Source organism: Clostridium frigoris, assembly GCF_018861865.1.
GTDB lineage: Bacteria > Bacillota > Clostridia > Clostridiales > Clostridiaceae > Clostridium_AD > Clostridium_AD frigoris.
Genome location: NZ_JAHLDV010000003.1, coordinates 115,343 through 161,977 on the forward strand (window position 1 = coordinate 115,343; position 46,635 = coordinate 161,977).

Annotated in this window: 42 protein-coding genes (1 of these 42 running past the window's edge); 2 read left to right on the forward strand and 40 right to left on the reverse strand. The window is 29.4% G+C overall.

Annotation, left to right across the window (positions count from 1 at the left end; translation table 11 throughout):
- Positions 1-134 carry the 5' end (the start) of a hypothetical protein gene (locus tag KPL37_RS02555; protein ID WP_216145861.1) on the reverse strand. It extends 382 nt beyond the left edge of the window, so the window shows 134 of its 516 coding nt (coding positions 1-134); it begins with the start codon at positions 132-134; its stop codon lies off the left edge, out of view.
- 109 nt (positions 135-243) lie between these two features.
- The gene (gene hflX / locus KPL37_RS02560) at positions 244-2,034 is read right to left on the reverse strand and encodes a GTPase HflX (protein ID WP_216145862.1); all 1,791 of its coding nucleotides are present in this window, start codon (positions 2,032-2,034) and stop codon (positions 244-246) included.
- A 122-nt stretch (positions 2,035-2,156) separates the two neighbouring features.
- On the opposite strand from hflX, the gene hpt reads away from it, so the two are divergent.
- Positions 2,157-2,681 carry a hypoxanthine phosphoribosyltransferase gene (gene hpt, locus KPL37_RS02565; RefSeq protein ID WP_216145863.1) on the forward strand — a complete coding sequence of 175 codons (525 nt, stop codon included), beginning with the start codon at positions 2,157-2,159 and terminating at the stop codon, positions 2,679-2,681.
- A gap of 86 nt (positions 2,682-2,767) precedes the next feature.
- On the opposite strand, the gene yunB is transcribed toward hpt, so the two are convergent.
- The gene (gene yunB, locus KPL37_RS02570) at positions 2,768-3,433 is read right to left on the reverse strand and encodes a sporulation protein YunB (RefSeq protein WP_425514019.1); all 666 of its coding nucleotides are present in this window, start codon (positions 3,431-3,433) and stop codon (positions 2,768-2,770) included.
- 225 nt (positions 3,434-3,658) lie between these two features.
- On the opposite strand from yunB, the gene KPL37_RS02575 reads away from it, so the two are divergent.
- Complete coding sequence (locus tag KPL37_RS02575) at positions 3,659-6,154, forward strand: transglycosylase domain-containing protein (protein WP_216145865.1); 2,496 nt, start codon at positions 3,659-3,661, stop codon at positions 6,152-6,154.
- A 38-nt stretch (positions 6,155-6,192) separates the two neighbouring features.
- Here the strand turns inward: KPL37_RS02575 and spoVAE are convergent, their stop codons facing one another.
- The 37 genes from spoVAE to KPL37_RS02760 form a co-directional block, all read right to left on the reverse strand.
- On the reverse strand, positions 6,193-6,549 hold the full coding sequence (gene spoVAE, locus KPL37_RS02580; RefSeq protein ID WP_216145866.1) for a stage V sporulation protein AE: 357 nt from the start codon (positions 6,547-6,549) through the stop codon (positions 6,193-6,195).
- A complete protein-coding gene (spoVAD, locus tag KPL37_RS02585; protein WP_216145867.1) occupies positions 6,550-7,566 on the reverse strand; it encodes a stage V sporulation protein AD in 1,017 nt (338 codons plus the stop codon).
- Between the two features lie 6 nt (positions 7,567-7,572).
- Positions 7,573-8,025, reverse strand: coding sequence for a stage V sporulation protein AC (gene spoVAC / locus KPL37_RS02590; protein WP_216145868.1), 453 nt, complete (start codon positions 8,023-8,025; stop codon positions 7,573-7,575).
- Between the two features lie 186 nt (positions 8,026-8,211).
- Positions 8,212-8,964, reverse strand: a complete 753-nt coding sequence (gene sigF, locus KPL37_RS02595) for an RNA polymerase sporulation sigma factor SigF (protein ID WP_216145869.1) — start codon at positions 8,962-8,964, stop codon at positions 8,212-8,214.
- A gap of 10 nt (positions 8,965-8,974) precedes the next feature.
- Positions 8,975-9,403 carry an anti-sigma F factor gene (gene spoIIAB, locus KPL37_RS02600; RefSeq protein WP_216145870.1) on the reverse strand — a complete coding sequence of 143 codons (429 nt, stop codon included), beginning with the start codon at positions 9,401-9,403 and terminating at the stop codon, positions 8,975-8,977.
- A 13-nt stretch (positions 9,404-9,416) separates the two neighbouring features.
- A complete protein-coding gene (gene spoIIAA / locus KPL37_RS02605) occupies positions 9,417-9,752 on the reverse strand; it encodes an anti-sigma F factor antagonist (protein ID WP_216145871.1) in 336 nt (111 codons plus the stop codon).
- A 255-nt stretch (positions 9,753-10,007) separates the two neighbouring features.
- Positions 10,008-11,318: an acetyl-CoA hydrolase/transferase family protein gene (locus KPL37_RS02610; RefSeq protein WP_216145872.1), complete on the reverse strand. Its 1,311-nt coding sequence runs from the start codon at positions 11,316-11,318 to the stop codon at positions 10,008-10,010.
- 466 nt (positions 11,319-11,784) lie between these two features.
- On the reverse strand, positions 11,785-13,149 hold the full coding sequence (gabT, locus tag KPL37_RS02615; protein ID WP_216145873.1) for a 4-aminobutyrate--2-oxoglutarate transaminase: 1,365 nt from the start codon (positions 13,147-13,149) through the stop codon (positions 11,785-11,787).
- Between the two features lie 83 nt (positions 13,150-13,232).
- The gene (locus KPL37_RS02620; protein WP_216145874.1) at positions 13,233-14,690 is read right to left on the reverse strand and encodes an APC family permease; all 1,458 of its coding nucleotides are present in this window, start codon (positions 14,688-14,690) and stop codon (positions 13,233-13,235) included.
- 59 nt (positions 14,691-14,749) lie between these two features.
- Positions 14,750-15,868: a 4-hydroxybutyrate dehydrogenase gene (locus tag KPL37_RS02625; RefSeq protein WP_216145875.1), complete on the reverse strand. Its 1,119-nt coding sequence runs from the start codon at positions 15,866-15,868 to the stop codon at positions 14,750-14,752.
- The gene (locus tag KPL37_RS02630; RefSeq protein WP_216145876.1) at positions 15,828-15,965 is read right to left on the reverse strand and encodes a hypothetical protein; all 138 of its coding nucleotides are present in this window, start codon (positions 15,963-15,965) and stop codon (positions 15,828-15,830) included. The genes KPL37_RS02625 and KPL37_RS02630 overlap by 41 nt, the downstream gene beginning before the upstream one ends.
- A gap of 473 nt (positions 15,966-16,438) precedes the next feature.
- Positions 16,439-16,591 carry a hypothetical protein gene (locus KPL37_RS02635; protein WP_216145877.1) on the reverse strand — a complete coding sequence of 51 codons (153 nt, stop codon included), beginning with the start codon at positions 16,589-16,591 and terminating at the stop codon, positions 16,439-16,441.
- Positions 16,592-16,829: 238 nt separating this feature from the next.
- On the reverse strand, positions 16,830-17,135 hold the full coding sequence (locus KPL37_RS02640) for a NifU family protein (protein ID WP_246578098.1): 306 nt from the start codon (positions 17,133-17,135) through the stop codon (positions 16,830-16,832).
- Positions 17,136-17,229: 94 nt separating this feature from the next.
- On the reverse strand, positions 17,230-18,684 hold the full coding sequence (locus tag KPL37_RS02645) for a 4-hydroxyphenylacetate 3-hydroxylase family protein (RefSeq protein ID WP_216145904.1): 1,455 nt from the start codon (positions 18,682-18,684) through the stop codon (positions 17,230-17,232).
- Positions 18,685-18,798: 114 nt separating this feature from the next.
- Entirely contained in the window at positions 18,799-20,598 is a 1,800-nt protein-coding gene (locus tag KPL37_RS02650; protein ID WP_246578099.1) for a sigma 54-interacting transcriptional regulator, read from the reverse strand.
- Positions 20,599-20,784: 186 nt separating this feature from the next.
- Positions 20,785-22,089 (reverse strand): acyl-CoA reductase, encoded by a 1,305-nt coding sequence (locus KPL37_RS02655; RefSeq protein ID WP_216145878.1) that lies wholly within the window; start codon positions 22,087-22,089, stop codon positions 20,785-20,787.
- Positions 22,086-23,198 (reverse strand): LuxE/PaaK family acyltransferase, encoded by a 1,113-nt coding sequence (locus KPL37_RS02660; RefSeq protein WP_216145879.1) that lies wholly within the window; start codon positions 23,196-23,198, stop codon positions 22,086-22,088. Before KPL37_RS02660 ends, KPL37_RS02655 begins: the two co-directional genes overlap by 4 nt.
- 16 nt (positions 23,199-23,214) lie before the next feature.
- Positions 23,215-24,552 carry an AMP-binding protein gene (locus KPL37_RS02665; RefSeq protein WP_343216209.1) on the reverse strand — a complete coding sequence of 446 codons (1,338 nt, stop codon included), beginning with the start codon at positions 24,550-24,552 and terminating at the stop codon, positions 23,215-23,217.
- A 130-nt stretch (positions 24,553-24,682) separates the two neighbouring features.
- On the reverse strand, positions 24,683-24,925 hold the full coding sequence (locus KPL37_RS02670) for an acyl carrier protein (protein WP_216145880.1): 243 nt from the start codon (positions 24,923-24,925) through the stop codon (positions 24,683-24,685).
- Positions 24,926-24,987: 62 nt separating this feature from the next.
- Complete coding sequence (locus tag KPL37_RS02675; protein WP_216145881.1) at positions 24,988-26,742, reverse strand: Eco57I restriction-modification methylase domain-containing protein; 1,755 nt, start codon at positions 26,740-26,742, stop codon at positions 24,988-24,990.
- Between the two features lie 21 nt (positions 26,743-26,763).
- Entirely contained in the window at positions 26,764-27,399 is a 636-nt protein-coding gene (locus KPL37_RS02680; protein WP_216145882.1) for a cyclodeaminase/cyclohydrolase family protein, read from the reverse strand.
- A gap of 255 nt (positions 27,400-27,654) precedes the next feature.
- Positions 27,655-28,515: a DMT family transporter gene (locus KPL37_RS02685; RefSeq protein WP_216145883.1), complete on the reverse strand. Its 861-nt coding sequence runs from the start codon at positions 28,513-28,515 to the stop codon at positions 27,655-27,657.
- A 240-nt stretch (positions 28,516-28,755) separates the two neighbouring features.
- Positions 28,756-29,298, reverse strand: coding sequence for a nitroreductase family protein (locus KPL37_RS02690; protein WP_216145884.1), 543 nt, complete (start codon positions 29,296-29,298; stop codon positions 28,756-28,758).
- A 52-nt stretch (positions 29,299-29,350) separates the two neighbouring features.
- The gene (gene murJ, locus KPL37_RS02695) at positions 29,351-30,904 is read right to left on the reverse strand and encodes a murein biosynthesis integral membrane protein MurJ (RefSeq protein WP_216145885.1); all 1,554 of its coding nucleotides are present in this window, start codon (positions 30,902-30,904) and stop codon (positions 29,351-29,353) included.
- A 54-nt stretch (positions 30,905-30,958) separates the two neighbouring features.
- Complete coding sequence (locus KPL37_RS02700; RefSeq protein WP_343216210.1) at positions 30,959-31,870, reverse strand: glycosyltransferase; 912 nt, start codon at positions 31,868-31,870, stop codon at positions 30,959-30,961.
- Positions 31,871-32,094: 224 nt separating this feature from the next.
- Positions 32,095-32,814, reverse strand: coding sequence for a WecB/TagA/CpsF family glycosyltransferase (locus tag KPL37_RS02705; protein WP_216145886.1), 720 nt, complete (start codon positions 32,812-32,814; stop codon positions 32,095-32,097).
- Between the two features lie 77 nt (positions 32,815-32,891).
- Entirely contained in the window at positions 32,892-33,548 is a 657-nt protein-coding gene (locus tag KPL37_RS02710) for a sugar transferase (RefSeq protein WP_216145887.1), read from the reverse strand.
- Between the two features lie 60 nt (positions 33,549-33,608).
- Positions 33,609-34,856: an O-antigen ligase family protein gene (locus KPL37_RS02715; protein ID WP_216145888.1), complete on the reverse strand. Its 1,248-nt coding sequence runs from the start codon at positions 34,854-34,856 to the stop codon at positions 33,609-33,611.
- A 104-nt stretch (positions 34,857-34,960) separates the two neighbouring features.
- Positions 34,961-36,178 carry a glycosyltransferase family 4 protein gene (locus KPL37_RS02720; RefSeq protein WP_216145889.1) on the reverse strand — a complete coding sequence of 406 codons (1,218 nt, stop codon included), beginning with the start codon at positions 36,176-36,178 and terminating at the stop codon, positions 34,961-34,963.
- Positions 36,179-36,191: 13 nt separating this feature from the next.
- On the reverse strand, positions 36,192-37,244 hold the full coding sequence (wecB, locus tag KPL37_RS02725) for a non-hydrolyzing UDP-N-acetylglucosamine 2-epimerase (protein ID WP_216145890.1): 1,053 nt from the start codon (positions 37,242-37,244) through the stop codon (positions 36,192-36,194).
- A gap of 71 nt (positions 37,245-37,315) precedes the next feature.
- Positions 37,316-38,659 (reverse strand): glycosyltransferase family protein, encoded by a 1,344-nt coding sequence (locus KPL37_RS02730; RefSeq protein ID WP_216145891.1) that lies wholly within the window; start codon positions 38,657-38,659, stop codon positions 37,316-37,318.
- A gap of 27 nt (positions 38,660-38,686) precedes the next feature.
- Positions 38,687-40,165 carry an O-antigen ligase family protein gene (locus KPL37_RS02735; RefSeq protein WP_216145892.1) on the reverse strand — a complete coding sequence of 493 codons (1,479 nt, stop codon included), beginning with the start codon at positions 40,163-40,165 and terminating at the stop codon, positions 38,687-38,689.
- Positions 40,166-40,175: 10 nt separating this feature from the next.
- Positions 40,176-41,609, reverse strand: a complete 1,434-nt coding sequence (locus tag KPL37_RS02740) for a polysaccharide deacetylase family protein (RefSeq protein WP_216145893.1) — start codon at positions 41,607-41,609, stop codon at positions 40,176-40,178.
- A gap of 98 nt (positions 41,610-41,707) precedes the next feature.
- Positions 41,708-42,787 carry a glycosyltransferase family 4 protein gene (locus KPL37_RS02745; RefSeq protein ID WP_216145894.1) on the reverse strand — a complete coding sequence of 360 codons (1,080 nt, stop codon included), beginning with the start codon at positions 42,785-42,787 and terminating at the stop codon, positions 41,708-41,710.
- An 82-nt stretch (positions 42,788-42,869) separates the two neighbouring features.
- Positions 42,870-44,603, reverse strand: coding sequence for a capsular polysaccharide export protein, LipB/KpsS family (locus KPL37_RS02750; protein ID WP_216145895.1), 1,734 nt, complete (start codon positions 44,601-44,603; stop codon positions 42,870-42,872).
- A 24-nt stretch (positions 44,604-44,627) separates the two neighbouring features.
- Entirely contained in the window at positions 44,628-46,043 is a 1,416-nt protein-coding gene (locus tag KPL37_RS02755; protein WP_216145896.1) for a lipopolysaccharide biosynthesis protein, read from the reverse strand.
- Positions 46,044-46,154: 111 nt separating this feature from the next.
- A partial coding sequence (locus KPL37_RS02760; RefSeq protein ID WP_216145897.1) for a DegT/DnrJ/EryC1/StrS family aminotransferase occupies positions 46,155-46,635 on the reverse strand: 481 nt, incomplete at its 5' end.

The following is a 46,635-nucleotide window of genomic DNA, read 5'->3' on the forward strand; positions in this document are numbered from 1 at the left end:
CCATTTAGGCTTAAAATTTGTTTGTTCATATCATCTATAATTTGTTGTTGTATTTGTTGATATTTTATACTATCACTAATTGCTCTTTTGTCTTGTTCTTTTTCATTATCTGAATTTGATTTTTTTTCTCCCATATATACCCCTACATTCTTTAATAACTGTTATAGACTAATATTAAATTATATAAGATACATTTAGACTTTATTACACTTAAGGAAAAATTTCATTAAATAAACAATAAAACTAATCTATAATATATTTTTGACATTTATTGTAAATCTCAGTGTCCCCTTGTACTGACATAAGTGTTCCTTCCTCATTGTATTCTTCTGAATCAACCTTAGCACCCCTATGCAAATATGCAACCATTGACTGATCAGTATATGGAATTAGCACATTAAATTTTTTCAGAGTATAAGGGAGCTCTTTACAAACGTCTATTAATAATCCTTCCAAATTCGTACCATTTTTAGCCGATACTTCTATACACTTTAAATCCTTGTATTTTTCTTTTATTTTCAAAATGTTTTCTAGTGAGGCTTTGTCAATTTTATTTAATACCAATATCACCGGTTTATTAATTGCATTTAATTCTGTTAGCACACCATCTACAGCCTCTATTTGTAACTCTGCATTTTCAGATGATACGTCTACCACGTGTAGCAACAAATCGGAATAAACGACTTCTTCAAGCGTAGATTTAAATGCTTCAACTAAGTCATGAGGAAGTTTTCTTATAAATCCTACAGTATCAGTTACTGCAGCTACTCTATTATCAGGTAACAGTAATGCTCTTGTTGTTACATCAAGGGTAGCAAAGAGCATATCTGCTTCAAATACTTTATCCTTAATAGCAACACTTTTTAATGCTGCTACATCACATAATGCATTTCTTAATGTTGATTTACCCGAATTAGTATATCCTACTAAAGAAACTTTTGAAACACTATCACGACTTCTCTTTTCCCTTTGTACACTTCTTGTTGTTCTTATTTTTGCTAATTCTTTATTTAAATCAAATATACTTTCTCTTATTCGTCTTTTATCAATTTCTAATTTTTTCTCTCCTGGTCCTCTTGTTCCAATTCCGGCACCTGTCCTTGAAAGCATTGTTCCAAGCCCGGTTAACCTTGGCAATCTGTATTTTAATTGCGCAAGTTCAACTTGAATTTTTGCTTCCCTAGTTCTTGCTCTTCGTGCAAATATCTCTAAAATAAGTGTAGTTCTGTCGATTACTTTGCACCCAAGAACTTCTTCCAGATTTCTTACTTGAGAACCTGATAATTCATCATCAAATATAACTATATTTGCTCTTAGTGATTGCCTTGCACCTGCTATTTCCTCAGCCTTACCCCTGCCTATATATAAAGCTGCATCTATTTTATGCCTATTTTGAAGTACTGCGTCTACAGTTGCTACATTACATGCCCTTGCAAGTTCTATAAGTTCTAATAAATCTTCTTCACTTCCTATACCTACTAAAATAGCCCGTTCTGTATCATCTTCAACAACGTCACTTGTTTTCATTAATTTTTCAATGTATTTAACTTTATCTAAAATATCATATTCAATTACTTCATTTATATTTATTGGGCCCACTTCTTCTTCTATTAAAATATTATTGTCTATTCCACAAAACCCTATGTTATATTTTAAATTTTGCTTTTCTTTGGCTACTCCAATAGCAACAATACAATCTAGTTTTAATTTTACGAGCGCTGACATATCAAGCGCTGATAATCTAGAATTGCCGTTTGGATGAGTGTGTATTATCTTAACTCCTGATAAACGTCCTTCTCTTATATCAATTATAGGCAGTTCCACAGTGCTACTGTCTCCAATAGCCATACTGATAATATTGCCCTTCCTATCTATTGCTGCACTAATTTCTCTATCTAAATTTTGTGTTGCCTCCACAAGTATATCTACCAATTCAACAGACAAAATACAATCTTTAGAAACTTTTAATTCACAAGCATCTTCTAATTTATTTAAAATTGAATCTTTAACTCCATCTGTATTTCCGTATATCATCCTATATCACTCCATTCTACTAATATTTTAACTAATTTTCTTATTCTTATACTTGACAAGTTTCTTATAATTTTATACTATTGAAGCAAAATTGTAAATATGTAAAGAGGGCGGGATTAACATTGAATAATAAAAAAATAAATATTCTTATATCAAAAGATCAAATTAATGAGCGAATTGAACAACTTGGTGCTGAAATTTCCAAAGATTATTTCGAAAAAAACCTATATGTTTTATCATTGCTTAGAGGTAGCTTTATATATACTGCAGACCTTGTACGTCAAATCACTGTACCTACAAAAATAGGCTTTATGACAACTTCAAGTTATGGAGATGATGAAGAATCACAAGGACTCGTTAATGTTGTAAATGACATACCTGACAATATTTCTGGGTTTGATGTATTAATAGTAGATGATATTATAGATACTGGTTTAACTATGAATTTCGTTATGGAACATGTTAAATCTTTAGGCTCTGCTAGTATTAAAACTTGTGTTCTTTTAAATAAGATAGAAAGAAGAAAAATTGAAATAACTCCTGATTACTATTGCTTTGAGATTCCAGATCTTTTTGTAGTTGGTTATGGATTAAATTATGGAGATTACTATAGAAATATACCATACATATTTAATTGGAAAGATTAATTTAAATCACCATATCTAATTGCCCCATAAATGCATAAAAGTATAAAAAACAAAGTACTGTGACGTGTACTTTGTTTTTTATACTTTTACTCCTTACTATTTCCTAGTTTAAACCCAGTTCCATTTAAATCTAATTGAACCGCAGTATTAGGTGTTTTACCAACAATAATAGTTTCAGCAATTGGTACCTCATTAGTTACCTCAATATCATTACTTTTCAAAGGTATAAATACTCTAACTGTAGTTTTTACTTTAACATAGATTTTATGTCGTGTTTGATTTATACCTGCACTTTCAAACTCTGATGAATATTTAGTTTCTACATGTCCTATCGGTTGCATTTTAATAGTAACACTGGGTCCATAATATGATAGAATATTATTTCTTGTTATATACCCTATAGGAACTTTGATTCCTACCTCTCCCAATTTCATCAATTCTTTTTGCGACTTTAGAGCAACATCACAAGCTATCTTATTCATTTTCAAAGTATCTGCCTTTAACATTACAATATTACCCACAGAATCTTTGTCCACCTTTATTATCTCATCATAGTTAAATTGATTTGAATATTCATCTATAATTGCTTTATTTACAATTTCTGTTGCTTTTGCTCTCATTTCTGAATCTGCGACTGTCATTACAGTTGGCATTGTAGTTTTATCAAAAATATATATAAAGATTGTAAAACTCATCATAACGATAGCTATAATTATTAATATTTTGCCTTTAATTTTATTATTAATATCCATTACCCCCATTTAAGGTTATATGTTATTATATGTAACTCATTTAAGGTAAAGAATTCAATTAGTGCTTCAAAATACAATATTTTATATTAAGTTTAATTTAAATAAATAAGATAATTATATGGTATAATATTAAAAGCTATTATAGTTAAACAACATGAATTTTTAGAGGTTGTGATAAAAATTGTTGGTTTTATCTACTTCGTAAAAATACAAGGAGGATACTTAATGGATAAAAAAGAAACTTCTCAGAAAAAGAAAAAAATAGCTGGGGAGCATGTTTTAAAAAAAATTGTTTTTGCCATTCTAATTATAGCCTTAGTAATCAGTGTATCCATGGTTGGAGTAATCTTAGCTATGATTAAGACGGCTCCTAGTTTAGATATTAATAAATTTTTAAAATTGGATGAAATTACAGTATTATTGGATGATTCGGGAAAAATTATGGATGAATATGTAATCTCGCAAAGAAGAATTAATGTACCTATTAGTGATGTACCAGTTAATCTTCAAGAAGCATTTATAAGTATTGAAGATTCCAGATTTGAAACGCATCCAGGTATTGATATAAAAAGGCTATTTGGTTCTATATTTAATGATATAAAAATAAAAATAACTGGAAGTGGCCAAAGTCTTCAGGGTGCTTCAACAATAACGCAGCAATTGGTTAAATACAGAATATTTTTAGAGGATTCCATAGAGAACAGAACCTCTATAAAAAGAAAAGTTCAAGAAATTTATTTATCACTACAAATAGAAAAAGTATTAACTAAGTCCCAAATTTTAGAGACATATATGAATACTATTTTTCTAGGAGGGAATGCTCATGGTATAGAAGCGGCATCACAACAATATTTTAATAAATCTGTTAAAGACTTAACATTAAAGCAATCTGCTTTTATAGCTAGTGCTGCACAAAACCCTAGTGTTTCATACTCTATGGCAACAAAATCAAATAGGTCTAAAACAGCTTTTGAATCAAACAGAACCAAAGCGGTTTTAGATAACATGTATAAATATAACAAAATTAGCAAGGTACAATTTGACTCAGCCATGGCTGAAGAATTAACTTTTAGTTTTTCACAAAAGAATACAAATAAAATGAACTATGAGTTCTTCTCTATGCCTGCACTCCTTCAAGTTACTAAAGATTTAATGAAAAAATATAATATTAGCGAAACAGAAGCATCCTCAATGCTAATGTATGATGGAGTAAAGATTTATACAACTATGGATAAAAAGATGCAAAATACATCACAAGCCTTAATTGATGCTCCTATGAACTCTTCACAAGCAAACCTACAAGCCTCATGTGTTATTATGGATTATCATACAGGTGAAGTTAAAACTATTATAGGTGGACGTAATGTTAAAGTACCTATGTCTTACAACAGAGCTACGTCTACGTTATCAAAAACTACGTTATCAAAGACGTTAACACTGGACTTCTTTAGGGCTCCTGGATCAAGTATTAAGCCTTTAACCGTTTATGGTCCAGCTATTGATACAAAAAAAACTACAGCTTCTACCGTTATCGAAGATTCACCTGTCTCTGCAAGTGTAGGATATAACCCTAAAAATTCACCTGATATATATCGAGGATATTTAACTCTAAGAGATTGTTTAAAATATTCTGTTAACGTGGCCGCTGTTAAAATAGAGAATATGATTGGTCTAAAGACTGGTGCTTCTTATGGTGAGAAGTTTGGATTACAGCTAAATAACATAGATAAGACTAGTCAGTCTGCTATGGCCCTTGGTCAATTAGATGGTGGAACTAATCCTCTTACTATGGCCGATGCTTATGGTGTTTTTGGTAATAGTGGAAATCGTACTGCTTCAAGATTATATACTAAAGTAGTCGATAGAACTGGTAAGGTGTTGCTTGACACAAAACCTGAAACGACATCTGTTTTATCACCACAAAGTGCTTATATAATGTATGATTTATTAAAAGGCCCTGTAGGCCCAGGTGGTACTGGAACAAATGCTGTTTTTGGAGATATGCCCGTTCGTGGTAAAACTGGTACTTCTTCTAATTCGAAAGACTTATGGTTTGTTGGTTTAACTCCATATTACTCTGCGGCAGTTTGGATTGGAACTGATAACGCAGAAAAAATTGTAGGATTGGGGAGTAATGATGCTGCGCAGTTATGGGGAAAAGTTATGAAATCTGCTCATACTTCTCTACCAGTAAAGAACGTTGATATGCCTTCTGGTATATCCTCAATATCCGTATCAAAAGACTCAGGTAATATACCAACAGATTTAACTATTGCAGACCCAAGGGGTGATAGAGTTTACTCTGAACTGTTTATTGACGGGACTCAGCCTACAACTCTTGATAGCATACATGTTTCTGCTAAAGTCACAAAAGATGCAAGTGGTAACTATGTTTTGGCATCCGAATATACACCAATTTGGAAAATTGAAACAAGGGTTTTTATAAGAAGAGACTATGTGCCTAATGCATATTTAGAAGACTCTGCTTTTGTATTACCAACATCAGTTGATACCTCTTCAGGTTCCTTTACTGCTCCTTCAATTGTTACTCCGAATATTAAATTAACTACTCCTGAAATAACACCTCCTGTTACTACTCCTAAAATCGGCGGTGGAAATACCACTACTAATGATGATCGTAATCAAGTTAATCAAGATACAACTATTAATAATAACTCTCCTAATGAAAATAATGACAACACTACACCTATAACTAAATAAAAAAGCAACTATTAAAATATATTTTAATAGTTGCTTTTTTATTTAGTTTTAGGATTAAAAATTAATGCCATAATATACCCAAAAAAAATCGCAGCAGTAATTCCACCTGCAGTACCCTTTATACCTCCTGTAAACGCTCCTATAAGACCAACCTCATCTACCTCTTTCATTACGCTTTTAGCCAAACTGTATCCAAATCCAGGCAGAGGTATACTCCCTCCTGCTTTCCCATATTCTATTACTATGTCATATATATTCACTGCTCCTAATAGTACACCGCTAGTTACAAATACAACTAAAATTCTAGCAGGAGTAAGTTTCGTAGTATCCATAAGTATTTGACCTATTACACATATAACTCCTCCAACTATAAATGCCATAATGTAATTATTCATTTATTCACCCCCAAACTCTATTGAAACAGCATGAGCAATTCCTGGTATTGTCTCACCCTGCAAAGTGGAAGTAGAACTTAAAAGAGCTCCCGTTGAAACTAGCAATATTCTTTTAAATTTACCCTTCAGCATGTTTTTAAGTAGATAGCCTGTTGCAACTACTGCAGAACAGCCACAACCACTACCACCAGCATTAGTTCCTTGTATCGAAGCATCAAATATTTTCTCACCACAATCAATATAATGGCCTCTCATATCGTATTTATATTCAAGCAGTAATTTTTCTGTAAATTGCTTTCCTATAATGCCCAAATCTCCAGTAGCAATAATATCATAATCTGAAGGTTTTCTACCGGTATCCATAAAATGTTGTTTGATAGTGTCAACTGCTGCTGGCGCCATTGCAACTCCCATATTATTCACATCAATTATTCCATAGTCTTTAACTTTTCCAGTTGTAATATGAGTAACGTAGGGGAATTTGCCTTTTTTGCCCAAAACCATTGAACCTGCACCTGTCACCGTCCATTGTGCTGTAATTGGTCTCTGACTTCCCATTTCAAGTGGTAATCTAAATTGCCTTTCTGCTGACGAAAAATGTGACGAGGTAGCTGCTACAACATAATTAGCAAGGCCACCTTCCATTATCATTGAACCAACACTTAACGACTCTGCCATAGTTGAACACGCTCCATAAAGACCTATAAACGGTATATTTAAATCTCTAGCGGCAAAACATGAAGATGATAATTGATTTAATAAATCACCTGCTAATAAATAATTGATATCAACTTCCTTTAACTTTGCTTTTTTTATACTCTCTGATATAGCAGTATATAAAAGACTTGTTTCAGCTTTTTCAAAGCTTCCTGTTCCATTAAGATCGTCTTCTATAATTTTATCGAAATACTCTTTTAATGGTCCCTGCCCTTCTTTAGGACCAACTATATTATAGGTACCAATAATTCTAGGTTTACTTTCAAGTTCTACTGTTTGAAGACCAATTCTTCTACCCATTTTGCATCACCACCTTAAAAAATAGTATAAAATTCCTACAATTACGGATGAACCAATTCCATAAACTAAAACAGGCCCTGCAATAGTAAACATTTTAGCTGCTACACCAAAAACAAAACCTTCTTTTTTAAATTCCATTGCTGGTGAGACGATTGAATTTGCAAACCCAGTAATCGGTACAACAGATCCTGCTCCTGCAAAATCACCTAACTTATCATATATACCAATTCCAGTAAGCACAGCACCTAAAAATACCATAACTATAGAAACATATGTCCCTATCTGATCTTTAGGAATACCAATTTTTAAAAAAATATCACCGATGAATTGTCCAATTACACATATTAATCCTCCAACCCAAAAGGCATTAAAACAGTGTATTAGTAACTTAGGCTTTGGAATATTATTCGAATTAAGTTTATCAAATTTTTTTCTTATGACTTTTTCTTCTACCTTCATAAAAATCCTCCTTGCCACTTTCGAGAGTTATTAGTAATTTGTTTTTTATAAAAATATAATAGTCTAATTACTAATTTTAGTATTTGCATTAATATAGTTTTTAATCAAAAAAATAAGATGTACTAAAGATAACTGGCTTCAAATCAAACTTGAAGTTATTTATCCATAATAAATCTTATTATCTTTCTAAGTTAATTTTTCCTTCATTATTTTTAAGACTTTCTTTTCTATTCTTGATACTTGCACTTGGCTAATTCCCATCATTTTCGCTACCTGAATTTGTGTATTATCTTTAAAGTATCTGAGCATAATTATTTGCCTTGATTTTGCATCAAGTTTTCTAAGTGCTTCTTTGAGAGATATTTTATCTAAAACTTGGTTATCTTCTTCATATTTTTCACTTAGCTTATCAATTAACAATACCGGTGCACCATCATCTTGGTGTATCGTATCAAATAAATATAACATATTGCTAGCAGACTCTAATGCATATACTATATCTTCTTTTTCTATATTACAAAAGACCGACAATTCATCAATTGTAGGATCTCTACCCAATTTTTTGGTTAGAGTATCTTTATCATAATGCAATTGCCGTGCAGTATTTTTAACGCTCCTACTTACTTTTATAATTCCATCATCTCTAAGGAATCTTTTAATCTCTCCCATTATCATAGGAACTGCATATGTGGAAAATTTCACATTATACTTAGTATCAAAATTATTAATAGCTTTTACGAGTCCAATACACCCTATTTGGAAGATATCATCATATTCATACCCTCTATTTAGAAATTTCTTACTTATTGATGAAACTAATGGCAAATTCATTTCTACTAAAGTATCTAGTGCACCCAGTTCTCCATTCCTAGCCATTTGAATAAGTTGCATATTATCTTCATAATTATAGTTATTTTTTTTCACTATTTTTTGATCCATAATATTCCACCTAACTTAAAGGATTAAATATTTTTTTCATTATTATACTTGTTCCCCTACCTTTATCAGACTTTACTTCTAGGCTGTCCATAAAAGTTTCCATTACAGTAAAACCCATTCCAGATCTCTCGAGGTCTGGACGCGAAGTGTATAACGGTTCCATAGCTAGCTCTAAATTATCAATTCCTTTCCCTGTATCATTAACTATCACTGTTAATTCAGTTCCATTAATAATAGCTTCAATAGTGATCATTTCCTCTTCACTTTCATAGCCATGAATAATTGCATTTGTAACTGCTTCTGATACAGCTGTTTTAACATCAGTGATTTCGTCAATTGTAGGATCTAATTGTGAAGCAAATGCTGCTATTGCTACTCTTGCAAAACTTTCATTCTGAGATTTACTTAAAAATTCTATCTTAATTTTATTGTAACACATACTAATCCCCCCACTAAATGTTGTTTACAGCTTGCTTTACGTCATCAAATAACATGATAATCTTAAACATTCCTGACAGTTCAAATACCCTCTTTACTGAAGATTTAATATTAGTTACACATACTTTACCATTTCTCATATGTAACTTTTTGTATCTTCCAATAACTACACCAATACCAGAGCTATCCATAAATGTTACATCTCCAAAGTCCATAATTAATTTGTTATAACTATCTCGTTCTAACCTATCATCTATAATATTCCTAACTTCCTCAGCACTATGATGGTCTAATTCCCCAGACATGTAAACTATCAACTTATCTCCACTATTCTCAAAATTTAAATGCATTTTCTTCCCCCCGAATCATTTGGAATTTAAATATTATTTTGATATCGTCTAAATAATGTATCCATATCTTATATTCTATAACTTATATGATAATCCTTCTTTTTATGTAATAATTTTTCATTTTTTTATATTATATCCATATTTGTACTTTTTAATATATTATATAACAAATAATTTTAGAAATTCAATAAAATAAATAGTAGCAAGACAATTAACTGTTTAATTGTCTTGCTACTATTTATTAATCCTTTTTAATTATTTTGATGAAAATTTGCAATTAAACCTTCTTTCAAATTCTTGTATTAAATCATTCCTAAAATCTGGATGAGCAATATTTATAAGCGCTATTGCTCTATTTTTTAAAGTTTTACCTTTTAACTGTGCAATACCATATTCAGTAACTACATAGTTTACATCATTTCTAAGAGTTGTAACAGCAGCGCCTTCATCAAGATTTGGTTTAATTCTTGAAACTTTTCCTTTGCATGCAGTCGATGGCATTGCAATTATAGCTTTACCATTTTTAGCCATAGATGCACCACGAACAAAATCAACTTGTCCACCAGTTCCACTAAACTGAGTTTCTCCTATCATTTCTGCATTAACTTGGCCCATAAAATCTACTTGAATAGCTGAATTTACACACACCATTTTATTATTTTTAGCAATTACACAAGGATCATTTACATAATCTACAGAATACATTTCAACCATAGGGTTATTATCTACAAAATCATATAGTCTTTTACTTCCCATCAAAAATGTCACAACAATCTTTCCCTTATGAAGAGATTTAGCCTTGCCCGTAATTACCCCTGCTTCAACTAATTCAACTACTCCATCTGAAATCATCTCAGAATGAATTCCTAAGTCTTTCTTTCCTTTTAAAAATAATAAAACTGCATCTGGAATAGCACCTATTCCAAGTTGAAGTGTGGAACCATCCTCAACTAAAGAAGCACAATTCTCTCCAATGGCTCTTTCAATATCTCCAATTTTAGGAGATGCAAGTTCTATTAGTGGGTGATTTGATTCTACTATATAATCAATGTCCGAAAGATTAATAAAAGAGTCACCCATAGTTCTTGGCATTTGTTTATTTACTTCTGCAATTACCATTTTTGCGCATTCTGCTGCTGTTTTTGTGTAATCGACAGATAAACCGAAACTACAACAACCATGCTCATCAGGTGATGAAACCTGAATAATTGCAACATCTACTGGTAAATAATTATTTTTAAATAGCTCGGGTATCTCAGAAAAAAAACATGGTGTAAAATCTGCTCGACCTTTCGCAACGGCTTCTTTTGTACTAGCACCTACAAATAATGCATTGTGCTTAAAATGACTTTCCATTCCGGGCTTAGTATATTCATCTTTTCCCATAGGAACCATATGCACAATTTCAACATCTTTATAGGCATCTTTATTCTTTAACATTGCATCTATAATAGTAGCAGGTTCCGAACAGGCATGTCCAGTTACTACTCGATTTCCAGACACTATTTTAGTAGCAGCTTGATCTGCTGTAATAAGTTTTGATTTGTAGATTTCTTGTAAATTCATAACTACACTCTCCCTAATAATCAAATTTTTGTTTTGTCTATATTTAAAATGCATTCTTGTGATTATTTTCACAATCATTTTTAAAAAAAACTACATACATAAGAACATAGCATTATTTTTACTGCATTATATTACATATAATGCTATTTACGGTCTAAAATTTTTATAGTTTTCATTTTATTCAGTCATCTCTCTCATGTTTCAGTATACACCAGTTACCTTAACTTGTATATGTAAAAAAATTATCATAAAAACAAAAATAAAGTTTATTACTTAAATAAACCACCCTTACCATTCGCCAGTAAATACCAAAATATCATACTCCACAATAATTTTATTGCCTTAATTATCATTTCATTTAAATAAAAAAGTCTTGAGCACTATATCTTATTAAGAACAAATTATACAAACGGCTGTAGATAAATTTATCTACAGCCGTTTTAAAATATAAATTTAAATTAAATTACTAAGCTTTAATGCTTACAATTGAAACTGCATTTTCAAGTATATCAAGTCCTGCATTTAGTTGTTCATCCGTAATACATAATGGCATTAAAAAGCGAAGAGTGTTTCCTCTAACGCCACAATTTAATATGACTAAGCCATTTTCATTACATTCTTTAATTATTGATTTTACTTCTTTTGAAGCTGGTTCTTTTGTTACTCTATCAGTAACAAACTCAACACCTATCATTGCCCCCAGGCCTCGAACATCTCCAATAATTTTATATTTTTCCTTCATTTTATTAAATCTATCCATAGCTATTTCTGCAATATGGTTTGATTTAGCGGCATAATTATCTCTTTCCATAATTTCAATAACTTTTAAAGCTGAAACACACGCTATTGGGTTTCCAGCATAAGTTCCACCAATTCCACCAGCTTGAGAAGCATCCATAATTTCAGCTCTACCTGTTACTGCGCTGATTGGCATTCCAGCTCCAAGTGATTTTGCAGAAGTTATTATATCAGCATATAATCCATTGTCTGCCCAGTACTCACTAGCAAACATTCTACCGGTTCTACAGTATCCTGATTGTACTTCGTCACATACTAATAATATACCATTCTCATCACATATACGTCTTAGCTCTCTCACATATTCAATAGGTGTTGGAAGGAATCCACCTTCACCTTGAAGAGGCTCAATAACTACTGCGGCAACATCTTCTACATTTATTTTTTCTAAAAAGAAATTCTTTAATTTTTCAATGTAATACTTCACTGCATTTTCCTTAGCTATTCCAGTTGGACGACGATAAATATAAGGGAATTCTGCTTGATGAACTCCTGGAGCAAAAGGTCCAAAACCAAGTTTATATGGTTTTATTGTACTTGTCATTGCCATAGTTAAACTTGTTCTTCCGTGAAATCCACCTGTAAATGTAACTATTTCTGTTCTTTTTGTATATTTACGAGCAATTTTGACAGCATTTTCAAGAGCTTCAGATCCACTGTTTACAAACATTGTTTTCTTTTTAAAGTCTCCTGGAATAATACTATTTAATTTTTCAGCTAAACGTACATAAGATTCATATTGTACTACATTTATACTTGAATGAAAAAATTTAGAAACTTGTTCTTTAACAACTTCAATAACTTCTGGATTACTATAACCTATATTTAAAACTCCAATTCCACCAACAAAATCCAACATAATATTTCCATCTACATCTTCAAACATTGCACCTTCTCCTCTTTCAATAAAAGTAGGTACTCCGGATGATACTCCAACTGGAACATTGTCTTGTCTAAGTTTTATTAATTCCTTTGCTTTTGGTCCCGGTATTTTTGTTGTTATTTTGGGTAAACTATTTCTTAATTCTGTCATAATAAATTCCTCCTCGATTATATTTAAATATATGAATATTAATTTAAGATAGTTATTTTTTAAAAGATATATTTGTTATACATCTAATTTGCATTTTTATTGTTGCTCAAACTCTCTCCAACAATTTCTTTTCTTGCATATAGCTCACCAAATATTAAAAGTTCTCTTTCTTTCAAAGTAACATTTGGATATGCCTTTTGAGTCATTAGTGATAAGACAATACCAAGCACTGCCCAGAAAAGAATCATACCCCATTCATAAGGCCAAACAAGTCCACCAGATGAAAACGGTAAATATAAACTTATAAATGCAACAGATATAATAATTGCTCCATACCCTATAAACTTATGATTTTTAACCTTAAAGGGTCTTTCTAAATCTGGTTCTTTCTTTCTAATTATTATAAAAGACAAACAAACAAACAAATATGTTAGAACAACTCCAAAAGAACTTGCATTAACAAACCAAACTAATGCATTCTTACCTAATAAAGGAGCTAGTTCACATATAATTCCTATAAGAATTATAGCGGCAACTGGAGCTTGAGTTTTAGAATGAACTTTACCAAAAATTGGTGGAAGCATTTTAGCTCTGCCCATTGCAAATAAAACTCTAGCACCACCAATGATAAATCCATTCCAACTAGTTAATATGCCACATAAAGCACCTAAAATTACAACCTTACCCATTATCGGATTTCCGTACATAAAGGCTGCTGCATCAGCAACAGGAACTGCTCCATTAAGTCTAATATCTGATGGAGCCGCTAAAGCAATACCGATACACATTGCTACATACCAAACTGCAGCCAACAAAATTGAAAAAATAAGAATTTTCCCTATTTGTTTCTTAGGAATATTCATTTCCTCTGCAGACTGTGGAATAACATCAAAGCCTACATACATAGCCGGAACCATTAAAAGAACTGAAAAAACTCCATTTCCGCTCTTAATTGCATCTCCTAAGAACTTCGAATCTCCTATACTGATTCCACTTATTATAAAAAATAGTCCAGCTAAAGTTAGACCAATCGTAGCCACATTTTGAAATAAAACTGCCCCTTTTCCACCTCTAAGGTTTATTATAATTAAAATTAGTCCTACGACCATACCTATCGCAGACCAAGACGCGTAAACTTCATACCCAGCAATAGTCCATAAATATCCCAGCTGTGGTATTGGGATTATATAGTTTACAGCAGTTGAGATAGCAATTCCTTCCCATGCTGCAACTCCTACATAAGCAAAGCATGTACACCATATAGTTATCCATCCAAGCTTATACCCCATGGCTCTATATGCAAATACTAATCCTCCACCGGCACATGGCAATGCGGGAGTTAACTCCGCATAACACAGTCCTACAAATATGCACATTACTCCACCAATTAAAAATGCAATAACTGCTCCTACCCATCCGGCTTGTTCTACCCAGTATCCGGATAACATTACCCAGCCCCATCCAATCATTGCTCCAAAAGCTAATGCTAATATATCCCCTTTAGAGTAGACCTTCTCCAGGCTTTCACGTTTTTCACTCATAACCTACCCCCTTATTATGTATGATAATATTTTGTTTAGTTTCATAACTTACCTGCCAATTAATATAAATTTGTATATATCTCAATCATTTCTTCTCTTGATAATTCTACGTAGTTATTTACTAATAATCTTTGTTGGGTTTCTATAACGCTATCAGTAAACAATTCTATTTCTTCTACCTTCATGCCAAATTCTTTTAATGGTTTTTTCATCAATAGTTTATTTAATACATTTTCAATTTCTTTATAAACATCTTCACCATGACTAAGGCCTAATATGTTTGACAAAAGAGTATTTATTTCCTTTATCTTTCCATTCGGATTCTTTTTACTGTACATTTTAAAAACTTCAGTAAAAAGTTCATAGTTTGCTTCTCCGTGTGCTACATGATAAACTCCACCTAATGGATAAGACATAGCATGAACTGCTCCAACCCCAGCATTAGCAAAAGCAATTCCAGCATAATTGCTGGCGGTTGAAAATTCTTTTAATAAATTCTGACGATAATCCTCACCTTTTTCTATAATTTCCATATAGCCTTTCATAATCATTTCTATAGCCCTAACTGAAAATATTTCTGTATATACACTAGCCTTAGGAGATACAAAAGATTCAATAGCATGAATTAGAGCATCTATAGAGCTAGCAACAAAAAACTTAAAAGGTAATCCCTTAATTAATTCAGGGATTAGCACTGCATGATTTGCAAACAACTCATCAGTTGCCAACCCCATTTTTGTATGTTTTGATTTTATTTCTGCAATTGAAATATTAGTTACTTCGCTCCCAGTTCCGCAAGTCGTAGGGATAATTATTAATTCCTTATCCCTTATAAAAGGTACTTTTTTCTCAAATAAATTTAGGCAATCTTTCACATCTTTAAAAACCATTAATTTAGAAATATCTATTACTGTACCACCACCTATACCTACAATTCTTTTAATTTTTTTATTAGGCATAGCAGCAATAATTTTGTTAATCATCTCGTCAGAAGGTTCACCAACTCCATATTTTTCTTGAAAAATAAAGTCTGCTTTTAAATTCAAATATTTCATAAATGGTTCATAAATAAATTCTTGAGTTAATATTAAGTCACCTTCACCAATTTTAAACTCATCTGCAAAATCTTTAAAATTGTTAAAAGTATGAATCTGAGGTACTAATTGAAAGTTCTTCATAACATCCTACCTTTCTTTTATCCATATTTTTATTGATTGAAATTTTTTTACTTGTAATATTTGAAGTTGTTGTTATTAAATCTTTGTGCTTAAACATTTCTCCTAAATTAAAAATCATTTAACTGAATTAATTGAAAAATAAATCATTAGGTTAACTACTACATTTCCTACTTTTTACTTGAACATTTAAATCTTTAAATTTAATTTTGTAATACTTTCTACGTATTACTCTCCTTTCATTAAAACATTTATCTCTCAAATATATTTTATAATTATATATAGCAATTTACATGCCAAAATTATAACAAAATTATATATTTAAAAACTATTGCCACTTCAGCACTCTCTTCGTGTCTTTTAATTAAATATTCTGATTATTGTTTTATGTGAATATTATAAAAAATAATAAAATTTGTATCATAAAAGAAACAAGTCTTAACAATTTAACTTGCTGGATTCCTTAAACCCTTACAAACTATAAGTATTACACCTTATATTTATTTCTGTTGCATATTTGAAACACGTTTCATTTTTAAAACATATTTTTCTCGAATATTTTAGATGTACAAGTTAAGCTACTAAATGTGATTGAAGTGGATAAAGTTGAAAGAATTGAAGTTTTAAATTACTTGTACCTGTAAATGCGCCCATTTCATAACCTAAGAACCCAAAGTCTGTTTTTATCTCTGTAGCAATTTTACATAAAATAATTTCTCTATGCAAATGTATTTTATCAAATTTACACTGATATATCAATTAAAAAAGTTGTAAATAGATTTGTATTTAAACAAATTTATCTACAACCCCTTTGAATTAGTCTGCAACTTCAAATTTATTACATTTTCCTCTTTTGCTATTCCAAAACTATCACTATCATTAAGATAATTTCTTAATTTTGACACTATATCCATTCTATAATATGTTGGATTACATCCCCCACAATATTTAATACCAATTTTCACTATCTCACTTTTCTACTTTTGTTTAAAATTTTTCTAGCTTGTTCTAATAACTCTTCATTTACTTGATTTATTAGTATTACTTTTTTAATATCCGGTATTTCTTTTTTAAGTGTAGCTTCGACTAAATCCTCAATGGTATATTTTGCAGAAAGACAGCCTTTACATTGACCTAAAAGCTTTACTTCAACTATTCCATCACAGATGTTAACAAGTTCAATATTTCCATAGTGATCTGCTAGTTTTGGTCTAACATCCAACTCAAGAATTTTTTCAATTTTAGCAAACATAACTTCTTTATCAAACATTTCGTCACTCCGATCTTTTAAATATATTGGGGTCTAGTTATCCCCTAATATATTTAGGTATTTAATATTGTGAAAGACGCATTTATTTAATAACTTATTCTTTTATTCTAGCTATTACTTTTGCTAAAGCCTTTTTATGAGCCATATTGCCTTGTCTTGCTATCATTATTCTTTGAGCCTGTGGTGATCCCGCACCATGCATTGATTCTGTTCTATAACCAACTGCAGCTGTTCCAAGTGCTAAATTTTCTATTAATCTTAATATTCTCATTCTGTTCTCAGTTGAAACAGATGCAACACCTTTTAAGTATTTTTCAAGATAAGGTCCAGTTATTGGATCTTTAAAATCTTTGTCTGCAGGCATAGTTACCATAAGTCCTCCCGCAATGTCTTCCGCAAGTCTTACTATTTCATATGGGAATCTTGTAACATTTTGTTTACAAACATTTGCAAGTAACAAATCTATTATATAGTTACCTGATTCAGTTTTATGACCTTCTGCAGAGCATGCAATTCCACAAGCGTATAGTGTTTCATTTAAGTGAGTCATTTCTATTAATTTATCTTTAATATGTGATACTCTATTGGTTCCATTGTAATCTGCAGCTACAGCAGTAGCACCAATAAGCACATCACCAACACCAGTTTTGCACCCACCATAACTTTGTCTATGATATCCTGCAAATCTTTCAACAAGCATTCCTGCAAATTCAGTTTCTCCATTTAAGAATATTCTATCATTTGGTACGAATACATTATCAAAGATAGTTAAAGCTTCCACTCCACCATAATTATAATTTCCAACATCTATATCTGCGCCTTCCTCACTTTTTCTTGTGTCACAAGATTGACGTCCAAGAATCATAATAATTCCTTCTGTGTTTGTTGGTATCGAAAAAGATACAGCATAATCCTTTTCGTCAGGTCTCATAGCAATAGTTGGCATTACTAAAACTTCATGAGAATTACATATTCCGGTTTGATGAGCTTTAGCTCCTCTAACTACAATACCATCTGCTCTTCTTTCAACTACGTGAAGATACATATCTGGATCTTCTTGTTTTGTTATTGAAAGTCCTCTATCTCCTTTTGGATCTGTCATTGCACCATCTACTATTAAATCATTCTCATGAATATATTCTAAAAACTTTGTAAAATTTTTATGGTACTCAGTTCCATAAGCTTTGTCGATTTCATATGTTGTACTGTATTCAGAATTAAATGCATCCATTCCAACACATCTTTGAAAGCATGAAGCTGTTTTTTGTCCACATAATCTTTGCATTTTGACTTTTTTAACTAAATCCTCTGTGCTCATATGAATATTTGCGAATCTGTTGATTTTTTCACCAGTAATTATTGAAGTAGATGTCATTAACTCTTCGTATTCAGGCATTTGTGCCAAATCATAAGTCATTTTAACTGAGTTCATTGACGGACGAATTATAGGATTATCCACTACATTTTCTACTTTTTCCCCAAACATATAAACCTTCAAATTTAATTTTCTAAGACTCTCTACATATTGTTCTCCAGTCATTAATCCCACTAAAACCATTCCCTTCACTTCACATATATATTTTTTATATTGCTTTACATTTATTTCACTTTACATTTATAAATGTAGCAATACTCATGCCAAAGTTATATAAAAAATACATTTTTACAACATTCCCATCTCTAAATATCTTTTACGCTTTCTAAAAAAAGTAGTAGAATTAATACCCAATTTTTTGGCAGCATCCCGAACGTTACCAGCATCATCAAAAGCCATACTAATAAGTTTTGCTTCTACCTTTTCAACTGCCTCTTTTAAATTACATATTTCCTCACACTCAATAACTTTTCCTATAATACTCTGTGATAATTCAATTGGCAAGTCACTTTTGAATATTTTATTGCCATAACTCATCACTATAACTCTTTCTACAATATTTTTGAGTTCACGGACATTGCCCGGCCAACTGTAATTATAAAGTGTACTCAACGCCTCAATAGTGAAAGTCTTTTCAAAATTGTATTTATTATTTAATTTAGATAAGAAATGCTGAATTAAAGGTAAAACATCCTCTCTCCTATCTCTTAACGATGGTACAATAATAGGTACAACAGCTAAACGATAATATAAATCTGCTCTAAATGTTTTATTTTTAATCATCTCTTCTAAGTTTCTATTTGTAGCTGCTAAAACTCTTATATCAATTTTTACTGATTTTACCGCTCCAACTCTTTCAACTTCTCCCTCTTGAAGTACATTAAGCAACTTAACTTGTATATCTAAAGGAAGTTCTCCAATTTCATCCAAAAAAACCGTGCCTCCATCTGCAACTTCAAAAAGTCCCATCTTGCCTTCCTTGTTAGCCCCTGTAAACGCACCTTTTACATATCCAAAGAGCTCAGATTCTATAAGATTTTGAGGAATTGCTCCACAATTAATTTTTATAAAGTTTTTGTCACATCTCGTACTATTTTTATATATAAATTTAGCAATTTCTTCTTTTCCAACTCCCGTTTCCCCTAATATTAAAACAGTAGTATCCACATTAGCCACTCTTTTAGCAACTTCCAATAAGTCTAACATTGTTTTATCTTTAGCAATCACGTCTGTTAAATTTAGATACTGAATTCTCATAGCCTCTATTTCTGAATAATATTTCTCTGTTAACTTCATATTTTTAGCAAGCTGATCTTGTAACTCGTATAGTTCTGTTATGTCTCGTACATTTGTAACCACCATATTTATATTACCCTCATCATCAAAGATAGGATTACTTGAAACCAACACTTTTTTACCTGTACTAAATTCCTGCTCAATTGTATTAGATTTTCTATTTTTTAATACCATAAGAGTACAAGACTTAGAAATATATCCTTCTTTTTCCAAATCATACATATTCCTATTTATCATGTTTTTTCTTTGTAACCCCGTTATGTTTTCATAAGACTTATTGATCCTTAATGTGTTAGCTTTTCCATCGGTTATATATATACCATCAAATGATGCTTCAATAATTGCTTCCAATTCTATGCAACTAAGGTTTGCTTTATCACATTCATCATTACAATTTAATCTTTGTTTAAGATCGCTTATTTTTTCTAATGCATTGGACAACTGATACTTCAATATATTATTGACACCATATATACCAACAAATTTGCCTTCTATATTTTCAACCCCTATATACCTTTCCTTAGAATAAATGTAATTATCTGTTTCAGAATCTTCATTAATAATATTTGTATCACCACTTAAAATATTTTTAACATAAGTATCAGGGCTCGTACCCTTAATAAAATTTCTAATTATGTCCTTCTTAGTTATTACACCAATTAGTTTTCCATTATTATTTAATATAGGTATAATTTCAACTTCATTATTATTAAATATCTGTGACGCCTCATAAAAAGTATTATTCTCCTTTAGTGCGAAATCACTTTTCGTCATAACTTCCCTTACCTTCAAAAAAACACCTCTCAATCTATAATAAAATTAATCTATGCACTATTTATTAATAACTTAGCTTAGTTTTATTATATCAGAAAAGGTGATATATATAATAGTTTAATAAATTTCATATAAAAACTTTTAATGTCTGCCATTTCTTTCTTATAATATAAATTTAAAATTAAAGTTTATATACTAACTTAGTTATATCATGCCATTTATACTAATTGAGCACCATCTAACTAATTCACTCATTATTAAACAACCATCCCATGGAGAATCATAAATGTTCATATATCCAATTTTAACAACTCTATCTACCCCAACTGTAGTAACTTTGTCTGAAAACTCTAACATCTTCTTTCTATCTTTTGAAGCAATCCCGATAGTCTGTATGTTTTTAGTAATAAGTGGACATACCTCTAATATATCCTCAACCTCCTTAATAAATATAGTTCGCCCTGTAATAGCTTCTTCAAGTTTTAACTCATTATTAATTAATATTGTATATTGAAGTCCCTTACTTATATAAGCTAGCTTATCCAAACTTAATAGATACTCACCTCTTTTGTTAATTATTTTAGCGACTATAGCCTCCTCTAAATCTAAATTAGTATATCTTTTACTAATCCTCTCAAATTTTAGACTTAGCATTTGAGCTATATTTCTTATAGATAGTTTGCTTTTCTCTATAAACAACACCTGAGGCGAAGAACATCCCTTTTGATCAAAAGCAATTATATCTGTAACCAAGTTATCTAAGTATTTTTCTAAATCATCACTCTCTATAGCAGATCTATCAAAAATTGCAAAAGAATACTTAGGACCAAAAATCAAATCCCTACAAGTAGTTTTTTTTGGCATTAAGCAAATAGAATCTATTGCTATTTTATTGCCCCAAACTATTCTTACATCAGCTTTTAAGGACATTTTTGAATTGAGATTTCTATCAGAACTATCAAAATAAATAAAGGCAATATTTTTCAATAAAATATTAGAGGAATATTCACTGCCTTCATATTCAACATTTATATTTGCTAGTAATATCAATAATTTATATACAGTACCAACATTTTTCCTAGATACGCGAAGAATGTTACCATTTTTACATAATATGCTTTGCATAACAGAATAAATTCCAAGAGTAGGAACATTCCCAGCTATCCAATGACATACAATACCCCGTGGTTGTGCTTTAACATATTTTTCATCCTCCACTTGTACAAAGTCATTTAAGTATTCAATATTTTTCAAGTTAAACTTCAACTGTTTTTCCATATTAGTTTTTTTTAAATAAAAACATAAGAATGAAGCACCCTCCATTCTTAATATTTCTCTATCTTTTGCAATTTTCTTGCTATATTCATTTATAATAAGTAGGATAACTTGAACAGGAAATTTATGAAATATTACTGCATTCTTATTTATGCCGTTTTCTATTTCATTAAAGTCTTCAAATTCCATTCCATTTTCATTAAATTCTCCATTTAACTCATAACAATTTATCATCTTCCTACCTCCCTCTCTGCAAAGGTATCTCCACAGCCTCTAATTTCAGCTTTGTCTACTCGTGATTTAAATCTAAAATATTTACCATGTCTACCACATGGACAATCATCTATGCCTATAAACTCGCCAATGTCTTCAGTTAAAATAGCCTGCGATGGATAACTAGTACCTAGAATACTCATAACCTCTATAAAACCAGTTCCGCCAAACTTCACCTCTTCTAGGGTCTGTACATCCCTAATAATAATTTCTGCAAAATTAGGTACATGCTTATTTCCATACTTACAATCAATAAAAACTACTCCTGCTTGTTCTACCATTCCATAAAAGTCTATTATATTATCAACACTTGTGTTAAATATCTCCGAAGCAGTCTCTGAGAAAACCTTCTTTTCTACTTTTTCATATGTAAGTTTTTTCCACCCGCCACTATGTAATAGCCTTAGCTTGGGTATGTCTAATTTTATTCCATCTTGCTTTAATACTTTTAAAAACTTTGACCACAATATATATGTAAATCCATAAACTAAAACTTCCTCTTCCTTATATTTTCTTTCAAAATCTCGAAGCTTATCTATATTTAATTTAAGTTCTTCTTTTTCTTTATTCATAATGTAAAAGTTTTTGCTAGAAAAAGTACTTACTCCTCTTATCGCCGCCCCACGAGCAGTTATGCTATCTCCTTTTTTATTACTATCTTCATTATCTACAATAAGCATAGGTCTTCTTGTGTTACCTATGAAACTAGACAATGTGCTTATCAAGCCTTGAGTTTGTCTTATTGAAGTTTTTTTATCTAAATAAATTTTACTAGGAATTCCTGTAGTTGTGGCACTAGATTGTAGTACCCTTACCACTTGTTCTATATTACATACTCTAAGTTCAAAACATTTAAACATATTTACAGGTATATACGGAACTTTTTCTAATGTTTTGATTTTATTAATATCTAAACCTAGTTTATTATACATAGCATTTATGTTTACATTGGCCTTATTGAGTTCTAACTGAGGTAATATAGTTTTTAAAAGTAGTCTTTCCTTCTCTTTCTGATTTAAATTAAACTGTTCACCGAGCACTAGTTCATCTATAAGCCCTTCAATCTCCAACTAATTCACCCTCTTATTATTGATTAAGTTTTTTTATTAATACTTTACCTGAAGAATTTTTGGGAAGCGCATTTAAAAATTCTATATTCCTCGGCATTTTGTATGAAGGTAAATATTTTTTACAAAAATTTAAAATATACTTACAATCTACAAAGGGTTTATCCGCGACTAATACTACAAAGGCTTTTACCGCTTCTCCTAGAATATCATCTTCTACTCCAATAACTATGCATTCTACCACCTCTGGTATTTGTAATATCATGTCTTCTATTTCCTTAGGACTTATTCTAATTCCACCACTTTTAATAATGTTTTTTTCTCTTGAAACTATATATATATACCCCTCATCATCTACTTTTGCTATATCTCCCGTATATAAGCATCCTTGCTTTAGAACTTTATCTGTTTCTTCCTTATCATTAAAATATCCCTTCATTATATTGTCGCCTTGGGCAACAACCTCACCGATTTCGCCAGATTTCACTCTCTTCCCTTCACTATTTAAAACAAAAAGATCTGTTCCCTTAATTCCACGTCCTATAGAATTTATTTTTTCATTAATTAAATATGGTGGTAAATAAGATAATCTTGCTGTAGCCTCAGTCTGACCATACATTATAAAAATGTCTACTCCTTTTAAAATAACTATAAGCTGTCTTATGAAAATTTCTGGCAACTTACCTCCAGCTTGAGTTATGTACCTTAATGTTGGTAGTTTAGTGTCTTTCAAATTCGTCATCCTAAGCAGTATCTGATATGTACTTGGGACACCTGAAAACCCTGTGCAATTATATTTATTTATATCTTCAATAACTGTTTGAGGGAACATAAATTTATTATTAATTACAAGGCTTCCACCTACCCTAAAATGGGTATGCAAAATTGAAGTGCCATAGCAATAATAAAAAGGGAGTACCGTTTCCACTCTATCTTGCTTTGTAAGCTTTAAATAATCAATTATAGAATTCGTATTGCGAATAAGATTATAATGAGTAAGCATTACTCCCTTAGGGTTTCCTGTAGATCCCGAAGTGAAGAGTATAATAGCTATGTCATTTTCTAATTGTATATCATCGCTATAATTATCTTCATGTAAATCAATAAAATTATAATCATTGTGATCTGTATAAATCACAATATTTTCATAACCCAACTGCTTTATTTTCTCACTAAATTTATTTTGAGTGAATACAAACTTAATATGAAGAGTATCTATAATATACTTTATTTCATTGCTACTTAAAGCTGGATTTATAGGAACGCAAATAGCTCCACTTTTAATTATTCCAAAATAGTTTTCAATAAAGAAATTAGAATTCTCTGAAACTAAAAGTATAGCATCCTTTTTAGAAATATTTTTACTTTTTAAAAAAGAAGCTTTTTTTTTATATCAATAAAAATTTCCTTGTAACTTATTTCATTTTTAAAAATTACAGCAGTTTCATTAAGTTTTGCTGAAAACTCAAAAATGTAATCTGTAAAAGTCATATTTCTATACCATATTTTTCAACTGTTTTCTTAATGTCACCTATGGTATACATTCTAGAAATATCAACTACGTTAATTGCTATGTCAAAAACCTCTTCTAAATTTGTTATAAGTTCTACATGTCCCAAAGAATCCCAATTTTCTATCTCATCTGGACCCATATCATCATTTATATCCTCAATTTTTTTTATATCAAATACATCACGTAACACCTTGTTTAGTTTTTCTAAATTGCTCATAATGATTCCTCCTAAATATTAATATTTTATTATATATTAAGCAATATTCATGCCAAAAGAGATTATACTTCTCCAAGTATAATCTCTTTTTCTTCTTCACTAAAGTTAAAGTAGTCATATAAATAATTTTCATCCCCGCTCTTATAATCCTTCATTGCCGGAATACATAATTTCATTAAGTTATTTGGATAATATTCATATGCATCCTCACCTAGTTTTTTTGCGAAGGTCTTGAAATAAAATTCGTATATTTTACTATTTAATATGTATAATAAAAAATCATAGGTAAAAGGAACATTTTCTTTAATTGTAAGTGCATATACATCTGCACTAAAATAACTTCCTGTGTCGATAGCAAATCTGTTACTGCTGGCTTTAAATGGAAAAACTATTTTCTCTCCTTCAAATATATTTTGATTTCTTCCCCATTGAAGTTCATACCATTTTCTAATACCTTTTTGACACTCTCTTCTTTTTAGCAGTTTTTCCTTCTGTAATCCAATATAGTCTATAGCGTTACTATACTCTTTAGTGTCCCCAATTAAATCTGAATATATTATATAGCTATCTTGCCTTAAAATTTTATTTTTTTCTATGAAACTACTCTTAATCCAAGGTTTTATTATATCATTTTCAATGTTTTTTCTGAGGTAAGTATCATTATTCAATACAAATGCCTTGTCACACCCAGTTATTATTCCCTGATAACTATTGCATATGTTACTAAGCTCGGTATATTTTTTTTGTTTTATTTTATTTATTAAGGCTCTCACTTTCTCATCTACTAAAACCCAACCCTTATCATCTAATTCTTTTTTATTTAGCATAAAAGTGTTGAATTTATTACCGTCTTTTAAAAATACGCTATTATAAAACTCTTTTTTTTCTTTGCTTTTTACGGCTAATGGCTTTATAATTACAATTTGATTATCAAGAGTTTTATGATTTGTTATAAATATAATTAAAGGATCTATTCCTACATTTTTAAATGGTCTTATACCATAAAAATCTATCATTTTGTCTATAGTGCAACCTTCTTTTAATTCCTTCCTCAGATTTTCTCCACTAGGCGATTCTATAAAGTATCTTGAAGTAATAAATGTAAGTTTTCCACCCTCACTTAAATCTTCTAATGCTTTTTCAAAAAAACAATATGATAAATCTCCTTTATCTCTGTATACTTTTTTATACCTTATTTTTAGGAAAGAAGCGTACTCATTATCTATAGATTTTTTGCCCACATAAGGTGGATTTCCTATTACGATATCATATTTACATTTATTTTTATTTAATAAAAAATCCTTATTAAAAATATTTTTAAGTACGCAACCCTTGCTTAAATCATATAAATCAATAACAAGAATTTTTAATGCTATATCGTCAATATCAAATCCGAACAAATTATATCTTATTATATGATTATCAATGTCTTTTTCATCTAATTTAAATTCAGTTTTCTTATTAATATAGATCAAATTATCCTTATATAAGTTTCTAAGAAATCTAAAACAACAAATCAAAATATTTCCTGTACCACATGATGGATCAACAATTCTTATATATGGATTATTTATTATCTGTGCTGCTTTTATAGTATTTTCTATCATATAAGAAGTTATAGGTTCTGGAGTATACACTGTACCCTTCTGTTTATTGTTTTTTATGAATTCATAATAGCTATCACCGAAACTTTTTTTTCCTGATACTTCTAATTCGTTTTTATAATTTGTAAGAGCAGTTACTTTGTATATATCATCTATTGAACTTATTATAATATTATACAGCTCACATATTTCTTGTTTTAATAAATCAAGCATTTGTTTTCTACCACCTTTTGGCTACAAACTCTCATCAACAATAGATAATATTTCATCCCGTTTTATTCTTCCGTTTTTAACTAATTCGTTACAACGTTGTTTAATTTCATCTTTATAAATTTCATCTTTTATGCTTGAGAGATTTATTTTAACATTTAGAATCGCACTTTCAATAGATGCTTGAAGCATTAAAACTGACACACCAGCATCAGAAATGGCATTTTTATTACCTATCTTAGCGGCTACCATTACATACTCATATATTTTATATGCTTCTTCTGCAACATTTAATGGAACTTCTAACGCTCCTAGGTATCCTTCTTTAATTTTAGCACTTCTTACTTTCTTATCATCATCACTTTCCTTTGGGAGCTTAAAAGCTGACATCAGAATTAAAAAGGCTTCCTTATCTTTGTTCATTAGTTCTAAAAATTCGCTCTGATATTTAAGACATTCCTGAAGATTTTTAGAAACAAGAATTTTGTCATCATCACTATATTCATAGTATACCTTCTTGCCTACAGTTAAATTAAATACCATAGCCCCTAATCCACTAGCTAAAGACGCTGCAAGTGCTGCAACACTTCCACCTCCTGGTACAGGTGAATTTGAACCCAATTCATTAATAAATTCTCTTACAGTTTTTTGATCTAACATTTTTTATTCTCCCTCCGAAAAATTAATATGCTATTTACATATAATATAAACAACATAAATTCTATTTATTAATTAATTAATTTTGTATTACAATATTACCATTTTTTATTACACACTGTACAGCAATGTCCAAAAGTTTCAAATATAGTTGAATCAATAAGCGCTACTATCAAACCTATTCAAGAAAGAATGCTTATTCACTTTATGAATGTAAATAAAAAATTTCAAAAAAACTGAAAAAATCTAAATCTCTGATTATTTCTTTGTTAATATTACAACCGACAAAACAATCATTATGCTCCCGATTATAATTCTAAATGAAATAGGCTCTCCTAAGATTATTATTCCTAGTATTAAGCTCGCTATAGGTTCAATAGTACTTAGAATTGAAGCCTTAGATGGACCTATTAGTCTAACCCCTTCTAAAAATGCCATTAAAGCGACCACCGTAGATATAAATGCTATAAGTAAAATTGCCACAAATGCATAGAAAGAAATATGAATGTTAAAATTATTAGTGGTCTTAGCAGCTATAAACATCACAAAGGCAGATGAACATGAAATATAAAAGGTTAGAACGTAACTATTAATACTCTTAAATTCTTTGTGAGATGCTCCTAGCACATATAATGAATATAATACAGCAGCTATCAATGCTAAGATTATTCCTTTTATATTAAAACTAACACTTGTCTTATCAATTAAAATATAAATGCCCATTAAAGATATAATCAAAGAAATTATTTTTCTAGAACATATTTTTTCTTTATATACAACATATGCGAGTATAGTAACGATAGATGGATAAATATAAAAAATCATGCTTGACATACCGACGTTTATGTAATTATATGACATATATAGACTAGAAGTCGCAAGAGTAAATCCAAACACCCCAATAATCATTATTAAAACAGACTGTTTTTTAGTTAATTTCATAGATATACCTTTTGTTTTCAAATAATAAAAAAGCATAATAGCTGCAAATAAAAACCTAAGGAATAGTGTACTGTATGTGTTTGATCCTCCTCTATATGAGAGTTTCGCAAGTATTGGCATAATACCAAAAGCACTAGCTGATAATATAATGTATAGAATTCCTTTTGTTTTCTCCATAGTACTCCTCCTTGTTTTCATATAGACTAGATAAAAATAAATAACAATCATATAATTATTAAAATTGTACCATTTATATGTTATTATTTCATCACTTAAATAAATTTTTACATATATAGATTATATAACACTACTGCAACACCCCCTATAAAAAAGTAATATATGAAGATATCATTTATTTAACCTTAATTAAAATAGGACCCTATGATAACAAAGACATCATAGGGTCCTAAAATTTGTCTATTTAGTATATGCATTATCCCAAGTGTTTGAAAATACAAAATCTTTTACATCTTTTTTATCATAATGTTCTTTACTCTCTGCAATTTCTCCAATTGGTGTTATAGCAACTACCTTATAATTTTGTGGAATTGCCAATGCTGTTTTAATAATGTCCTCATTAATTGCAGCAATCCAACAAGTCCCATAACCTTCATTAGTAGCTGCTAAAATAAAATGCTCCATAGCTATGGCACTATCTACTAAATAATACTCTTTGTCTTCTACTTCACCTGAAGCATCCGGATCAGCAACTATAACTGCTGTCATTGGCGCATCAATTATTGACTGTGCTGCTAAATTATCCTTGTTCATTATTGCTTTTGAAATTTGCATAAGCTCCTTCTTTTCATCAACTAATATAAATTTGTAAGAAGTCTTATTTTTCCAAGATGGTGACATCATAGATGCATTAATCATTCTATCTAACTTCTCTGGATTCACCGGGGTATTTTTAAATTTCTTAATACTTTTCCTATTCTTAACTACATCATAAAATTCCATATAACACACTCCTTTAAATTTAGTATGTGTAATAATTGCATAAACAATGTAATTATTTTTTTAAAATTTTACTTTTAAATATATCCCATATGTACATAGTTTCATCTATCTTAAAAAGGTATGTTAAAGCAAAATATAATATACTTCCTACAACTGCACACACAAATAAAATTGTTAAATTTAAAATAAATCCTGATACTACATTAATTATAAATATTTTTTTCATAAAATATATTACAAATCCCATAATAATAGAAGCAATAGATATTTTTTCTATTGTTTTAATCATAGGAATAAATTGAATCCCTGGAAATTTTTTATTCATCTTAAGTAATAACATTATGGTAATAACTGTAGCTGAGATTGATGATGAAAGTGTTAGTCCTGGTACTGACATGTATCTGTACAAAATAGCACTTAAAGCAACATTTATTACTACACCCACAATACTATAAATCATAGGTGTTTTAGTGTCTTTAGCAGAGTAAAAGGCTCTATTTAATATATCACGTACTCCATAAGCTACCATAGTTGGAGAATAGAGTATCAAAGCTTCTGAAACTAATTTCACATCACTTATGTTAAATTTTCCTCTTAAATATAATACACTAATTAGAGGTTCTCTTAATATAACTATTGCAAGTGCCGCAGGTATCATTACTAGATTTATAATGTTAATTGACTTAACTAAAGATTTTTTATATTCCTCATGATTATTTTGGACAATAAATGTAGAAAGTATTGGGTATATTATCATAGAAACTGCTACAGCAAAAACTTCATACGTAAGTAAAGTTACCTTATTTGCACAGTCAAGAACTGCAGTTGCGCCTTCATATAAACCCATGGCAAATGATCTATTAATAAACAAATTAAGTTGCATGGTTGAAGTGCTTATTATTATAGGGATCATTAATATAAATAGTTTTTTTAAGTCATTATCGCGAAAATTCAATTCAAATTTATACCCGTATCCTAGTTTCTTGAATTTAGGTACATTAATTATAAATTGAACGAAAAAAGCCAAAACAGTGGTTATTGCGAATCCCGTAAGACCAAATGTATCTACAAATAAGCTTAAATAAATTATATATATTAAGTTTGCAGCAGCAGCCATTGCAGCCGGAATAGAAAATTCTTTGTGAGCTTGAAGTACCCCTGCTACAACCCCTTGTAGAGTTAAAAATAGCACTGATAAAAACATAATCTTAAGTATTTTTACAGTTTGATTAAACATCATCGGATCATTAGTTAATTTATTAGCAAAATAATACACTATATAATATGAAAATAATATTCCAATTCCCGTAATAATTATAGTTAATAACATGGAAATATTAGTTACATTATTTACAAATCGATTTCGTTCTTTTAATTCTTTTGTCTCAATATACTCTGTAAGAATGGGTATTATGGTAGTACTAAGCCCATAACCTAAACTAGTAAAAAGAAATACTACACCAAAACACCATACATATATGTCTGCTGAATGCGTAGTTCCAAATTTAGCTAACATTAAGCTATCTCTTACTATAGCAAGTACCTTTCCAAGTATTACAAAAATCATTACAATCATTGAACTCTTTAAAACTTTGTTTTCTTTCATGATACGCTCCATATTTTTGTGAATTTAAGAATTAATATCATCTTCACTGTTAAATCAATTTTTTAACATGTTTTTATAAATTTCATGATATTTTTCCCAAAAATTATTTATAGTAAAATTATTAATAACGATATCATGTAAATTTTCGCCTTTTACATTTAAATGACACTTATCTAAATATGCTTCTCTCATAGCAATGTAAATATATACATTGCCTTTAGCTTTTATTTTATATCCGCTATTTTCATCTAATATACACTCTAGGTCTCCTACTTGCGTATAAATTAATGGTTTCTTTACAATTCCTGATTCTAATACTGTAAGTGGTGGTGCTCCACCCTCACTTATAGAAGCTAGAATACTAATATTAGATGCATTTATGTAATCTAATGGATTAGAAACATTTCCTACCATAATAACCTTATTTTCTAGTTCTAATTCCTTTATTAAACTTTTCAGTTCTAAGTCTAGCTCTCCGCCACCAACTAGTAATAATTTCACATCATGAAATTCATGAATTAATTTTCCAAATGCTAGAATAACTTCTTTATGATTTTTTATTGGATGTAATCTCGCTACCATAACATACACAAATTCATTATATTTTATTTTCAAACTATTCCTTATATCTTTTGCAGAATTCTTAATGATACAATTTTTTATATCTATACCATTATTTACAACTGAAATTTTCCCTTTTATATTTTTATATTCAAGCAAAGACTTCAAGTTATTTGATACGCAAATATAATCTTTAAAACTCTTTAAGCCCACAATGCTTAGAGGTGTAAATATAAAATATTTCAACTTATTATTAAGAAAATCATATCTAAAATCACTATGAACTACGGCTACAGTTGGTACATTAAGTTTACTTTTCAAAATTAAATGTAATAAGAAAGGTTTGGCTCCATGAAAATTCACTATGCTTATCGAATTGTGATTTATAAAGTTCACAAGATCCATATTATAAAGCTTCTTACTAAAAAGTTTATAGCTAACATTCAACTCCTTAGCTTTTAAATATAATGGACCTTCTCCAATAAGGCCAAGTACATTTTCAAATTTTTCATTTGATTTGTCACATATATTTAATACATGTTTTCCACCACCACCATTGTCATTACCAGATATAATATGTAATACTTTAATGTTTACCCCTCCCTTTATTTATCTAAAACAAACAATAATTACTCCCGTTTGCGTTTATATTTTATTACCATAATAATAAACTTAGGTATAGATGCTAACCTTTTAATCCTAAATGGCTCTTTTATAACTCTGTATAACCATTCCAGTCCGATTTTTATCATCCATTTAGGTGCACGTTTAACCTTACCCGCAATGTTATCAAAACTTCCTCCAACTCCCATAAATACTTTGCAAGGAAGCCTGTCCATATATTTTGCTATAAATAATTCTTGCCTTGGGCATCCCATTGCAACAAATAATACTTTAGGTTTTACTGCTTCTATTTCTTTTAATATATATTCACAATCATCTACTTCAAAATATCCATCATGACTACCAAGTATATTCAATTTGTGATATTTAGTTCGTAGATTTATATTACACAGATCAACTATTTCTTTTGTTGATCCTAAGAGATATATCCCTTGATTATCTTTTTCACATTTTTTCACTATATTATCCATGACTTCTATACCTGCAAGTTTTTCTTTGACAGGATTTCTAACTATTTTTGAACATATAACTGTTCCAATTCCATCTGGAATAATAATTGAATTTTCACTTGTAAAATTATGGAGCAAAACAGTATTTTCAAGTCCACTAAGGAGAACTTCTGGGTTTCCTGAAATAATATGTACTTTTTCAAAATTGTCTATAGATTCAAATAAAGCTTCCATATTATCATTAAAAATTTTATATTGTAAAATTTTCGTTATCATAAATTCCTCCAAACAATCTACCTCTAGCAGATTCCATATTAAATTACTTTAGTGTAGTAACCCGCTGATATGAGTTACTAAAAAGCACCATCTTTCTTAAATACAGACACCACTGTTAATAAGATTATTTTTATATCTAACATAACTGAAAAGTCCTTAATATAAGTAAGATCATAAACAACCGTTTTTCCTAGTTCAATTTCACCTCTTCCACTAATTTGTGCAAGTCCAGTTATTCCTGGCAAAACTAGTAGCCTTTGATGGTAGCTTTCAGGATAATACTTAACTACTTCTGGTATTTCAGGTCTAGGCCCTACAAGACTCATATTACCAAACAAAACATTAAAAAGTTGAGGTATCTCATCTAAACTACTACGTCTCAAAAAATTACCTACCTTTGTTACTCTACTATCTGACTTACTTTGAAATACAAAGTTTTCAAGATCATCTGGGTTAATATCAAGTTTTCTTTTACTCTCCGCTTGGACTATCATGGTTCTAAATTTATAGATAGTAAAGTTTTCACCATCTTTTCCAACTCTAACTTGCTTAAATACAGTTCCACCTTTTGAGTCTATTTTAATAGCAATAATTATAGTTAAATATATAGGTGATAATATAATTATCCCTATTAAAGATAATATAATATCCATTAATCTTTTAAGTGCGAATTGAACTTTTTTATTTTCAATATGTACTTTTTTGTCTATAGTTATCATCTTAATTTTTTTCATACTTTACTCCTACTCCCTTATAAATATTAAATATTTAATTTTTTATATAATTAACATTCATTAATTACTTGTTGATGAATTTAATAAACTTTCAGCTGTAGCTATTAAAAACCAAAAGTATGTTGTAGCCATAGGTACAAAAAATAAATTATCTGATATATTCATAAAGAAAAATGCAATCATTGAAGCAAATGCACCCATATAAAAAGCTTTTATAAATTTATCATCAGTTAGAGTAAACAGTTTCTTCACTCTAAAAAGTGATGTTACTAAAATTGCTAAAAAAGATACTATTCCTACTATACCCAATTCACTCTCAACTTTCAAATAAGAATTATGAGCAGGATATCTTTTGTAAGCATTATAACTTAATCCCTTATACTTACTCACATATTCATTATATCTACTAATGAAATTACCATTACCAACGCCTAAAATTGGATGCTCTTTAATCATCATTATAGCAGTTTTCCACAATTTAATTCTAGAGGCATTTCGTGAAGCATTTGTTAAAGCCTGAACTGTGTCAAGAACCGATGGCATAAATAAAGTTAATACCCCTATAACACCAAAAGCTATAATTAATTTATAACTGTAAATAACACATAAAACCACTGCACCTATACAAACTCCTAATTGCGCATTTCTAGAATAAGTCATTATTATATTTACAAATAATAAAACTGATATTATCCCATAGATACTCTTGATTTTTTTGTTTTTCTCATAAATAGTGAGCATTACCACTGGAAATATAATTAGAATAAGAAAAGCGGAATAAGCATTAGGATTAAACATTGTCGCTGCAATTCTAACCACACTATACCCTGAGGAATAATGCTCTACAAACTTTTTATCTAATCCTATCCTTGTAAAGTGTTGTATTATACCAAAAATGCTTAATATTGATGCTGTGAATATATAGCATTTCAATAAATTCTTCACTAATTTTTTAGTATTAAACTCGTATTTAATTACAAAAAATATAAATACATAAGTTAAAAATCTTGCACTTTCGGTTAATGCAAGTGTCTTTTCTAATGCATATGAGGTGGATAATAACATTATTCCAAGTAATATTAATATGCAAATACTTAAAGTACTACTAAAAATATCTCTAATGCCATAGATAAACCTTTCACGCGTAGCCTTCTCAATAATTAACTTTACAAAATATGCAAATACAACTATACCAAGTAAAATGTCTCTCGCAGATATTCCTTTAAAATTTGTGCCTTCCTGGATCAGAGGCATTATTACTATATATACACACATTAAACAATATAAAATACTATACTTAGTTTTCATTTACTACACCTCTTTATACATTAATGTCATTTTTACATAATCCGTCCCTCACTTTCAAAAATTCTACAATTTGTAAGTGAGGGACGGATTATATATTATAATTTCTATAAATTCATCAATACTTCTTCTAATTTTCTTGTTATATTTTCTCTAGCATAATTTTCCATAACATAAACTCTGCCATTTGCGCCAAGACTATTCCTAAGTTCTATATCATTATATAACTTTAACACAGCTTCTGCAATTTCTTTTGAATTTTCAGGTTCCACAACTATTCCTGCATTTGCATTATTTATTAACTTTGCAGCTTCTCCCTGTACAGGCAGAATAATTGGTATCTCTGATGCCAATGTCTCAAACATTTTTGAAGGTAGTGCCCCTTTAAATAGCTCTAATTTCTTTAGAGGAATTATTGCAGCATCCATAGAAGCTACTATTTTAGGCATATTCATCTTTGGCTGAAGAGGCAAAAATGTAACATTTGTTAATTCTTTTTCTTTAACCAAATTTATCAGATCTTGTTTTTCTGGACCATCTCCTACAAATATAAATTGGATATTTTCTTCTTTCTTTACTATCTCAGCTGCATTTATTATAACTTCAAGTCCTTGTGCAATTCCATGAATGCCGGCATAACATAACGCAAATTTATTTTCAATACCTATTTCACGTCTAAAGTTTTCATCTCTGTTTTCTTTTTTAAATAACTTTGTATCCACTCCATTAGTTAAAAGGTGTATTTTATTTTTATCAAACCCTCTTTTTACTATATCATCAACTATTCCTTGGGTTTGACATGTAACAGCAGCTGCTCTTCTATAACAAAATTCTTCTAACCATACAGACATTTTTATGAACAACTTATTATGAAGCACCCCTAATTTTATAGCTGATTCTGGCCATAAATCAGATATGTTAAAAATAAATTTAGCTCCTTTAATCTTAGCTAATACAAACCCTGAAAATCCAAGGAAGAGTGGTGGAGATTCTGTTATTATTACATCCTGTTTATCTATATGTTTTGCACCTCTAAGCACTGATGAAAAAGTAAAAGATAAATAATTTCTTAATCTCTTAGTAAACTGCTTAGATTTTGTAGCATAAATATTAGTCCTCACTATCTTTATACCCTCAATTTCCTCAATAACAACTCCACGTCCTTTATACTCTTCAAAGATTTCTCCTCTAGGGTAGTTTGGCAGGGCTGTTAATATTGTAACATCATGACCAAATTCTTTTAACTTTTTAGCAAACTCAAAAATTCTATTTTGAGGTGCCCCCACTTCTGGAGGGCAATATTGTGTTAAAAATAAAATACGCATTTTTTCACCTCTATTATTTGTTTATAATTTCTAAAATTTTCTCTGCAGCATGACCATCACCGAAAATATTTTGCTTAACCTTATTGGGAACGAAATTTAATATACCATCTAATATCTTAGCCTTATCAGTTCCAACAACAATATTCCAACCATTTTCTACTGTTTCTACCCATTCTGTTTCATCTCTCAAAGTAATACAAGGCTTATTCATGAAAAAAGCTTCCTTTTGAACTCCACCACTATCTGTAATAATCTTTCTACAATTCATTTCTAAACTTATCATCTCTAAGTACCCAACTGGATCTATTATCTTTATGTTTTTGTTGAATGATAAATTATAATCGTCCATATACTTCTTGGTCCTTGGATGTAATGGTAGTATTACTTTCTGACCACTTTCATTTAATGCTTCAATTATATTTCTTAACCTATTTATATCATTGGTATTTTCTGCTCTATGAATAGTTGCTAATATAAATTCTTCCTGTTTTAAGTTCAGTTCTTTCATAATCTTTGATTTTTCTTTTGAAAGTTTTGAAAAATTAAGTGTTGCATCATACATTACATCTCCTACATTATAAACACCACTCGTAACTCCTTCGTTACTAAGGTTTTTAATAGCTGAAGCAGTAGGTACAAATAAATATTTTGATATATGGTCTGTTAAAATTCTATTTTGTTCTTCTGGCATAGTCATATTAAAGCTTCTAAGTCCCGCTTCTATATGAGCTACTGGTATAAGTAATTTACTTGCACAAAGTGCACCAGCTAAAGTTGAGTTAGTATCTCCATAAACCAAAACCATATCTGGTTTTTCCTTTTCATAAAGTTCTTCAAGTTCTATTAACATAGTTCCTGTTTGCTTGCCGTGTCCGCCTGAACCTACTCCTAAATTATAATCCGGTTTAGGTATATTAAGTTCCTCAAAAAAGATTTTTGACATGTTTTCATCATAATGCTGACCTGTATGCACTAAAATTTCCTCATGCTCTTTTCTGATGATATTAGATACTGCAGCTGCTTTTATAAACTGTGGTCTTGCTCCTACTACTGTTAAAATTTTCATATAGACTCCTACAATTCACCAAAATTTTCTCTGATAAAATTAGGATTTACACATCCTTTCTATAACATAATTTATAATCCTTCTATAACACCTATTAAATCGCGAGTTAAATTTTCTCTGCTATACTCGCTAACTTTTTTCCAATTAATATCTGACTTTTTCTTCGTGCCTTTCCAACTGCTATAAGATTTATATATAACGTCTTCAATTTCATCCACTTTTTCAGGATGACAACAAAAACCAGTGTTTGTACTTAATATTAGATCTTTAGCAACCCCTGTTGGCACAATACCGATGATATCCCGTCCACTTCTTATGTATTCAAAAAGCTTTCCTGTATATATTCCATCACTACCCACACCAGCTTCAATAATTAAAAGTGTTGCAGAGGTCTCCTCTAATTTCTTTAAACTTTCTTTATGCGGTAAATATGATATAAATTCAATAATATTATCATATTTAGCAACAAAGAATCTTATATCCTCCTGAGCATCTTTACCTATTTGTCCAACAAATCTTATAGTAAGTTCATCCTGCTTTATCTTTCTTTTAATTATTAGCCTATCTACAGCTATCAAAAAATTCTTCGGTGATCTCTTCCCATATAAAGTTCCATTATGGGTTATAATATATTTTTTTGCAACTAAATTCATGTTAAAATCAGCAAAATCTTCCTCATCATATCCATTAGTAATAACCTTAAACTTATCTATAACTTGATCTTTATATCTATAAACGAAATCATCTATTATAGGTTTACTTACAGATACTACAGCATCAGCTTTTTCTATAACCATTTTCTCCATTTTTTCATTTTTAATTTTAGCATATGCTGAATAATTTACAAATGGATTAGCTACCCACTGATCACGAAAATCAGCAATCCATTGTAAATTAGACTTTTGTTTTAATTCATATGCAATTAAATGTCCAGTATATGGTGCTGATGTTGAATATATTATATCTATTTTTTCATCTTTAATTATGTTTATACCTACGCTTATCGCATCTTTTTTCCATGATATTTTATCATCTGGTATATACATATTCCTATATATATTTAATAAGTGTTTTTTGACTTTTTTATTAATTTTAGATTTAAATGTATTATCAGATGTTTTTTTTGTAATATCTTTCTTATTTTCATTCTTCTCTACTTTAACATCAGTTACTTTTCTATTAAGAATAAAATTTACAATAAAATTTTCTTTTTGCATGGCCCTAAATACTTTTATTCCATCAGTTGATTCAAGTTTCAAAGATTCATCCTTAATGGTTCCCTTTTCGTTATTGACAGTAAGCACAAATACATTATATCCAAATTTCTTTAAAAACTTAGCAAATTTTAATGTTCTTTGAACTCCTGCCCCACCAAGTGGTGGATAAAAATAAGCTACAATCAATATATTTTTCATTATAAACCCCTCACACTGTTTTAAATCTTAATTATCAAATTTTCCTTCTGGATATATCATTAATATCATCACCACAGTAAAAATAAACGCAGGCGCTACACTTAGTGGATTTGCTGAGGCCATAAATGATTGACCTGTAACATTTCCATAAATTAAGAGACAAGTAATACCGATAATACCAGGCCATTTAAATTCTCTAAAATCGCCCTTTCTATTTTTTACAATATCCAATAATGATTTTAGTAACCCACCTATCCATGCTACCATAAATGTAAATGAGAATATAACTCCAAATTCCGTTATTAAATCAAGAACTATATTATGAGCATCTATATACATTTTTTCAGGATTCCCACCATATTGTAAGTAATAATATTTAAAATGTCCAGGCCCAACTCCTAAATACGGATGATCTTTAATCATTCCAAAAGCTAATGCCCATATAGGCCTTCTATTTTTAGTTTGATCTATAAGCCTATCCCATATTTTAACATTATTAGCAGTAAGGCTTTCTACCCCTGTTATTTTAATGTCTGCTACAACATTTTCCATATCCCACCTATGCATAACATTATAAGTCATACAAGAAAATACAACTATAGAAACTAAAACATACTTTTTCCAATTTTTCATATCCAGTATGATAGAAACTATAAAACATATGGCTAATGTTACAAGAAAACCTCTTGATTTTTGAGTACTAAAATTAATTATCTGTATCAACAATAATAACTGATACATTTTATTATGTTTTCCAGATAATCCTTTATTCATAGCATAAAGTAATATAAACGGAATTATGATTATAGTATATCCAAGCATAAAATTGCTACCGAGTACTCCATAAAGATGCTGATTTATATTATCTCTAAAAATTAAATTATATAATGTTACTATTATATCTGGTATAGATGACAATGTAACCCCTATACATAAATAAAGTAATATATCCTTGAAAAATGCTTTATTATTCTTCTTATAACAAAGCATACCTATGCTATAGGTCATCATTGTAATGATACTAAGTAATACTAGTTTGAATGCTTCTAAAACATGAATGCTTATTACTGAAGATATTACTGCAAGTATTAACAATATAACGTATAGTATACTTATTTTTCTGTATTTAGTTGTAAGTCTCGAAAAATCAAATACACCATTTTTATACTCGCGAATCATAGTAATTAAATATATAGCAAAGTAAGCTATATATAACACTTGACCTATTCCATCCATATGAAGCCTATGCATAATATAAAACACCATAGGTATTATGGGCATTGATATGGCGTAAATTTTGCTTGCTGTAACAAACTCTTTAAACATTAATATTAGGCTGCAAATTACAAACAACGTTACAAATATACTACAGAGGAACATAAGTACATTTGATGTACCAATCTTTATAAATAACCCTATTTCTATAATTGTATATAATCCTAAAATTATATACATATATTTTTTCAAATAATTAAAATAATCTTGAATCTCCTGCGTGAATTTCATTTTCATCCTCCTAAATAGTTTTCTCGTATTTTGAAATTATATCTTCTCCACTAGTAACATCACAATTGCAAGTTTTAATATAATCATAAAACCACTGAAATATATCTCTAGAATGAATATTATATTCCTTTGAAATTGCAGAATTATGCCACAATAAAACAAAAATACCATTATGAATCTCAACTTTTCGAATCAATTCCTTAATATACTTTACAGATTCCTCAAAATCCAGCTTCATGTATTGCATTAAAGACCCATCCATAACTATTAATGGGATTTCCCATATATCAATAATTCTATCATTTTTTAAATCATATGGCTTATAAGGTAAACAATATCCCCCTTTAAATCCAGCACATTCTGGAAAACATAAAGTAGTATCATAATGAATCCTATGTTTTTCCTGAATTGACCAGGTTTTATGAGGATTGAAACTTAGATAATGCTGTCTAACACCTACTTTATCTACTTTAACAAATCTTTTTTTGAATATCATAAATTCCTTACTAAATAAGTTTTCATTATCCGCTGTTCCAAGACCTGGATGAAATCCAATTTCATTGTCTCCATTAGATATTTGTTTTAAAATTTTTTTCACTTTCTTATTTGTTGTACTATATCCCTTACCATCTGTCATAAAATAGAAACTTGAATTATATCCCATGCTTTTCTCCATACTTAAAATCATATTAAAAGTATCAGATGGATCTTTCTCTATTTTACATAACTCTGTAGCTATATATCCTCTTATTCTTCTTAAAACTTCTTTTGGTTTTCTGTCTATTAGTAAAATACTTAACTCAAGTCTTACTTCCCGCAGAAAAGTCAAGTATTTACTTACCACATCTACATCATGTGACAATAATACTTGAAAGCTTTTTTCTCCCCATAAGTTCTTTTTTTTAATATTAATATTGTATTTAATATTTAATGTATCTATGAACCATTGAATACTATCATTTACAACAGGCCTCTTCAATAAGTCATGTGCATACAATATACTTTTCTTTATATTAAACCTACCATACATATCATATTCATCTATGACGTATTCCTCATAGCAAGTCAAAAAGAAAAAACTAGTTTGTATAATATCTATATTAACAATAAGTTTATCTCCCACATTTTTTATAAAATAATCTTCATCACTATTCATAAAAAAAACAGGTAATTCTTCATAACTTTTTATGTCTGTAGGAATTGATTTTAAAGTTAAGTATTCCTTTGAAAATAAAGGACCTTCTAATAATATCATATTTGCACAAATGTTATTTTTAATATTTCCATAAGATATAACTAAATCAAACCTCTGATTTAGACACTTAAAATCATGAGCACTAACTATTAAGACATCTACTTCATAATCTTTAAAAATAGTATTAGCTGTATATTCTATTTGCTTTTTAAATACCTCGTTAAAATATATAAATGCTATATGTTTCATTTAACATCACCACTACCCCAATTTACACTTTTAATTGTATTATTCTTTTTATTTTTATTTTTAATGACAAAGTTATTTCAAACTATAATATAATATCACTATTTATTAATATTAACCAGTTTTTTATATAGATTGTCCATAATTTTTGCATTATTCATCCAACTATATTTCTTTAGGACTAATTTTCTTGCATTTTTTGAAAATTGTACCATTCGCACTTCATTTTCAATGATTTTCATAATCTTTAACTTTATATCTTCACTACTTTTTTGCTTTATTACAAATCCATTGTAATTATCGAAAATTATCTCTTTTAACCCACCTACATTAGTAGCAAGTATTGGCCTTCCACATGCACAAGCTTCAACAGCTGAGACCCCAAAACTCTCACTTAAAGAAGGTAGACATACTATATCCATCATATTTATATATTCAGGTACTTTATCATTATCTATCTTCCCTGTAAAGGTAACATTAGATTTAATATCTAGTTCATTTACTAATGCTTGAAGTTTTATTCTTTGTGTACCCTCACCAACGATTAGAAGCTTCAATTGCTTGTTTCCATGATATTCTTGTATAACCTTTGAAAAGCCCTCAATAAGATAATCTATCCCATATATTTTTTCTAATCCCTTAATAACGCCTATTGTAATATTTATACTACTTAATATAGGTGTGTAACATTTAAATTTATCTATATCTACCCCAAATGGAGTTATTATAATTTCTTTGTTATAATATTTTCCCGTTTCCTCAGCCATATCATTACTTGTAGAACAGACTTTATCAGCCCCTTTTAATATGTACTTAAGTAACCACTTTTTAGCAATATTCACCTTTGGAAACTCATAAATATCACTACCCCATACAGAGATTATAAAGGGATGACGATTACACATTCTCCCATAAAGTCCGTAACTAGTGGCATAGTGACTATGCAATATATCCGGATTAATCTCTTTTACTAATTTTTTAATATCCCTAATTAATAAAAAATAACTTAATTTATTTTCAGATATACTTCTCAGTACATGCACATATACATTACTTTCATAAACATAATCTGTTTTCCTCATAGAAATTATATGAATTTCATCGTAAATACCAGAAAAATATTCAGCCCATTTTCTGGTATGTATACTTTGCGCATCTGCTAAGAAACAAATTTTTACCATAATTATCCTCCTATTTTTTTATACTATTAAGTATAAAAAAGTTGTTAGAACCTTAATTATAAATCACTATCCTTAACTATATTTATAAATTTCTATAAGGATTTTCAATAATACCTATTATTCTCTCTGTTACTTTTCCATCTAGTTTATAAAAATTTTCAGTAATATACTTTTTCATGTTATTATTTAAAGTCATTTCTTCTAAATTTATTTTCACCATATATTCCAAAAGTTCATTTTCGTCCTTAACACCAAATGATACTCCATCTTTAACAAACCCTCCAGCATCGTTATATTTAGGAAGAATTATACAAATAGATGGTTTATTCATAAGAGCGGCTTCTACCACCACTGTTGAATGTACACTTATTATAAGGTCACTCCATTTAATTAATTCATACAGATCTCCATCTTTAATTATTTTACAGTTTTTTATATGAAACTTTTGCACCATCTCTTCATAAAACTCGAAGTTTAAATCTGCAGGGTGAAGTTTTATAATTAATTTATAATCTTCCTTCATTAAACTAAGTGCCTTAAATAACATTATAGTAGCAGGTTCAAGTAAATCCCTAAAGTATTGAGTTGCATAAACTATTTTTAGCATCCCACTTTTTTTAATAGTTTTTAAATATCCATTTTGAACTAATGTGTCTGTTCTTACTTGCCCAACAACACTAACATTTTCTTTATTATATACATTTGTATGAGATATTAATAATTTTTTATAGTTTTCTCCCCAAACGAATGTATGTTTAGGAACTAACACCTCTTTATACTTTGAATTAATTATATAAGTAGATGATGTTTCATTAATTATTCCATGTTGTACAGCATAAGTAGCTATATTAAACCTATTACCTGCTGCTATAAAACATCGGCCTCTGTCTCCCTCGCCAACTACTAAACATTTTTGAATCTTAAATTTATCAATAAATTTTCCTGCTACTACCAACTCATATAAATATGAATAATAGTTTTCTCTTAAATTCTTCATTACATAATTAAGCATAACATCTTTAAGATTTAGTTCATTGAAATGAAAATCTAATTTGTTAATATAAATTAAATTATCAACTATTAAGCTATTATTTATATATTTTTTAGATTTAAGTCTTTTGTAAAAAATAAATAATTCAAAAGGTACAAAATTTTCATGATAATTTAATGTCTTATCTATTATATATTTATTGTTTAACTGTTGAAAGTTTATTATATTATAATTTTCTTTTAATTTATCTATAACTTGTCCTAATTGGGTATCATAATAACCATTTTTGTTGCCTTTAACAGGGTTTAAATCTGAGGCATGTGAAATAACCAAAAATGGTTCTTTCCGATGATTTTTATTAAGGGGTGAATTATAGAATAAAAATTTACAATAATTTCCTAAGCCTCTTATAAATCTTCTAAATAACTTGATTTTACTTATAGGAAGAATATTTTTTTTGCTATAAATTTTATTGCATTTAATATTAAAGACATCATTACAAACTTTTTTCATAATGTCATCATCTGTCTGTACTTCTAAGTCTTCATTAACTTTTTTCTTTGTATTCCTTATAACCATAATACAAAAAATCAAGCCATTCAATTTTCTATATATAGTAGGTCTATCGAAAACATATAAGGGTACATTATCATATACATATAATTCTTCAAGTTTTAGTCCATTAACCTTTTGATTTTCTAAGTAAGTTAAATACCTAAAAGCTTCATCTTCTATATTTATATTCCCTATATATTCAAATAAACCCATAACCGTGCCATTCATTATTAACTCTTTTTTTTGTGCTGTATAGATTAATTTAACCATTAAATTCCATCCTACTCTTTTGATTTATTTTTTCATTAATCTTTTACTAATCTTTTGAATTTGATAACCTAATATAATTAATGTTGCTATTAATATTCCATATCTTAAAATCAAATTATTTTTAACTATATAAAACATAGCACTGCTTAAAACTATTGATATAATACCATAAGCAAAAGGCTTAAAAGTATATATTCTTACATCAAATATACGTAGGGATATAAAATAATGATATAAAAACAATATAACATATGCTATTATTGTTGTCCAAGTAGCTGCAACCGCACCATACCTTGGAATCAATATATAATTTAATACAACATTTGTTAAGGCTGCAATAAGAGTTCCAAGGGAAAGTAACTTTGTGTTTTTAGTATAAAACTCAAGATTAGCTGGTATACTGTATAAAAACTGAAAATAATATCCCACCATTATTAATGGCACATAATCTAAACCTTTGTAAAAATCACTTGTTCCCATTAGCTTTCCTATTTCAGGTGATATAAATATTAATACAAATCCCATAACAGAAAATATCATAATATAATATTTAATCTTTAATCTTATATCATCATAATTTTTTTCTTTCATATTTTCATAAAACCAAGGCACCCAAGCTTTGTTACATGCAAGCCACACAATGTACATTATCATTCCTATTTTATATGCAAAACTATATATTCCTGCAGCACTAGATCCTAACATACTGTTTATCATTACTGTATCAACTGACTGCAATATTACGCCTGATAAAAGATGTACAATTGCTGGTATCGATAATATTAAAGCATACTTCCAGTATTTAAAATTAATTAGTTTTTTACCTTTTCTCATTGCAATTATGTACAAAATTGTTCCATAAAGTAGAGCAACAATAAGTAAAGAACCAATCCTACCATAATATTTATCTGTTTTAAAATTATATATAAGAATTATAGCTAAAATTGTGTTTAAAATTGCACTACTTATTGATATAAGCAAATATTTTTTATATTTATATTCAGCATTTAATTTTGCATTAGAAAAATCCACAATAAAGCCAAAAAAACTTTGAATGATAAGAAACATAACTAATATAGAATTTAAATCAATTATTTTGCCTATTTGCTTTTTAAAGATAAACGCAATAACAAACCATAAAATAGCAAGTAAGGTAGCTAAAAAAAGTATCGAGGAGGCAAACTCATCATATCTTTCTTTAAAATCCACTTTTGCATTATTAACTGTAGCGAGAAGTCCTAATGTAATTATGGTTGTAAAAACGGAAAGCCATGTAGTATATACATTAACTATTCCAAATCCGCTAGTCCCAAGCATACGCGTAAAAATAGGCATGGTTATAAAAGAAATACCTTGAACAAAAAATGTTCCTATAGTAAACCAGATACCACTTTTAACCAACCTGTTTTGGTATATTTTTTTAATAAAATCTATATTCATATTCTTCTCCTATCCACTTTAAGCATCACCTATTGAAGTACAAAATCCACTAAAGTAGCCTAATTAATGATGTCCAGTTAAGATATCATTAAGAACTAGGAAATAACAAACTTATTTCCTAGAGTTTTTTATTAATTCACATATCTCTTTTATATCTTCTTTCTTAAGTCCTACAGAACTTGGAAGATTTATTCCCCTTGCATATAGCTCATTTGTAACAGTTAAATCTCCATGTCTACTTCCCTTATATGGAGGCATATCATGTATAGGCATAAAGAAAGGTCTTGCCTCTATTTTCCCTGCATTTAATTTCTGTATAAGTTCATCACGAGTTATACCATATTCGTCTTCAACTAGGATTGAATATAACCAATAACAGTTTTCTATATTTTCTCTTTCTGCAGGCAATGTAATTCCTTTAATTTCACCTAAAAGCTGGTTATAATACACTGCATTTTCTCTTTTAATTTTTAAATATTCCTTAACATTTTCAAGTTGAGCTACTCCAAATGCAGCTAAAAGATTTGGCATTCTCATATTATATCCTATTTCTGAATGATAAAATGCTTTATTTTCAGTCACTACTTTTGTT

Excerpts from the sequence above, each read along its gene's own strand:
- hflX (WP_216145862.1), bottom strand. The coding sequence starts at position 2,034 with ATGATATACGGAAATACAGATGGAGTTAAAGATTCAATTTTAAATAAA.
- yunB (WP_425514019.1), bottom strand. The coding sequence starts at position 3,433 with ATGGATATTAATAATAAAATTAAAGGCAAAATATTAATAATTATAGCT.
- KPL37_RS02575 (WP_216145865.1), top strand. The coding sequence starts at position 3,659 with ATGGATAAAAAAGAAACTTCTCAGAAAAAGAAAAAAATAGCTGGGGAG.
- spoVAE (WP_216145866.1), bottom strand. The coding sequence starts at position 6,549 with ATGAATAATTACATTATGGCATTTATAGTTGGAGGAGTTATATGTGTA.
- spoVAD (WP_216145867.1), bottom strand. The coding sequence starts at position 7,566 with ATGGGTAGAAGAATTGGTCTTCAAACAGTAGAACTTGAAAGTAAACCT.
- spoVAC (WP_216145868.1), bottom strand. The coding sequence starts at position 8,025 with ATGAAGGTAGAAGAAAAAGTCATAAGAAAAAAATTTGATAAACTTAAT.
- sigF (WP_216145869.1), bottom strand. The coding sequence starts at position 8,964 with ATGGATCAAAAAATAGTGAAAAAAAATAACTATAATTATGAAGATAAT.
- spoIIAB (WP_216145870.1), bottom strand. The coding sequence starts at position 9,403 with ATGTGTTACAATAAAATTAAGATAGAATTTTTAAGTAAATCTCAGAAT.
- spoIIAA (WP_216145871.1), bottom strand. The coding sequence starts at position 9,752 with ATGCATTTAAATTTTGAGAATAGTGGAGATAAGTTGATAGTTTACATG.
- KPL37_RS02610 (WP_216145872.1), bottom strand. The coding sequence starts at position 11,318 with ATGAATTTACAAGAAATCTACAAATCAAAACTTATTACAGCAGATCAA.
- gabT (WP_216145873.1), bottom strand. The coding sequence starts at position 13,149 with ATGACAGAATTAAGAAATAGTTTACCCAAAATAACAACAAAAATACCG.
- KPL37_RS02620 (WP_216145874.1), bottom strand. The coding sequence starts at position 14,690 with ATGAGTGAAAAACGTGAAAGCCTGGAGAAGGTCTACTCTAAAGGGGAT.
- KPL37_RS02625 (WP_216145875.1), bottom strand. The coding sequence starts at position 15,868 with ATGAAGAACTTTCAATTAGTACCTCAGATTCATACTTTTAACAATTTT.
- KPL37_RS02630 (WP_216145876.1), bottom strand. The coding sequence starts at position 15,965 with ATGTTTAAGCACAAAGATTTAATAACAACAACTTCAAATATTACAAGT.
- KPL37_RS02640 (WP_246578098.1), bottom strand. The coding sequence starts at position 17,135 with ATGTTTGATAAAGAAGTTATGTTTGCTAAAATTGAAAAAATTCTTGAG.
- KPL37_RS02655 (WP_216145878.1), bottom strand. The coding sequence starts at position 22,089 with ATGATAAATTGTTATGAGTTAAATGGAGAATTTAATGAAAATGGAATG.
- KPL37_RS02670 (WP_216145880.1), bottom strand. The coding sequence starts at position 24,925 with ATGAGCAATTTAGAAAAACTAAACAAGGTGTTACGTGATGTATTTGAT.
- KPL37_RS02675 (WP_216145881.1), bottom strand. The coding sequence starts at position 26,742 with ATGCTTGATTTATTAAAACAAGAAATATGTGAGCTGTATAATATTATA.
- KPL37_RS02680 (WP_216145882.1), bottom strand. The coding sequence starts at position 27,399 with ATGTTAGATCAAAAAACTGTAAGAGAATTTATTAATGAATTGGGTTCA.
- KPL37_RS02685 (WP_216145883.1), bottom strand. The coding sequence starts at position 28,515 with ATGGAGAAAACAAAAGGAATTCTATACATTATATTATCAGCTAGTGCT.
- KPL37_RS02690 (WP_216145884.1), bottom strand. The coding sequence starts at position 29,298 with ATGGAATTTTATGATGTAGTTAAGAATAGGAAAAGTATTAAGAAATTT.
- murJ (WP_216145885.1), bottom strand. The coding sequence starts at position 30,904 with ATGAAAGAAAACAAAGTTTTAAAGAGTTCAATGATTGTAATGATTTTT.
- KPL37_RS02700 (WP_343216210.1), bottom strand. The coding sequence starts at position 31,870 with ATGGATCTTGTGAACTTTATAAATCACAATTCGATAAGCATAGTGAAT.
- KPL37_RS02705 (WP_216145886.1), bottom strand. The coding sequence starts at position 32,814 with ATGATAACGAAAATTTTACAATATAAAATTTTTAATGATAATATGGAA.
- KPL37_RS02710 (WP_216145887.1), bottom strand. The coding sequence starts at position 33,548 with ATGAAAAAAATTAAGATGATAACTATAGACAAAAAAGTACATATTGAA.
- KPL37_RS02715 (WP_216145888.1), bottom strand. The coding sequence starts at position 34,856 with ATGAAAACTAAGTATAGTATTTTATATTGTTTAATGTGTGTATATATA.
- KPL37_RS02720 (WP_216145889.1), bottom strand. The coding sequence starts at position 36,178 with ATGCGTATTTTATTTTTAACACAATATTGCCCTCCAGAAGTGGGGGCA.
- wecB (WP_216145890.1), bottom strand. The coding sequence starts at position 37,244 with ATGAAAATTTTAACAGTAGTAGGAGCAAGACCACAGTTTATAAAAGCA.
- KPL37_RS02730 (WP_216145891.1), bottom strand. The coding sequence starts at position 38,659 with ATGAAAAATATATTGATTGTAGCTTATTTTTATCCACCACTTGGTGGG.
- KPL37_RS02735 (WP_216145892.1), bottom strand. The coding sequence starts at position 40,165 with ATGAAATTCACGCAGGAGATTCAAGATTATTTTAATTATTTGAAAAAA.
- KPL37_RS02740 (WP_216145893.1), bottom strand. The coding sequence starts at position 41,609 with ATGAAACATATAGCATTTATATATTTTAACGAGGTATTTAAAAAGCAA.
- KPL37_RS02745 (WP_216145894.1), bottom strand. The coding sequence starts at position 42,787 with ATGGTAAAAATTTGTTTCTTAGCAGATGCGCAAAGTATACATACCAGA.
- KPL37_RS02750 (WP_216145895.1), bottom strand. The coding sequence starts at position 44,603 with ATGGTTAAATTAATCTATACAGCACAAAAAAAAGAGTTAATAATGAAT.
- KPL37_RS02755 (WP_216145896.1), bottom strand. The coding sequence starts at position 46,043 with ATGAATATAGATTTTATTAAAAAAATATACCAAAACAGGTTGGTTAAA.